The following is a 53,204-nucleotide window of genomic DNA, read 5'->3' as shown; positions in this document are numbered from 1 at the left end:
TATTTGCTGGACGATACGCTTGAGAATCGGAAGTTGATTCATCGCTACATCGACGTCTGGGAGTATCCGGATGGTCGGATCGAGATCCAGGCTGATGGCGAGGTATTGCGATGTCGTCTTTACGACAAACTGGCAGAGGTCGATCAAGGCGCGATCATCGAACACAAGCGCCTGAGCCACGCGCTGCAAGTGGCTGAAGCGATTCAAGCGCAGCGCGATAACCGGCGGATTTCGGGTTCCCCGTCGCGCGCCAATCGAGGGCTACCGGTACGAGCCAAGGCATCGTTGCCAGGTGCCAAGAAACAGCGCGCGTTCACGGAAACTGATATCGAAGCAGCCATCCTGCAGGTCGCTTCACAAACACATCAAACGGAATCGAATCGGCGGTCTGCGAAGGCCCGCGGGTGAACGTAAGCGCCCTGCTGCTTCAAGCTCGGCGCTTCAACGTTAAAGGGATGGAAAGGCCGATGAAACATGCGACATCTGTATTTAGCTGGCGCTACGACATCTGAATCCGGGTATGACATTTTTGTGTGACGGCCAGTTAGAAATGTCCGCTTTCTGGCCGCGTAAGCTGTTCGGCCGCCGGCCCGAATCGACCGGCTGCCGCATGCACGCACCACTGGCGCATAGGTCATCCGGGCCGGCACCCGCGAGCCGTCGTCGTTCGCGCGGCCTCTCGGCCTCGCGGCCATTACATCAATCCGTGCTGCCCAGCGCTTCCCGCAGCGCGACAGCGGCCTCGCGGTGCGCATACGCGGCTTCGGGAATCACGCGCCCCATCGAAAAAAATCCGTGGATCATCCCCCGGTAGCACCGCGCCTCCACGCGATTTCCGGCCCGTCGCAACTTGTCCGCATAACCGGCATGCTCATCGCGCAACGGATCGTATTCGGCGGAAACCAGCCACGTCGGGGCGACGCCATGCAGATCGGCCGGCGCGTGACGCTCGCCGTCGAGCGGCGCAAAGCGCCAGTCCGCGGCATCGGCCGCATGTCGCAGATAGTTGCGATGGATCCAGCGGATCACGTCGTGCGTCAGGAAATGGTCTTCGCCGTAACGCCGGTGCGCCGCGCTCCCGAGCGATGCCGACAGCGCCGGATAGATCAGCAGTTGCATCGCCAGCGCGATGCCCATCTCGCGGGCCCGAACGGCGACCACCGCGGCCAGCGTGGCCCCCGAGCTTTCGCCGCCGACGGCCAGCCGCGATGCATCCAGACCGTAGGTCAGCGCCTTGCGGTGCAGCCACCGCAGTGCGTCCAGCGCGTCGTCCACCGCGCACGGAAACTTGTGCTCGGGCGCGAGCCGGTAAGACACCGACACGACCGCGCACCGTGCGTCGGCCGCGAGCATGCGACAAACGGCGTCGGCCGTATCGAGCGAGCCGACGACATAGCCGCCCGAATGAAAATACAGCAACGCCGGCAGCGGCGCGCTCCAGTCGGGGGCGCGCGGATAGTAGATGCGCGCGGCGATGTGCGCCCCGTCGCGCATCTCGATCACGCATTCGTCGATGCTGTCGACGCCGCGCGGCGCGAGATCGGCAAGCGGTACGTAGTACGCGAAATAGCGGCGCGCCTCTTCCAGCGGCAACCGGTCGAGCGATACCGCGCCGGGCCGCGCGCGACGCTCGAGAAACTGTCTGACACTCGGTGCGACGGGCATGGGACGTCTCCTCGACGGGTGCTTGGCGCCGCGTGTCGTCCCGCGCGGCGCATCGGGCGCGAATGGGGCCTTGCTTCGGGGCCTTGCCTTACCTCGGCAGCGCGAGCGCGCGCAACTGCTCGCCGACGTGCAGCAACGCAACCTGGTCCTTCACCTGTCCGATGAACATGCCGATCATCAGCGCGAGCAACAGGACGGCCAGCGCGCCCTTGACCGGCTGCGCGAGCGAGACGAGATCGAGTTTCGACGCAATCCGCGACAGCAGCCCCACCCCGACGTCGACGAGCAGCAACAGCAGCACTGCCGGGCCGGCGAGCTTCGCGATCGTGACCATCAGCGAATCGGTCTGCTGCATCACGAACGCCTCGATGAATGCGCTCGGCACCGGTGCGAGGCTGCCCAGCGGCCACCAGACGTAGGTCTGGAACACCGCGCCGAGCAGGAAGGTCATGCCGCCGAGGGTCCAGAACGCAACGGTCGCGCATTGCATCAGCAGCGTGGAGGTCAGCGTCGTCTGCTGTCCGAGGCTCGGGTTCGTGATCTGCACGTTGTTGTAGCCGGTGAGATCGTCGATATAGGTGCCGACGGCTTCCGCGACCCAGAACACCGGTGACGCGACGAATGCGATCACCAGCCCGATGACGGCCTCCTTGACGACGACGGCCAGCAGGAATCCGCCATGCAGTTGCGTCATCAGCGCCTGCTGCCCGTAAGCGACGTAGATCGACCACAACACGACCATCGCATTGCGGATGCGCTTCGTGATCAGCTCGCCGCCCGTCGGCGGACAGATCGTCATCAGCACGAGCAGACGCACACCGCAGACGGCGACCAGGATCATGAACGACAGCAGCGCGCGCCCGAGCTGCGGACTGCCGGTCGAGAACGGATCGATCATCGCGAGCCCTCGGTGGCGCCGCGGCGCGGCGTGTGCGCGGCCGGCACGGCACTGCGACGCGCGACGAACGTTTCCTCGCTCTCCTCGTCCTGCAGATCGTCCGCGCGGGCCTCCGCAAGACGGTTCAGGCGATCCAGCCGCGCACTGCACAGGTCGATCCGCACGTCGTGGCGGAGAATCGCGGTGCGGGTCGTACCGATCGCGTGGTCGATCGCGGCAACGCCGTCCCGCAACTGCTGCAGCGTGTCGAGTTCGCGTGCGCGCCGCGCGTGCGCGTCGGCCAGCAGCTTCTCCCAGTCGAGCAGTTCGTCGATCCGCACCGGCCCGTGGCCGTCGAGCAGGCGGTCGATGCGCGCGGTGCGCCGGTCGACCTCTTGCGCGGCGTGCGCGAGCACGCGCTGCTGCTCGGCCAACCGAGCGTCGGCCTCGTCGCGTTCGCGCTGCTGCTCGGCCAGCGTGTCGCGCAGCGCGGCGCGAGCCCGCGTGAGGCGATTCCGGATCGTCGAGAATGCCATGACGCGCCTGTCTTTCATCGTCGTCACCCTTCGCCCGTGGCATCGGCGGCCGCGCTCACGCACGCAGGCCGCGCAACGCGTCGCGTGTCGCTTCGCGTGTGCTGAATTCGTCGGTGCGCTGACAGAGGAATTGCCGGATGGCCTCGATCTTGCGCACGGCTTCGTCGGCGACCGGATCGCCGCCCGCCCGGTACTCGCCGAGTTGCAGCAGGGTTTCGATGTCCCGGTGCTTGGCCAGCAGCCGGCGCACATGACCGGCCGCCTCCCGATGCGCGTCGTCCGTCACCTGCGGCATCACGCGCGACAGGCTCGCCAGCACGTCGATGGCCGGATACTGGTTGCGTGCGGCGATCTCGCGCGACAGGATCATGTGCCCGTCGAGGATGCCGCGCACCTCCTCGGCCACCGGATCGCTGCCCGATTCGTCCTCGGCGAGCACGGTGTAGAGCGCGGTGATCGAGCCGTGCGCCGACAGCCCCGCCCGTTCCAGCAGGCGCGGCAGCTCGGCGAAGATCGACGGCGGAAAACCGCGCCGCGCGGGCGGTTCGCCCGCGGCCAGCCCGATCTCGCGCTGGGCGCGCGCAAAGCGCGTCAGCGAATCCATCATCAGCAGCACGCGCTTGCCGCGATCGCGAAAGTATTCCGCGATGGCCGTGGCCGAATAGGCGGCCTTCACGCGCTCGATCGACGAGCGGTCGGAAGTCGCGCACACCACGATGGACCGCGCGATGCCTTCCGGGCCGAGGATCTGTTCGATGAACTCGCGCACTTCGCGGCCCCGCTCGCCGATCAGCGCGATCACGTTGAGGTCGCAGCGCGTGCCGCGCGCGAACATGCCCATCAGCGTGCTCTTGCCGACGCCGGCCGGCGCGAAAATGCCGACGCGCTGGCCTTCGCCGAGCGTCATCAGCCCGTCGACGACCCGCACGCCGGTGTCGAGCGAACGCTCGAGCAGCGGGCGGCTCATCGCATCCGGGGGCGCCGCGTAGAGCGCGGCGGTCTCGGTCGTGTCGATCGGGCCGCGGCCGTCGATCGGCCGGCCCATGCTGTCGACCACGCGGCCGAACAGCGCGGAACCGACCGGAATCGCGAGCGGCCGACGCAGCGCAACCACCTGGGTGTCCCGCGAGAGGCCGTCGAGGCGCCCGAACGGCGACAGCAACGCCGTGTCGCGGGAAAAACCGACCACCTCGGCGCATTGCATCAGCTCGCCCTGCCCGGTCCGGAGTTCGCACAGCTCGCCGTAGCGGAGGTCGATGCCGCTCACGCGGATCAGCGTGCCGAGCGCGTCCAGCACCTTGCCGCGTGTCGACAGGTGCGCCGCGCGGTCGAACTCCTGTTCGAGCGTGTCGGTGAGCCGGATCAGCGCATCGATGCCGGTGGCGTCTCGCGACACGTCGCTCATGCCTGCCCCCCGACGCTCTCGGCCGGCCCCGCGCCGCTTGCCGATTCCAGTTCCTGTTCCGGCGGTTCCGGCAACCCGGGCGGTGCCGCATGCGTCCTGACTTCGGCGAACGCCTCCGGGGCGAGCGTATCCGGCACGCCCGGCGCGTTCGCGTCGCGCCGCAGCGCCGCGTCGGCGGCCATGCGGACCGCGTCGATCTGTACCTTGAGGCTGGCGTCGACGGAACCGATGTCGGTGTCGCACACGCACGCGCCCGGGTCGAGCGTACGGTCCGCATGGACCGTCAGCTGGACCGGCTGGCCGCGCGCACGCCACTGCGCCACCGCACGCGAGAAGGTTTCGACGGCCGCGTCGTGCTCGTCCGGATGCACGCGCACCTGCAGGGTCCGGCTGCCTTCGATGATGCGTTCGACCACGTCGCTGGCGCGGGCGAACAGCGCCGCCGGCTGTTCGTTGACGACGATCTTCTCGACCGCGGACACCACCAGCCCGGCGATACGCTGCTTCAACGACATCTGCAGTTCGTAGCGTTGATCGAGCAACTGCGCGGTGCGCGCGTACCACTGCGAAAGCGCATCGCGGCTGCCTGCGTCGTAGCCGCGCTGCTGCGCGGTGTCATACTCGCCGCGGGCTTCGGCGCGCAGCGCGTCCGCGTCCGCGCGGGCCGCCGCGAGCATGCTGTCGGCATCGCGCGCCGCTTGCGCGAGGACTTCCGCGTGCTGGCGCTGCAACGCGAGATAGCCCGCGTCGAGCTGCACCAGCGACGCCAGGGCCTCGCGCGGCACGACGTCCGCTTGCACGCCGACGCCCGTGTTGCACGCGCGCGCCGCCTGTTCGGTGCCCGGCTGTCTGAGCCAGATGATCATCGCGTTTCCTCCTCCGCAAAAAAATCGTCGAGCCGCATCAGCACGCGCCGGCTGTCGTCGCGCGTCGCGTCCGCGTCGTTCGCCTGCAGCCACGGCGCCGCCACCGCATCGCGCGCCCATGCCAGGCGCAACAATCCGGCCGGCGCATCGGGTTCGCACATGCCGCTCGCGCGGAACAGGCAAAACCCTTCCCAGCTCAGCGTGCGCTCGTCGAGATGATCGAGCGGATGCATGCCGAAGTCGCGGATCCAGCGGTCGACCGGCTGGACGCGCGGCTCGGCCATCAGCCAGCGCAACGCCGCCGCGCCGTGCCGGCCGAGCCACGCGCAGACCTTGTCGCGGCTCTCGCGATCGACCCAATAACGCAGTTCGGCGCGCCGGCCGTACAGCGCGCGCAGGCACAGCACGGCGAGCGCATCGTCCAGCGCCAGCGCGCCCAGCCGTCCGGTGTCGCCGCGAAACGTCCGGTATGCCGGCACCGGCAGCCCCTCCCGTGCGAGCCAGCCCTCCAGCGCCCCGGCCCGCAGCCGGGCGAGCTGCGCCCCGCCCGTGCCGGCCGCCCGGCGCCACGCGTCCGGAAACCAGCCCGGCGCGATCCAGTCGGGCAGCCCGATACGGTTCGCCTGGTACTGCACGAGACGCCGTGCGAGACCGAAGGCGACACTGCCGTGCTTGTCGATATCCATGATCGTCCGCCGTGCCGCGCGCCGGTCAGCGCCCCGCGCCGTCGCCGGCCGGCTTGCCGCGGAACGGGCCCACCGGCAGCTTCGCCGCCAGGCCGCCCGCCGCGTGTCCACCGGGCGCGCCCGGCGCGCCGGACGCCTCGGGCGTGTCGGCGCCATTCGCGCGCGGGCCTCGCTTGCGCGCCACGACGACGAGCAGCGCGAGCGCCGCGAGCACGCATCCGGCGATCGCGATCGCGCGCCACACCCCGCCGCCGGACGGCGCGCGCGGCATCACGTCGAGCGGGCTGCCGGCGACGGCGGTCAGGCTGACCTTGTCGTACGACAATCCTTCGACGCTGTGGACCACGAGGTTCTTGATCTGCGGTTCGATCGTCGCGAGATTCGCCGTCGGCAGGTACTTGATGAACACCGACGCGGACGACGGCTTCACGTGCATCGCGAGCGGATCGTTGTCCGGCAGCACGATATGCACGCGCGCCACCATCACGCCGTCGATCTGCGACAGCGTCTTCGACAGCTCCTGCGACACCCCGTAGATGAAGCGCACGCGTTCCTCGGTGGGCGTCGACACGAGGCCGTCCTTCTTGAAGAGATCGCCGAGATCGTCGTACTTGTGCGCCGGCAGGCCATGCTCGCGCAATACGTTCATCGCCTGCACGATGTGTGCATCGTCGACCTTGGCGCTCCACGTCTTGCCGCCGTCCGCACTCTCCTTCTTCGCGTCGATGCCCGCCTGCAGCAGCGCCGCGACGATCTCGTTGCAGTCCTGCTCGCTGAGGTTTCCATAGAGTTCCTGTTTGCAGCCGGCCAGCGCGATGCACAGCGCGACGCACAACACCACGCACGCATGCACGCTCGCGCGGCCGGCGATCCGGATCCGGGCGTTCATAGCTATTGGTTCTTCATCAGGGTTTCCAGCGCGCCTTTCGACGATTCGACCACGCTGATCTTCATCGACATGTCGACCTGCAGGCTCGCCGTCTCGATCTGCATCTGCACGGAGGCGGCCGCGATCTGGTTGAACGACATGTCGCCCGCGTTGTGCAGCATGTACAGCGCGTCGTTGGAGACGGTCTGCAGCGCCTCGTCTTCGCTGAGCACGAGGTGCCTGGCGAGCGATCCGGCCTCGGACCCCTGCGGCTTCGGCGGCGCAGTGACGCCGCCCGCCATCATCTGCTCGAAGCTCGCGACCTCGTGCGGCGGCACGACGACGGGCAATGCCGGCACGCCCGGATCGATCGCGTCGGGCAAGCCGGCCGCACCGCCGCCGCGTGCGAGCGCCAGTTGAAAATCGGGTACGGGAGGAATCGGATTCATCGGAAGCCCCTTTTCGACGATGCGAGAACGCGTTCAAAGACGCAGGTACTGGCTTTCTTCCGCGGTCGGCGCCGCCGCGGACGGCTGGGCGCCGTCGGCATGCGCATCCGGCCCGTTCGCGTCGTGCAACGCCGGCGTCTTGATGCCGAGCCGGTCGCGCAGGCGCTTCATCATGTCGGTCATGTGGAACACGCCGGTGGCCTGCGCATCGCGATTCGCGCGCTCGAGTTCGTCGCGCAACTCGACCGAATCGAGCAACGCGCGCGCGTCGTCGGTCAGGCTGGCCTCGTCCTCGCGCATCTTGGCAGCCACGATGCGCCAGTCGGGATTGCCGCTCGCCGCCAGGCAATAGACGAGCATGGCCTGCGCGCCGGGCATGCATTCGCCGCGCGACGCGAGCCCGTCGAACACCGCGATCGCATCGATCCAGTTGCGATGCACGATGTGCACGTAGCCGTCGTACAGGATCAGCTCCGGCCGCGCGGGCCGCATCACGTGCAGCGCATCGAGCAGATGTTCGGCTTCGTCGCTCGTCATGCGCGGATTCGGAAACTTGTCGATCAGCGCAAGGCGCACGATCTCGCGCATTGCACTGACGAGCCTGTTGCTGCACTGCATGTATTCGGGTTTGCCGTCCATGTTCGTGTCCGCCTTCAGGTAACGGGATTGTCGGGACGCGGCTGCCGTCCACGCTCCCAAGTTAGCAAACCGACACGGCGGCAACGCCATGCGCGCGAAGGCATTTGCCGCGCGGCGAAGGCCGCATCGCGCACGCGGCGCCTCGCCGGCACCGACGCCGCGCGCTTCGGGCCGGCCGCGCCGCCTTCGCGTGCATGCGCGCTGCCGGGCGGCGGCCGCGCTACCGTGCGACGACGCATGACGACGCGAACGGAGCGTTCATGAGCGACGAGAAAACCGAACAGCCCACGCGACGCAAGCTCAAGGAGGCGCGCAAGAAAGGCACCGTGGCGAAGAGTGTCGATCTCGTCGCGGCGGTACTCGTGCTCGTCTCGCTCGCGCTCTTTACGTTCGCATGGCATCCGCTGCTCGACGCCCTCCACCAGAACATCGCGCGCGCAATCGATTTCTGCGCGTCCGCACGTTCGATGCATGCGCTGTTGTCCATCCTGATGCACGAGCTGGCCAACGGCGCGATCGCGTGCTGCGCGATCAGCGTGGGCGCGGCGCTCGCGGCCGCGCTGTCGATCGGCGCGCAGGTGGGCCTGCAGGTTTCGTTCGACCCGGTCATGCCGAAGATGGACCGGCTCTCGCCGGCGGCCGGGCTCAAGCAGATCTTTTCGAAGCGCGCGCTCATCGACCTGCTGAAGATGAGCGTCAAGGCCGTGGTGATCGCCGCCGCGCTGTGGCACGTGATCGTGTCGCTGTTTCCGTTGATCACGTCCGCGATGGCCGAGCCGCTGGCGGCGCTCTCGCAGATTCTGTGGCACGCGCTGCTGAAGCTGCTGTTCGCGGCTGCCGTGCTGTTCCTCGTGGTGGGCGTGGTGGACTGGAAGATCCAGCACTGGCTGATGATGCGCGCGCAGCGCATGTCGAAGGACGAGGTCAAGCGCGAACTGAAGGAGCGCGAAGGCGAGCCGAAGCTCAAGCACGAGCGGCGCAAGCGCGCGAAGGAACTCGTCAACGGCGGCGGCGAAAGCCTGTCGGGGGCCGTCGGCCGCGCGAACGTGGTGGTCGTCAATCCGACGCATTACGCGGTCGCGCTGCGTTACGTGCGCGGCGAAACGCCGTTGCCGGTCGTGCTTGCAAAGGGCATCGACGACGCGGCTCGCGAGATTCGTGCGCTGGCGACGCAACGCGGCATACCGATCGTCGCCAACCCGCCGGTCGCGCGCGCGCTTTACGAGGTGGCCGAGCATCGGCCGATTCCGTCCGAACTGTTCGAAGTCGTCGCGGCGATCCTGCGCTGGGTCGAAGCGGTCGGCCCCGGCACGCCCGCTGCCGAACCCCGTTGATTCGCACCTGGAGCGCGACATGTTCAAGAACCTGAAATTGCCCGCGGGCGGCGAAATCGGCATCGCCGCCCTCGTCACGGCCATCGTTTCGCTGATGATCCTGCCGCTGCCGCCGGTCGTGATCGACATGCTGCTGTCGGTCAACATCTGCATCAGCGTCGTGCTGTTGATGGTCACGCTGTACGTGCCGTCGATCACGCAGCTGTCGGCGTTTCCGTCGGTGCTGCTGTTCACGACGCTCTACCGGCTGTCGCTCAACATCGCGTCGACCAAGTCGATCCTGCTGCATGCCGACGCGGGGCACATCATCGAGAGCTTCGGCGAACTCGTGGTCGGCGGCAATCTCGTCGTGGGCCTTGTCGTGTTCCTGATCATCACGACCGTTCAGTTCATCGTGATCGCGAAGGGTTCGGAACGGGTGGCCGAAGTCGGCGCGCGGTTCACACTCGACGCATTGCCCGGCAAGCAGATGAGCATCGATGCGGACTTGCGCGCGAACCTGCTGACGCCCGACGAGGCCCGCCGCAAGCGCGCGCGGCTCGCCGTCGAAAGCCAGCTCTACGGCGGCATGGACGGCGCGATGAAGTTCGTCAAGGGCGACGCGATCGCCGGACTCATCATCACGCTCGTCAACATGACGGCCGGCATCGCGGTCGGCGTGGCCTATCACGACATGACGGCCGGCGACGCGGCGAACCGCTTTTCGATCCTGTCGATCGGCGATGCGATGGTGTCGCAGATCCCGTCGCTGCTGATCGCGGTATCCGCGGGCGTGATGATCACGCGGGTATCCGACGAGTCGGCCAAGCAAGGCAGCTCGCTCGGCGAGGACATGTTGCGCCAGCTCGGCGGCAACGCGCGCGCGATGCTGTTCGCGGCCGTGCTGCTCCTCGGCTTCGCGATGGTGCCTGGCTTTCCATGGGAACTGTTCCTGCTGCTGTCCGCGCTGCTCGGGTTCGCGGGTTACCGGCTCGCGCGGCGCGGCGACGGCACGTCGTCGGCCGCGCCGGGCAAGACGGTCGCGGCGCTGCAGCGCGCGGGCTCGAAAGGCGACGCGCCGACGATCCTCCGGCACGCGCCGCAATTCACCAGCGCGCTCGGCGTGCGGCTCGCTCCCGATCTCGCCGACCGCCTGTCGGCCACCGCGCTGAACGACGCGTTCGAGACGCAGCGCATGCTGCTCCAGGAGCAGGTCGGCCTGCCGTTCCCGGGCATCACGATGTGGACCGCGTCCGACCTGGCGGCCGGCACGTTCGAGATTCTCGTGCTGGACGTCCCGTCGCTGACCGTGACGATTCCGCCCGGCAAGGTCATGGTGCCCGGCGCGGCGACCGACCCGGCGCTGGCCGCGCAATGCGAGAAGGCCGGCGCGGCAGGCGGCCAGGCGGACAGCTACTGGGCGCCGGAACGGCAGCCGCCCGGCGGCGCGACGGTGTGGCGCGCGGAACAGGTGATCGCCAACGACACGATCGCGCTGCTGCGCGCCCGCGCGAAGCTGTTCGTCGGCATCCAGGAAACCCAGTGGGTGCTGGAGCAGCTCGGCGCCGAATTCCCCGGGCTCGTCGCCGAGGTGCAGAAGGCGTTGCCGCTGCAGCGGATCGCCGACGTGCTGCGGCGCCTGCTGGAAGAGAACGTTCCGATCCGCAACGCACGCAGCATCATGGAGAGCCTCGTGAACTGGGGGCCGAAGGAGAAGGACATGCTGCTGCTGACGGAATACGTGCGCGGCGATCTCTCCCGCTATATCGCATACAGCGCGACGGGCGGCGCCGCGTCGCTGCAGGCCGTCCTGTTCACGAGCGACCTGGAGCAGCACATTCGCCAGTCGATCAAGCAGACGCCGACCGGCAACTATCTCGCGCTCTCGCCCGACGAAGTTCGCACGCTCGCGGAGCGGATCGGCGCTTACGTGGGCGACGTGCCGCACGACGAAGTCGCGCTCGTCACGTCGATGGACATCCGCCGCTACGTGCGGCGCATGGTCGAGGCACACCTGCCGTGGCTGCGCGTGTACTCGTACCAGGAACTCGGCGATTACGTCGAACTGCGCCCGCTCGGTCGCGTCACGATGTGACGGCCGCGCGCGGGGACAGCCATGACGACCCACCCGATCACGCCGCGCATCCACGCGCCTGACGACGACGCGGACGACGCCGCGCACCGCGCGCCGCGCCCGACGCGAGGCCGGCGCGGCATCGACTATGCCGAACTGGTTCGCGATGCGCGCGAACGCGGCGAGCGCGCGGCGCTGCACGACGCGTTGCGCGCGCACGGCCGGCGCATGTGCGGCGAGCCGCCCCGCAGACCGACCGACGCCGACGCATCCGACGACACGCTGGCCGACACGGTGGCCCCCCCCGACACCGATGCAGACGCGGACGACGATCTCGACGCCGACGCGCCGCCGGCCGAGCGCGCGCGGCGGCTCGACGCACAGGTCCAGCCGTTCGTCGCGGCGCTCGGCGCCGAACAGATACGCGTGGTGGAGCTGATGCGCTTCGTTGCCGCGCACGTCGCCGATTTCTGCAGCGACGCGGCCGTGCTCGAGAACGGCAACTGGACCATCCGCCTGAGACTCGATCCCGACCTGCTGCCCGGCTGCACGCTCGAACTGCATCTTTCGTATTTCGACCTCGCGCTTCGGTTCGACGCCGACGCGCCCGAGATCCGCCAACTAGTCTTTCGTCATGTGCACGTGCTGCACGAACAACTGGCGAACCTGCTGCATCGCCTCGCCGTTGCGCGCCACGTGTCGATCGAAGTCGCGTGACCGCCAGCCGATACGAATGGTTGCGCGCACACCCACTGCCCCGTCGAAAGAACCGCTCACACACGACACGATGAATGCCACCGGCCAACCTGCTCGCCACACCGTCCGCGCGTTGCGCGACGACCCGAACGGGCTGCCGCGCATCGATGCGGAACTCGCGAGCGTCGCCCGTTTGCTGGGCGATGCGCGTCTCGATGCGTGCGTTGCCGGACTCGACGGCGCGGCGGACTGGCGGCTGGTGCCCGGCGACGTGGCCGACGGCAACCTGTGCTGGGTCGCGCTGCAGTACGACGGCGCGCTGGCCTGGATCGGGCTGAACGCCGACGCGCACCCGGCGCTGGCGGCGCTCGCGGATGACGATGGCTCGCCGCTGTCGTGCGCGATCGCGGGCCTGCTGCTCACGCCGCTGATCGATCTGCTCGACACGCTTGGCGCCGTGAACGTCAGCGTCGCGGCGATCGGGCGTCATGCCCCGTTGCATCGCGACGGCCGCCGCGCGGCGACCGTCGGCATGCTCTGCGTACACGGCGCGCACCGCCATGCCTGCCGGATCGGGCCGGCCGATCCCGGCTGGATCGACCTGATCGAACGCCGAATGGCCCGCCATCCGGCGCCGCTGCCCGCGCGGCTCGGCCGGATTCGCGTGCCCGGCTACCTGATCGTCGGCGAGAAGGCGTTGCCGATCGCGACGCTCAGGCGGCTGCGTCCCGGCGACGTCGTATTGCGCTTCGCCGATCCGGCATTCGCCGGTTCGGACGGCGCCGCGCCGGCCCACGCGCTTGCGCTGCGCTGGGGCGTGGCCGGCATGCATCAGTACGTCGCGCACGCCACGCTCGACGGCCCCCGACTCGTTCTCGATACGGAACCTGCCATGACCGACCGCCACGACCACCCGGTGCCCGGCGCCCCCGACGCCGACACCCAGACCTCGCTCGACGAACTCGAGCTGCCCGTCAGTTTCGAAATCGAAACGGTCACGCTGCCGCTCGCGCAGTTGTCCGCGCTGCGGCCGGGCTACGTGATCGAGTTGCGGGGCACGCTGCGCGACGCGCGCATCCGGCTCCTCGCGTACGGGCAACTGATCGGCATCGGCGAACTCGTCACGGTCGGCGAGCAGCTCGGCGTGCGGGTCATCGACGTATTCGGCAGCCATGACGCAGATTAACGAACTGACCGCGCTGCTGGTCGCGGTCATCGCGATCGGCCTGATCCCGTTCGTCGCGATGGTCGTGACCTCGTACGCGAAGATCGTCGTCGTGCTCGGGCTGCTGCGCAACGCGCTGGGCGTGCAGCAGGTGCCGCCGAACATGGTGCTCAACGGCATCGCGATCCTCGTCACGCTCTACGTGATGGCGCCGATCGGGATGAGCGCGGCCGACACGATGCGTCACGAGCAACTGGCGAATTCGCCGGCGGAAATCATGGTCCAGGCGTTCGGCGCCTCGCAGGCGCCGTTCCGGACTTTCCTCAAGGCGCATTCGCGCGAACGCGAGCGCCTGTTCTTCATGCGCTCGGCGCACGTGATCTGGCCGGAGGGCCTCGCGAACGCGCTGCACGAAGACGACCTGATCGTGCTCGCGCCCGCGTTCACGCTGACCGAGCTCGCCGACGCGTTCAAGATTGGCTTCCTGCTGTACATCGCGTTCATCATCGTCGATTTCGTGATCGCGAACGTGCTGCTGGCGATGGGCCTCAACCAGATCCAGCCGACCAACGTCGCGATCCCGTTCAAGCTGCTGCTGTTCGTGGCGATGGACGGCTGGTCGGCGCTGATTCACGGCCTGATCCTCACGTACAAGTAGGCGCGCAATGAATACGGACACCCTGATCGGACTGACTTCGCAAGGCTTGCTGCTCTGCCTCTACATCTCGCTGCCGGCGATCATCGTGTCGGCGCTGTCGGGATTGATCGTCGCGTTCCTGCAGGCGATCACGTCGCTGCAGGACCAGACCATCTCGCACAGCGTCAAGTTGTTCGCGGTCATCGGGACGTTGCTGCTCACGGCCGGCTGGGGCGGCACCACCATCCTGCGCTTCGCCCTCCGGCTCCTGAGCGCGGCGGTGCCGACATGACGACCGTCCGTCACGACCCCGGCGCGTCCGGCCCGCACGAGGTCGCTCCGGCCACGGCGGGCACGGCCGCGCATGCGCGTGCGCGCATCGACCAGCGTGCGCGGCTGTACCGGAACAGCATCTTCCGGCACGCGGCGCGCGCATGGCATCCCTCGCACGGCGCCGCGCACGCGCGACAGGTGGCGGCCGATCACCTGCGCCACCTGCTCGCCGCACACGGCGGCCCGTCGCACACGTCGCACCTGCCGGGCCGCCACGACGGCCACGGCGGCAACGGTGCGCCGCGGCCACGACAATCGACCGCGCGGCCCGACCCGCAGCAGAAGCATCGGCAACAACAGCAGCAGTCACGCCATCCGAAAAACCCGCCGCAGACGCCGAAGCACGAACGTCGCCCGTCCCGCCATCCCGCGCACGGCAGCTGGACGTCGCGCCGGGATGCGACGCCCGGCGCGCGCATGCCGTCGTTCAGCGACGGCGGGTCGCAATCGAACGGCGGGCGTCGCGACGCGCCGGAGGACGGCAAGCGGCGCACCGACGCGATCCGGCGCGTGGCCGCGGCCGCCCGCACCGAACTCCAGGCGCTCGCGGCATCGACCGCCGACCAGCCGCTCGTCTACCCGGACGCGATGCGCGAAGCGGTCATCCTGCAGCGTTGCGCGGGGCACGACGCGTTCGCGGTTTCAACCGACGTCCTGAAAGCCCGTCAGCTGGCCGGCGACGACGCGTCCAGCAGCTACGACGACCTGCTGCGCTTCCTCGTCGACTTCAAGCGACTGAGCGCCGGAACCGGCGCACGCGGCGCGCTCACTCCGCTGCTGGCCTTCCACGACCTGCGCCCGTCGACTGCCGCGCTGCGCGCGCGTTCGCTGGTCCGGCTCGACGCGATCTTGCGCGTGCGCAACGGCGTAGCCGGGCGCAATGAGCCGTGAATGCACGCCGGTTCGCGGCACGGGCGATGCGTTCGCGATCGCGGCCGGCTCGCGGCGCGCCGCTGCCTACACTCGCAAACATGCGGTAAGCGGCGGCGCCGTGCATCCGCGGCGCCGATCACCGAATCCCTGCCTACCAACGGACCTGCTCTCATCCCATGAAGACACTGCGCATCCTGACCGGCACCCATGCGGGGATTCAGGCGCGCCTGACGCCGGGTCGCTACCGGATCGGCGCAGCCGACGACACCGATATCTGCATTACCGACTGGGACGAGGACGACGTGTTCGTCGAGCTCGACGCACACGGCGCGGTCAGCGCGCGGCGCGCGGACGCGGCCGCGCCCGATCAGTCGGTCGTATGGATTCCCGATTTCGTCGCGTTCCCGTTCGGAACGACCGTGCTGTGCTTCGGCGACGAAGACGCCGCGTGGCCGCCCGACATCGAATTGCTCGCGGGCCTGTACCACGGCACCGGCGACCGGCAGGCTGCCGGCGACCGGGCGCCCCGTGCGAAGCGCCGCACCCGGCTGCTGCTCGCGGCCGCGGCCGTCGTCGCGTTGCTGGCGGCCGGCGGTTCCGTGATCGCCAACGTCTGGCCGGATCGCGGCAACGCGCCGCCGCCGCCCGATGCACGCTCGGTGGCGGCGCGGCTCGAGCGCCAGTTCCGCGACGCACGCATCGCCGGGTTGCGGGTCCGCGCGCAAGGCGACACGGTCGTCGTCGACGGCATCGTCGACGAAACCTCGCAGGACATCGCCGCACGGGCCCTGCTCGCCCGCGCGGACTACCACGCGATCGCGCGCCAGTACGACGTCGCGCACGACGACGTCGCCAGCATCGAGGAGTCGATCGGCATCGACGGCGTGCGCGTGCGCTATGCGGGTGACGGCGTGTTCGACGTGACGGGCGTCGCGCCGTCGATCGCGCGCCTCGAGGAAGCGCTCGGCCAGTTGCGCGCGGATCTCAACGCGAACATCCGGCGCCTCGACGTGAACGTCACCGAAGCGCCCGCGTCCGGCGGCGTGCTGTACAGCGCGATGCTCGACGTGGGCGCGACGCGTTACGTCCAGACGATCGACGGCGTCAAGCACGTGTTCACGTCGACGACCGGCGACGCCGCCGGCGGTCCGCGGATATTGCGCGAATCGATCGTGCCCGGGCGCGATGCGATCCGCTAGTTCCCCGTCAACCCGGCCCGTCGCGGGCCATCGAAGGAGTTGCCATGTACGACGCACTGGAAGCCATGATCGACGAAATGAAGGGCCTCGAGCAGACGCTCGCGGGCGGCCATGCGGGCGCGCGGATCGGCGCGATCGCGGCCGCGTTCGAGGACTGCGCGCAGCGCGTGTCGGACGCGACCGCCGCCTGCGCCGATGCCGACGAACGCGCGGCGCTGCAGAAAATCTACCGCGGGATGATCGCGGGCCAGCGCCTCGTGCATCGGCTGAACGAACTGGCCGCGGACGATTCGACCGTCAGCCATTGAACCGGTGTTGGGCGTCTCGTCCAGCCGCCGGGCGCGGATGCCCGGCGTAATCGGCCGGCATGCGAAGCCGCAGGGGCTTCGTGTGCCGATCCGCATGTCATTCAACTTGTTCCGGAGGAAGTTATGTCATTTGGCGCCAGCGCGGCAATGATGGGCATGATGCAGACGATGGTCAGCACCATGATCGAAGCCACCATGATCCAGGTGATGATGTCGATGATCCAGTCGGTCTGCAACATCGCGAAGACGGGCGCGCAGGATACCGAGGAGGATTCGAAGAAAGGCTGATCCCGTCGGGCGTGGCGGACGCGGCGCGCGCCGCGTTCGCCCGCGCCGGATCGTCGCCGTCATGAGCATCGAACGCTTCGCGGAAATCGTCCGCGACACCTGTGCCGTCGTCGGCCTGCCGGATGCGGACTACGTACTGCAGACGCGCACGATCGAAGTCGAGGGCTTCGACGTGCGGCTCGATCACTTCGAGAACGATCCCGAGGCGATGTACGTGAATTTCCACTACGGCACCGTCACCGCCGGGCGCACGCTCGTGATCTTCCGCCTGATGCTCGAGGCGAACCTGCTGATCTATGCGCAGGACCAGGCGCAGCTCGGGCTCGACGCCGATACCGGCGGCATCATCCTCATCCTCAGGCTGCCGCTGACGCCTGACGTCGACGGCGCCGTCGTCGCCGATACCGTCTCGCACTACACCGAACACGGCCGCTACTGGCGGCGCAACATCATCGAGTCGACCGACGAGATGTTCCAGAACATCGTCAACGGCGATTACGCGTGGCTGCGCGCGTAGCGTCGGCGGCGGCGTGGGTGCCGGCCGCACGCGATCGCACGGTCGCGGCCGGCGCATGCGGCGCCGGCCGCGCTCATCGGCACGCCGCAGCCGGCTGACCGGGCACCGCCCTTTCACTCGTATCGGCGAGCGACGCACAGCCGTCGACCGGATGCGGCGCGAGCAGAATCACCCGCATCGACCCACGCCCGGCGGCCGACGCGGACGTACCGGGTTCCACCATCGCGAGCATCTCGCCCGGCCCGAGCGACGCGCGCGCGACGTCGATCGCCGCACCGCGCCATTCGACGGCCAGTACCACGCGGGGCGGCTCGGTCCGCATGTCGAGCGCCGGCACGATGCGCAGCGCGTCGTCCGCGGCCGGGCCCGGATCGGACGCTGCCGCAGTGGCCGCGACCGTGCCGTCCGATGCGGCCGTGTCCCGCTGGCCGCCCGTCGGCGCGACGGGTCGTTCGGCGTGCCGTTCCCATGCAACGGCCACGCCGTCGTCCGTCTGGAGCGCGCTATCGGTCAGCATGCGCACCCCTGCCATGCCCCGTAGCGCGGCGCTCACGTTGCGCGCCGCGCGGGCCCGCATCACCGTGGCGCCCTGCGCGCCGAGCCCGATCGCGCCCAGCGCATCCGCATCGACTTCGGCCACCAGCAGCGCGACGCCGACGTGCTGCCGGGGCCGGTCGAGCGCGACGATCGCCCGCACGTCGGCGTCGAGCCGCTCGGGGCGATCGCGCACCAGCACCGCGTTCGTGCCCGCATCGGCGCCGAGCACCGGCAGCGGCGCCTCGTATTCGGTGATGGTCGCGCGCAGGCCGTCGTGGGGATCGAGCACGCGCGCCGCGCGGCTCGCAACTCCTTGCACGACGTTCGTTCGGCCGTTCGCGAACGCCGTGCGGTCCGCCGCGTTGCCGTAGTGGAGCGGCACGATGCGCACCGCCGTCTTCACGCGCGCACGCGCGTCGGCATCGAGGCGCTGCGCCGCGCGGCCCACGAGCGCGATCCACGCCGGCGGCCCGCGAAACGTGACGAGGCCGCGGGCCGGCGTGTCGTCGCGCGCGACGAACCGCACGTCGTCGATGCCGGTCTGCGCGAGCAAGGCATGCAGGTCCGCCGGGCGCGCGTAGTTGAGACGGACGATCAGCGTGGTCTGCGCGCCTGCCGCATCGACGTGCAGCACCGTGCCGTCGTAATACCAGACGAGCCCGTACCCGTGCGCGAGCATCTCGACGAAGCGCTGCGGCGGCAGCTCGAAGCGCCCTTCGACGCGGCCGGGGAGCCTGGCGTCGAACGCAATCGGCACATGCGTCGCGGCGGACAGCGCACGCAGCGTGTCGGGCAGCGATGCGCCGCTGGTGGAATAGCGGTACGGCGCGGACGACCACGGCGGCACGTTGGGCAGCGCACACGCATGCGCGCGGCAGTCGGGCGACCTGCGTCGCGGCGGCGGCGCCAAGGCATGCCCGTCGCCGGCGGCCTTGCCGGCGGCATGCCCGCGCGTCGCGCGGCGCGCATGCGGCGGTGCGGTCGCCGCCGGCGCGGACACGTCCGATGCCGGCGCGGGCCGAGGTGCCGGCGCGGCCGGCTCGGGTTCGCCGCAGGCGAGATGCAGCAGCATGCAGACGCTGGCGAAAAACCCGCTCAACGCTTGTACTCGATCGCCCCTTCGCCCTGCTCGACTTCCTGGTCGACGGGCATGTCGGTCAGGTTCAGCCGGTAGCCGCGGCCGTACACCGACTGGATCACCCAGTCGACATTCAGGTTCTTCAAGCGCGTGCGCAGGCGGCTCACGTACATGTCGACCGAGCGGCTCTGCGATCCGCCGTCCCAGCCCCAGACGACCGAATACAGATCCTGGCGCTGCACGACGATGCCGCGATGCGACGCGAGGTGCCAGAGCAGGTCGAACTCCTTCGCGCCGATCGAGTGCGAGGTCGTGCCGCGGCTGATGTTCAGGTTGGCGCGGTCGAGGATGTAGTCGCCGACGATCATCCGGCGCCGTTCGCTGCCCGCCGTCTGGAAGCGCCGCAGCAGCGCGCGGATGCGCGCGAGAAAGACGATCCGGTCGACCGGCTTGATCAGGAAGTCGTCGGCCCCGGTATCGAGAATCCGGACGATTTCCTCTTCGTCGGAATGCACGGTCTGGAAAATCACCGGGACCGTCGAGCGGGATCGCCCGCGCACCCAGCTGAGCAGCTTGTCGCCCGACAGGCCGGGCACGTCCCAGTCGAGGATCATCAGGTCCGCCCAGTGATCCGACAGATGGTTGCGTGCCTCGATGCCGTTGTCGAACGCCTCGACCTGATATCCCTCCGCCCTGAGCCACGAGACCAGCATCGTCTGCTGGATCCGGTCATCCTCCAACAACATGATTCGCGTCTGATTGAGCATGGTTACGATCCGCTCGGGCCCTCAGCCCGGTGTCAAGCGCCGCTGACGAGGAGCCTGGTCGAGCGGCGGGCGCTCCAGCGCCGCGGGGCCAGTGCGCCGGCCGTCCGGCGAGTGTCGGATACCTGCCTGCAGCACGAGCCGCGGCAGGCGCAACACGAAATCCGTGCCGGACTCGCGATTGACCTCGGCATGCAGCGTGCCGCCGTGCAGCACGACGATGCGCGCGGCCAGCTTGAGGCCGATGCCGTAGCCGCCCGATGCCTTCGGCGACAGCGCGTCGAAGTCCGTCATCGGGCGATCGGGCGAGAGGCCCGGCAATCCGCCCCCCTCGTCGCCGACCACCACGACCGCGGTGCCGTCCTCGACCCGCAGCGACACCGTCACGCGCGCCCCGGCACGCGACGCCTGGATCGCGTTGTCGATCAGGTTCTGCAGCGCGCGCATCACGAACACCTGCACGCCGCTGATCCATACGGCCGGCCCGTCGGCCAGCCATAGCCGCAACGCGACGTCGCGATAGACGGCGGCCACCTCGAGTTTCGGAATCAGGCTGCGGATCGCGCGGCGCAGGTCGAAGCGTACGAAATCGCGATGACGCACGACATCGGCAACCGACGAGAAGATGTACTGATCGCCGAGCGACAGCGCGTAACGCGCGAGTTCGGCGATCCGCTGCATGCCGCCGCACGCTTCGAACGCCGCGTGATCGTGCTCGTGCAACTGCGTGAGCGCGACGATCGAATTCTGCGGCGAGCGCAGGTCGTGCGACAGGAAACGCAGCGATTCGGTACGGCGGTCGAGCGCCTGATGCAGGTCCGTCACGTCATGCAGCCACGCGACGGCCGCGGCGGGATTCCCCGGACGGGCGGGCTCGAGCTTCACCCACAGCCAGCGGTCGGCCGCCTGCAGCTCGATGCCGCGCTCGAGATCGCGCTGCAGCGCGCCATGCGCGGCCGTATCGTCGGCCGCTTCGTCATCCGGCCGATACGCGCGCAGCAGCGGCAACAGCGGCACGCCGACGTCGAGCGGCCGGTCGAGCAGGCGCGCGGCGACCGGCGTCGCGAACAGGATCGCGCCGTGCCCGTCGACGGCAATCGCGCCCTGCGGCTGTGCGTCGAACAGGACCCGCGCCCAGTCGATCGCGGATGGCGGGCGCACATCGGATCCAGGCTTCGTCGACATCGATGCCATTCAGGTTTCCGTTTATCAGAAGCGGGCAGTCCGGCGAGCATATCATCAGTAATATAAAGCTAATAATATTAAATTTCTTTATGCCGGGAAATTGGCGTCAAATGCCGATGTAAATCGCGATCGAAATTCGAGTTGCCATGTTTAGAAAACGAAATGCTTTCGTTTTAGCATTTCGCGCTCATAGCTCGATGATTCGAGGCGTCAGCAGAAACAGACGTTCCATCCGGGTGTTCTCGCGATCCGTATATTTGAACAAATTACCGATCACGGGGATTTTTGAAAGAACGGGCACTCCGGTCGTCGTATCGCTGCGGCCGTCGTTCTTGTAGCCGGCGATCAACAATGCCTCGCCCTCATTGACGAAAGCGGAGGTATTGATGTTCGTGCTCGAGATCACCGGGATATTGTCGACGGTCCGCGACGTGAGCTGGCCATCCTGGATCGCGACGTCGAGCTTGATCTGGGTTCGGCCGCCTTCGTCGACGACCATCGGCAGCACGCGCAGCGACACGCCGGTCGACACGCTGTACAGGTCGGCCGACGTGTATCCGCTCACACGCACGAAGAACTGCGTCTGGTTCGCCATGTCCGCTTCGATGTTGTCGAGGGTCGTCACTTTCGGGCTGGCGTCGATCTTCGCCAGGTTCCGCTCCTCCAGCGCCGACACGTTCGCCATCAGATAGCGGCCCGCGTTGCCGATCACCGCCGACAGCACGCCGCCCACCGGCATCGCCGCGGCGGTCACGTTGCCGGCCAGCGTCGTGTTGCCGAAATTCTGCGTCAGCGTGCCGCCGTAGGTGTTCTGCGCGCCCAGGCCGTTGCCGGTCTGCAGGTCGACGTGGCTGTTGTGCGCGGTCCAGTTCACGCCGAGCTGGCGGATCGACGACGTATCGACCTCGAAGATGTGCGCCTCGATCTCGATGAGGCGCGGCTTCACGTCGAGCCGCTGGATCAGCGCCGGATACTGGTACATCCGGTCGGGCGTGTCGCGGATCAGGACCGAGTTGGTGCGCTGGTCGGCCTCGATGACGGGCAGCGCTTCCTCGTCGCCGCCGCCCGATGCCTGCCCGCCCGCATTCGGCCCCGAGCTGGCGACCGCCGACGACAGTTGTTGCGAAGGCCGCCCCGACAGGCCCGACAGCAGGCCCAGCGACGACTCGCCGTTCGCCAGCGTCGTGCCCGGCGGCAGCGGCGCCGACGGTCCGCCCGCCTGCATGCGCGCGCCGCCGACGTTGCCCATCGGCTGCGTGCGCTGGACGTTCGGCGCGCGCCCGCCGCCGCCACCCGAATTGCCGCCGCCGCCCTGTTGCGGGTGATAGACGTTGTTGAGCACCGTCGCGACACCGAGCAGGGTCATGTTCTGCCCGTCGGCGACCACCGAGCGATCCATCGCCCACGCGTGATGCAGCGGATAGACCTGCACGACCGTGCCGGCGCGGTGCCGCGTCGTCGTATCGAGGCGCTGCGCGACGTCGCCGACGAGCTTGACGTAGTTCGGCGGCCCGTTCACGATCGCCGCGCCCTGCACGTCGTCGTAGGTGATCCTGAAGCGCGGATCCGCTACGTTCATCGCCGCGAGCGTGCTGCGCAGTTGCGCGGTGCTGCCGTGATCGAGCTTGATCAGCGTGCTCTTCATTTCGTCGGGCGTCACGATGTCGAGCACCTGGCCGTCGTAGTACCAGACGAAGCCGAACGACGACGCGAGCGTGTCGAGCAGGCGCTGCGGCGGCATGTGGAACTTGCCCGTGACGCTGCCCTGCACGTCCTTCGAGATATCGGCCGGAATGCCCTGGCTGGCGGCGAAATCGCGCAGCACGTCCTTGATGTCCTTCGAGTCGGCCGTGTAGTCGACCATGCGCGTATGCCAGTTGACGGGCGCGGCGTGGACCGTCGCCGCCACGCACGCGGCGACGAGGATGAACAACAGGCCGAAGCGGAAGGTGGGCATGATCGTCTCGCTCGCACGAAAGGCTGGTCGTGGGATCGATGATTGGCCGGCCGCCCCGTCGCGTCAACGGCCGGCGCCCCGTCGCACCGCCTCCGCTTCCGGTGCATGCATGTCCGTTCGCATCGCGCCCGGTCAGTAGTAGGTATTGATCGTCCATCCGTGCACGACCGGCGTATTGGGAATCGCCTGGTTCTGCTGGCCGAGCAGGCTGCTGGTCCACGGCGTGGTGATGACGGCGTAGGTCGCCCAGCTCGTGACGATGCGCACGCGGTACGTGCCAGGCTTCACGGCTTGCGTGAGCGACGTCGTGATGCCGCCCGAATCGTCGATCAGCGTGGGCGATTGCGCTTCGGTATGGCCGTAGCTCGCCGACAGCGCATCGTTCATCACGTCGACGGCCTGCGAGAGCTGCGCCTGCGCGCCGCGCTTGCCGGTGCTCACGCCGTCGTTCAGGTGCCCCCAGGTCGTCACGGCGATGATGCCCGGCTTGGCCATCGTCACCGGCACATAGTAGTAGTACGAATAAGTGCCGTTCGCGCCGTTGTAGGTGAACGGCCCGCTCGACCACGCACCGCCGGGCACGCCGCCGCACCCCGCATAGTCGGTGGCGTTCGGCGACGCCATCAGGATCGTGCAGCCCGTCTGGTTCGTCACCGGTTCGATTTCCGCCTGCGTCTGCCACGTGCCGTCGCGGCACGACAGCACGCGGCCCGACGCATCGGTGGTGACGGGCGTCGTGTTCGCCTCGTCCTGCGCGCACGGCGCGCCGACCGTCTGCCCGTTGCCGAGGTCGAGATAGCCGGCCTCGTTGACCGCGAGCGCCTGCCACGCCGTGCCGTTGAACGTATAGGCGCGGCCGGTGGCGAGCGTCACCGCGACGTCGCCGGGCAGCGGATTCGGCAGGCTGCCGAGCGCCGCGGCCGACGCGACCGGGTCGCGCCAGTGCAGCGACGTGATCGGTTTCCACATGCCGCCGCTGCAGGTGACGACATGATCCGACGCATCCACCGCGATCGAGCCCGTCGCGGACGTGCACGCGGCGTAGTCCTGCTGCCGCGCGAGCGTGACCGGCACCTGCATCGTGTTCAGCGCGGGATTGCCGGGCACGCTGACGCGATAGAGGAAATCGCCGTTCTGCGCCTGTGCGTTGGCCGGAAACACCTGGCTCACGAGATGGCCGAACCCGGTCGCGTTGCCCGAGCACGATTTGCGCGACGGGTTCGGTGTCGCGATGCTCCACGCACCGTACGCGCCGAACGCCGCGCCGGCCGCATTGTTCGTGCGCGGAATCGAGCCGCCGCCCGCGCCCGCATTCGCCGCGATGTAGCCGAGCTGCACGTCGCCGATCGTGGCGCCGCCCTCGGTCACGAGCAGCCCCTGCACCGTCGTCGCGTCGATGCCGTAGACGAGCAGGCACGGCGTCTGCCCGTACGCGTTCTTGCCGGACACGCCGGGCGGCAGATAGCGCGCGAGCTGGTAGCCGCCGCCCGCGAGCGGCACGACGACCGGCACGGTCGGCGTGGCCGCGCTCGCGAGCGCGCTCTGGTTCTGCGTGATCAGTTGCGCGGCGGCCTGCGTCATCTGCGCCTGCCAGGCCGCCGCCTGCTGCCCCTTCGCGTCCGCGAGGGAAGTATCGATCATCGCCGTGACGCCGACGATCATCAGCGAGGCGATGGCGAGGGCCGCGAGCATCTCCACGATCGTGAAGCCGCGCTGACGTTTCCGTGATGGGCTCATGATGAAGTCGACGAGTTCAGGGGCGGCGCCGCGCCGCCCGTCAATACGCCTGTGCCATCCAGACGGGCGCACCGTCCGGAACGGCGGCGGCGACGATTGCCGGCAGGACGACGGCCGGATTCCCGGGCGACACGATCGCGCCCGCGTGCGCCGCGCCGGCCAGCGCCGAATGGAACGCGAGCGCCTCGATCACCGGAATCGCCGCGCCGGCCGCCGTCGACGTCGTATAGACGACGACCATGCTGCCCGCGACCGTCGTGTTCGGTGCCACATAGACGCGCCAGAGCGGATTGGCCGCGCCCGCGCCGAGATACGGCCCGAGCGCGCCGTCCGATACCGTGCCGGCCGCGGCCGGATTCGCGAGCGCGTACCGCACGCCGGCGAGCCGGTAGGCCGCCATGCTCTGCCCCATCGACGTCGCCGTGACGGTCGGTGCGGCATCGACCGCACGCGCATCGACGAGCGCGTAGACGCCGGCGAGCGCGATCATCGCAGCCGCGATCCAGAGCGCGAACATTCAGCCTCCTCCCCTCAGCGACGCCAGCGCGTCGGATGCGATCAACGACATCATCTGCTGACGCAGCGCGTCGCCGAGTTCATCGTAGCGCCCGTCGCGCACCTGCGCCCGCGCCGGCGCGCTGTCCGCGAGCATCAGCAAGCGGGCCTCGAATCGCTGCTGCCCCGGCGCCGGGCAGGCGAGCCGCTGGTGCAGCACGGCCGCCACGCCGTCGGCCAGCAGCGAGCGCACCGACGGCGCGTCGAGCACGCGGGCCGCGACCGTATGCAGCCGCGCGATCGCCCGGCCCACGTCGTCGGCCAGTACCGTGCTCACGATCAGGTGGCCCTCGCGAGCCGCCAGCAGCACGTCGATCAGGAGCGCCGGATCGTCGAGGTTACCGACGAAGATCACGCGTGCGCCGCAACCGAGCGCCGCCCGCAAATCCTCCTGCCGGTCGGCGCTGGTCAGCGTCGGGATGCAGACCCCGTCACCGTATGCGCCGCCCGGCGCCGCGTCGATCGGCTCCTCGATCGTCACCGCGATGCCGCCGTGCAGCGTCAGACGGTCGCGCACGAGCGCGCCGGCCGTGCGGGTCTTGCCGCTCTTGGCCGCACCGCAGATCACGACGAGGCCGTCGAGGTCCGCGCGCAGCAGCCGCCGCACGTAGGCGCCGGGCAGGCCGAGCCCCGCGAGCGACGCGAGCGTCGGATCGAGACGGCGCAGCACGTAGATCGGCCCGTCCGGCGTCTGCATCACGCGCACCCGGTACGACACGCCGCCGGATTCGAGCCGGAACGCCCGCGCGCCGGGCCGGGCGCTGCCGCACGCGGACTTCAGCGCATCCAGCTCGGCCCGCAGCGTCGGATGCGCGGGCAGCGCCTGCACGCGCCGGGCGGTCCCGTCCATGAAGCAGTCGCCGATGCGGGCATGCCCGAGGTACAGGTAGGAAAAAGCCAGCCGCTGCAACGATTCGGTTTCGAGGGTCATCGCGTCGGTTCACCGGCATCAGGTCGAGGTCCAGGCCACCGTATTCGTGTCGCCGCTCGCGCACGCGGTCGCCGCGCTGTCCGGCGTCGCGGGCAGCGTGAGCGCCGTCTCGTTGACGGTGATCGAGATCCAGCTGCCGCCCGCGGTCACGCTGTTGACGCACACGCTGCGCGGCACGTTCGTATAGGTGATCGTGAACTGGTTGCTGTTGTTCGTGGCCGCCGCGACCGTGATCGTGCCGTTCCACATGTTGGTGATGGCGCCGCTGCCGGACGCCGGCGCGAGGGTCGACGGAAACACGCCGGCGCCCGCCAGGACCGAATTCGACAGGTTCGCGTAGCTCGCCGACTGCCCCATGTACAGCTTTTTCACGCCGCTCTGGATCGCGTTGACCTGCTCCGTGATCGAATTCGTGTTCGCGCTGCTGAATGCGCCGGCCAGCAGCGCGATCGCGCCGATCACGACGATCGCCGCGATGCCGAGATAGGAAATCGCCTCGAGCAGCGACGCGCCGCGCTGCAGCGCGGCGCCCGGGTACGCGGGCCCCCATGCCGGCGGCGGCATGCGCGCGACGTCGCGCCGCTTCGTTCGCCTCGGCAGCCCATGGTGCGTGATGACCGCTTTCATCGCCTTTCCCCTTGTTGATGAACCTGCGTGATTGACCGGAGTACCGCTAATGCATCGCCCTGCTCATCGTGGCGAGTTCCTGCTGGATGCCGAAGAACCCGACGATCAGCATCCCCAGCATGATCGCCATCGCCACGATCGCGACGCCGTTGAGCACGCGCATTTGCGCGGACACCCGCTCGACGCCCGTTTCGATCCATTCGTCCGCGAGCGTCTTGAGCGACTCGGCGAAGCCTTTGTATTGCGCGTACACGCACAGGTCGTCGACGATTTCCTGCGACGGAAACCGATGCCCGCTCATGCGCATCGCCTCCCCGACATTCAAGCCCGATTTCACGCCGAACAGCGTGTCGTCGATACGCTCGCGCAGCCATGGCTTCGCATGGTCGGCCAGTTGCGCGAGCGATTTCTCGACGGTGAAGCCCGCCGCCTGCATCGACGCGAACGCGGTCAGAAAGCTCGAACCGACCATCAGCCGGTACAGCGACCACGGCGCGTAATTGTCGAAGCGGCTGCGCAGGCGCCCGGACCAGCGCGGCATCGACCAGACGAGCAGCGCGACCAGCACGGCGATCACGATCAGGCATTCGGGCAGCCATGCCTGCACGAACACGGACAGGTCGTACAGCAGGCGTGCCGAGCCGTGCCAGCGTTCGGGATCCTCGATCGCCGCGAATTGCGGCACCAGCCGCGCGCCGAACAGGTAGAGATAGGCCAGCATCATCGCGAGCAGCGCGACGGGATACGCGAGGCCCTGCGCGATCGCGTTGCGGATGCGCCGCCCCGACGTCACGATGCCGGTCACCGAGCGCAGCGCGCCTTCGAGGCGGCCCGACTGCTCGCCCGCCAGCACGATCATCTGTTCGGCCTGCGGCACCCAGCCGTCCATCCCCTCCGCGAGGCTGCCGCCGTTCTGCACGGTGCGGCGCCATTCGCCGAACAGGATCGCTTCGGGCAGCGTCGGCTTGCGTCCGTCGTGCGACGCGCGCAGTTCGAGTTCCTCGAGCACCTTCAGCAGCGGCAGGCCGTTCGAGAGCATCTTCTCGATCTTGCGATAGTGCCGCAGGCGGGCTTGCGGCGTTGCCTGCAGCTTGGCCCACCGCAGGTGCGGATCAAGATTCATGGCCCGCTCCCGCGACCGCGCCGCCCGGGTGTCCGCGCCGGCCTTCCGTCGTGTCGACCGGACGCAGCCGCACCGGCTCGTTGCGCGCCACGAGCGGGCCGACGATGCGTTCGGCCGCGCGCGGATCGACCAGCCCCGCGGCGACTTTCTCGATCGTGTGCTCGACGGTCGTGCGCCCGCCGAGCTCGTCGAGCCAATATGCGCGCGCCGCCTGTTTGTCGCCCTCGCGCAGATAGGCGAACAGCCGCGCATCCGGCCGGATCACCTCGGCGACGACCGTACGGCCGATGGTGCCGCGCCCACTGCAATGTTCGCAGCCGGGCCCCTGCACGAAGACCTTGTCGAACGATGCTCCGACCGCGCGGCGCACGCGTGCCGCCAACGCGTCGTCCTGCTGCGGCGACCCCGCGAGCCGCTGCTTGCAATGCGGGCACAGCAGCTTGACGAGGCGCTGGCTGACGAGCCCCGTGATCAGCGATTCGTCGGTCACCATCGCGAGCGGCAGGCCGAGATCGACGAGCCGGTCGATGATCGCGAGCGCGCCGTTGGCATGGACGGTGGTCCAGACCTGATGGCCGGTCATCGATGCGCGCAACGCGCTTTGCGCGGAAGCGCGGTCGCGCACCTCGCCGATCATGATCGTGTCCGGGTCGAGCCGCATCGCGTTGGCGATGGCGCCGGCGAACGCCAGCGAGCGTGCTTCCTCCGTCGGCGCGTTGACGACCGGCGTCTGCACCGCGCCCGCGATCGGATACTCGACCGGATCCTCGACGGTAATGACGTGGACGGACCCGTGGGTCTCGGCGATCTGCCCGGCCAGCACGCGCTGCAGCGTGGTCGACTTGCCCGAGCCCGTCGGCCCGCTGATGATGTTCATGCCGTGCGGCAGGCGCCGCAATTCGTCGATCTCCGCGGCCTGCGCATCGGAGAATCCGAGCAGGCGCAGGTCGATCGAATCGCCCGCATCGTTGTAGAGCAGTCGCAGCACCATCACGTTGCCGGTGCTGGTGGGGGCCGTTGCAATGCGGACGCCGAACAGCTCGGCAGGGAGTTTGTCGCGGTCGCCGATCGCCGCGTCCTGGCGTTCGTGCGGCTTGTACGTGTTGTCCGAGACGCTCGCCATCGCCGCATAGAGCGTCGCGAGCAGGCGCGCGCCCTGCTCGCGGGTCTGCTCGCTCACGCGCACCAGCTCGTTGTGAATGCGAAACAGGATCTCCGTGCTGAAGCGCTTCACGCGGATGTGGATGTCGGACGCGCGTTCGCGGCACGCGTGCGCGATCAGTTCCTTCGCGAGGATCTGCATCGCCGTGTGATCGACGCGTTCGCCGGTGCCGTCGGAGCGCATCCCCTCGTACGCGCGCCGCACCTCGTCGAGCCCGACCGCCTGCATCCGGTAATGATGGCGAAGCCGGTCGAGCCGCGCGCGATAGGACAGCACGTACGGGCTCAGTTCGTGGCCCTCGGCGATCAGCAGGCGGCCGTCGTCGAGCAGGCACAGCAGCTTGCGCTCTTCCGCGCTCGCGGCCCACGGGCCTTCGCCGGACAACGGATGCGCGGTATCGGCGCCGGCGGCGCCCCGCTGCGGCGCCGCGGCGCCCGGGCGCCCCAATCGAAGTGAGCTCATCGGAAGCCTCGCCTGGCTACTGGGCCGGTTGGTACGCGGGCGGCAAACCGGCCGCCGCCGCCGCGGGATCGGCGGCGGGCACGAGCGTGCCGGCGGGTGCGCCGCCGCCCATCGCCACACCGGTATTGGCGGCGCCGTTCGCGGCGGGGTTCGGCCCGCCGTTGAACACCGCGCCGCTGCGCGACGCGAGCACCGGCACCATGCGCATCTTCTGCCCGTTGCCCCAGCGCCCGACGACCTCGTTCGCGCCGATCGACACGATCTTCATGCCGTTCGGCAATTCGTCGCCGGACGCGACGTCGAAACGCTCGCCGATACCGGTCTGCACGATCGCCGTATAGCGATGCCCGAAGCCCTCGATCGCGATGACGCGCACGTTCTGCGCGACCGGGTCGAGCGGGGCCGCGCTGCCGAGCCGGGCCAGCGCCGCCGTGCGTTGCGCGACTTCGGCCTGCGCGTCGAGCTTCCTGATCTCGGCCTTGAGCAACACGGTCTGCTCCTCGAGCCGCGTCAGTTGCGCGGCGGCCCCGCTCGACCAGCCGGCGGGCGGCGCCTCCTGCGCGGCACCGGTCGTGGGGGCAGCGCGAAGCGGCTTCGCCACCGCGACGCCCGCGGATGCCTTCGGCACGGTCGCGGCCGGCTCGGACGCGGCGGCGAACGCGCAGCCGGCCCGGATCAGCGCAGCGACGATCAGCCCGGCACGGGCGCACGATCTCGTATCAATTCGCATAGACGACTCCCTCCGCGGACCAGTCGCCCGCCTGGTAGGTCAACTTCACAAGGCGCACGCCGGCCGCGCTCAGCAGCGGCGTGAATTGTTCGGGCGGCAAGCCGCCGAGCCGCGCCAGCAAGCGCCACTGATGCCACGGCGGCGGCGTGCTGCCCACCGGCGCGAGTGCGTCCTGCTGCGGCGCCGCGACCGGTGACAGCGTCGCGGGCACGTTCATCGCCTGGAACCGCGCGAGCAGCGCCGCCTTCAGGTCCGCGCCCGGCAGCAACGCTTCGTCGCGCGGCGTGCCCATCTCGAACGGTTCGCTGAACGACGCGTGTTCGCCGCTCGCATCCAGTTGCGCGGACGGCGCACCCGCGAGCAGCAGCGCGACCGTCGAGCCGTTGCGCGACCACGCGTACTGCACGCCCTGCGGGTCGCACACATAGCGATCGAGCGTCCAGCCGCCCGGCGCGAGCAGCGCGAAATGCCGCTGGCATGCCTGCGCGAACTGCCCGGGATCGGGCAACCTCGCCCACGGGTGGGTGGCGGGCCCCGACGCGCCCGCGCGCAGGCCCGCACGCGCCAGCGCGAGCGCGCGGTCCCGCTCGCGCTGCTCGGCGGCACGGTGATGGGCGTACCAGACCGACACGCCCGTCGCCGCGACCGCGACGCCCGCGGCGAGCCCGAGCGCCTGCCACGGCAGGCCGCGCCGCACCGGACGCAGGCGGGTCCATTGCGGCGCCCGCACGCGGCCGCGCCGGCTGTCGAGCAGGTCGTCGATGCGCCGCGCGTAGAAATTGTGGAACCCCATCGGCTCGATCTCGGGGTCGCCGATCACGGTGTTCCAGCCGCCGAGCGCGTAGTCGGAGTTCAGCCGCTCGAACACCTCGTCGGCGGACCCGATGAAATCGCCGTTCGGCAAGAACGAGCCGTCGCGGATCGCGAAAAAGGCCCAGCGTCCGTCGGGCAGCCTGAACGCGCCCAGCCAGTTCGGCGCGGGCTGCTGACGGCCGTTGTAGAACGCGCCCTGCTTCGCGATCGCCTTCGCGACGACGATGCCGAGCGACGCCACGCCCGACTGCACGCCGTCCCCGGCATTCGCGAACCCCGCGGCCGCGACGCTGCGATCCATGCGCAGCACCATCAGGTCGAAGCTGAGCTTCCTGCCGAGTTCGATCGCCTCCTTGTGCAATTCGTGGCGCCGCGACAGCGACTGCCAGAACAGCCCGCAGACGAAACGCTGATGCCCGATCTGGATGACGTGAGTGGCCATGGCGGAATCCGTCTCGCGCGCGTCAGGCGCCGTTCATCATGATCGGCGTGATCAGGATCACGATTTCCTGGCGGTCGCGCGCGCCGTCGTATCCGCCGCCGAACGCGTAATTGTTCGGCGTGCCGATGCCCGACTTCGTGAGGTTGTCGTTGGATGCCTCGTAACCGCTCAGCACCAGCGTCTGCCCCGACTTCATCGATACCCGCTGCAGGAAATTGCGCGTGTCGATCTGCGGCGTCTGGATTTTCTGACCGCCGCTCTCGATGGTTTTCAGCTCCAGCAGCGCCGAGATGTTCGTGTAGAACTGCAGCAGGACCGTGCCGTTGTCGAGCACGTGCGGCAGCAGCGTCATGTTGAACCCGGTCGTGACGGTGCCGGGCGTCAGCGCCGTCTGCGAGCCGACGTTCGCGGTATTGGTCGTCGACACCGACGCCAGGTAGCCCTGCTGGGTCGCCACCTGCACCGGCACCGGCTGATCGTTGAGTGTCGTGATCGACGCCGAGGTCTTGCGCCGCACCTTGCCCTGGCGCGACAGCGCGCTGATCATCGCGAGCGTGCCCGACGCGCGGCTGTTCGGCGTGATCACCTGCGCGGTGAACGAGACCGGATTGGTCGCGGTCGTCGAGAACGTGTTCGCGAGCGAGAACGACGTGCCGAGCGCCTGGTAGACGGCGCGCCAGTTGATGCCGTAGCTGTCGTCGTCGGACAGGTCGACCGACAGCACGGTCACGTCGATCAGCACCTGCTTCGACAGCGAGCGATTCTGCGCTTCCATGAACTGCCCGACGCGATCGAGCACGTCCGGCGTGTCGGTGACCGTGATCGACCCGGTCGCCGGCGACGACACCACGCCGCCATAGCGCGACAGCATCGCCTTGATCGACGCGCTCAGGCTGTTGAACACCGACAGCTGCGAGTTGACCACCGTGTTGGCCGTATTGGTGGCCGATACGCTCGGCTGGTTCGAATTCGCACCAGAGCCGCCCGCCGACGTGTTGCCGCCTCCGAGGTTGTCGCTCGTCGCACCGCTCATCACGTGTGCGTCGACCGATGCGTCGCCCGGAATCGCGTTGACCTGGAACGTGCGCGTGTCGGTGAAATAGAACAGGATCGCGCCGTTCACCAGCTTCCACGAGACGCCGAAGCGCGCGGCGGCGGCATCGAGCAGGCCGCGCAGGTCGCCATGCCGATACGAAATGTGGGTCGGCGCCGCGAGGCCCGCGATCGCGTTCGCGCCGGGCGCGCCGCCGCGCGACCCGTCGAGCCCCGGCAACGTCGGCAACGGCGGCAGAGGCGGCACGTTGCCGAGCACCGGCGTCGACATGCCGCGGGCGCTCGCCGGCGCATCGCCGGTCGCGTTCGGCGAGACGCGCGTCGGGATATGCGTGAGCCGCGAAATGCGCTCGGAGAATTCGGCCAGCGAGCCGACGTCGCTGTCGAAGGTGGCCGGCTGCAGGAACACCGGCGGCAGCACGTCCGCGTGATTCAGCTTGATCGTCGTGCCCGACAGCCACAGCGTGTCCTTGACGATCACGCTGTCGGCGCCCGAGCGCGGGCGGACGTCGCCGGCAAACGCGGCATCGATCGCCTGCTTCGACTGCGCGTGATCGTGGTCGACGGCGGCGGACAATTTCTCCGACAGGCCGGTACAGCCGGCCGTCAGGGTCGCGGCGAGCGCGAGAGTGATCGCGAGATGGCGCATTAACCGGCTCCCTTTTCAACGATGCGAAGCACCTTGTTGCCTCGATAGAGAATCGCCTGCACGGGCGCGTCGGTGGCCGACAGCGCGCCGATCACCGACTGCAGCGCTTCGTCGAACGTGCCGGTCAGAGTCGCGGGCGCGTCGACGGCGAAATCGACCGGCGCTTCCCAGATCAGTCGCCAGCCCGCCTCCTGGGTCCAGCGCGTGAGTGCGCCGCGCACCGTGCGATCGGACAGCTCGATGCGCCACGTCCGCGCCGGCGGCGGCAACGGCCCCGCGCCGGCGGGCAGCGCGCCCGCGACCGGATGACGATCGGCCGCGCCGCCGCGCGCGCCCGGAAGCGGCAATTCGGTGTCCGGCGTGCGGTCGGCCTGAGTCGCCGGGCGCGCGTCCGCAGGCGTCGCCGCCGAGGCGCGCGACGCGCCGGGCGCCGACGGCCGCGAGGCAAGCCGCGACGCGCCGGGCTTGCCGGCCGGGCCCGCGCGATCCGGCATCGGGCTCGCGGGCGCCGCGCCGCCGATCGGGCCGCCGGCCACGACACCCGGCGCGGAGCCGCCGTCGGCCACGCCGCCCGGCAGCGTCGCGGACGGCATCGGCGCAACCGGCGGCGGCATCAGCGCACCCACCGTATCGGAGCCGAACGGCTGCCGGTAACGGACGGTGACGAGCTGGAAATCGGTGTCGACCTGCGCGGCGAGCTCCGGATGCCCCGCGAGCATCTCGCGCAGCGTTTGCGCGAGCGAATGGCCCGCGCTCCACGACACCGGTGTCGCCGCCCATGCGCCGGCATTCGGCAGGTTGATGCTGTACGTGACCGGCACCATCCTGCGCAGCGCGGCGCGCAACGGCACGCCCGCGCCCTGCGTCGTGACGCGCGGCGTATCGTGCGCCTCGCCGGCCACCGAAACCTGATCGTCGAGCGCCGTGCCGCCGGGGCCGGTGGCCTGCGCATGCGCGGCCCCCCAGCCTCCGACCATCCAGAGCGCTACCATGCATGCCTTCAACGTACGCATTCAGGTCGTTCCTCCAGCCACGGCGTCGCCGACGCCCGATGATTTGCCTGCCGGTTGCCGCGTCCCCGCCGCCGCGCTGGACAATCGCGCGGCGGCCTGCGAGGATCGCGTTACCCCCTTCGCTGCAATCGACACACGATATGCACAGTCACCCGTCCGAACCGCGCGACCTGACCCAGGAGATCCTCGACCTCGTCGATCAGCGCCGCTTCTTCACCGACCTGCACATCGAGCAGGACCGGCCCATCATGATCAAGACGCCGCGCGGCTGGGTCGAGACCGAAGGCGGTCCGATCATGCTCGACGAAATGGCGCCGATGCTCGATGCCGTCGACGACGACTGGGACAATCGCCTGCGCGACGGCGCGATCGATCGCCAGTTCGTGCTGACCGGCTGCCGCCTGCGCGCGCACGTCTACCGCACGTCGAACGGCCGCAAGACCGTCATCTCGATCCGCCGCCTGCCGCTCGCCCCGCTGCCGCTCGACAAGCTCGGCCTGCCCGCGTACATCCGCTCGACGATCGAGACCGCCAGCATGGGGCTCGTGCTCGTGACCGGCGTCACGGGCTCGGGCAAGACCACCACGATCGCGTCGCTGCTCGACCATCTCAACCGCACCCGCAACTGCCATATCGTCACGATCGAGCAGCCGATCGAATACGCGCTCGACAGCCACCAGTCGATCATTTCCCAGCGCGAGGTGCCGACCGACACCCGCAGCTTCTCCGCCGGCATGCGCGAAGTGCTGCGCGAGCGCGCCGACGTGATCATGGTCGGCGAGATCCGCGACATCGAAACCGCCGAGGCCGTGCTGCAGGCCAGCGAATCGGGGCACCTCGTATTCGCGACCATGCATACCGGCAGCGCACTCACCACCGTCACGCGCCTGCTCTCGTTCTTTCCCGCCGAGCAGCGCGAACGTCACGCGGCATCGCTCGCGAACGCGCTGATCGGCGTGATCTGCCAGAGCCTCGTGCCCAGCGAAAGCGGCGATCAGCTCGTGCTCGCCAGCGAACTGCTGTTCAACCACAATCAGCAGATCAGCGCGTTCCTCACCGATCCGTCGAAGATTCCGATGCTCGCGGAATTCGTCCGGCGCAAGGAGGACAACATGTCCCGCTCGCTCAACGAAAGCCTCGCGCAACTCGTCGCCCGGAATGCCATCACCGCGCGCGATGCATTACGTGCGACCTACAACCGCATCGAACTCAACGAAATGCTTCAGCAAACCGGCCTGCGTTGAAGTCATTCTCGCCAGCCGGACAACGCGCGAAGACAATCTTTGACAATCTGTTACGATTCGCGCCGCGCCGGCCGCAGCCGGGGCGCGCACACGCTCGCCGTATGCGATGTACTGCCGTTTTCGATCAGGATCGGGCGGGTTTGTCGAGGCCGAGTTTTTCCATCGCCTCGTGCGCGTCGATCACCATCGTCGCGACTTCGCCGACGGTCACGCGCAGGCGGGTCGCACGCGAGCGGAGATGTTCGTACGCGTCGTTTTCGCTCAACTGGTGCGATTCGATCAGGATGCGCATCGCGCGCTCGATGTGGCGGCGCGCCTTGATCGCGTCCTCGAGCTTGCCGATCTTGCTCTGCAGCCGCTGCTGATAGCCGGACGACGCGCGCGCGAGCACCAGCGTGCTCAGGATGCCCGTCGATCGATAGGGCTTGGTGATGACGCCGTGCGCCTGCGTATCGACGAGGATCTTCAGCACGGTCGGGTTTTCATAGTCCGACAGCGCGATCAGCGTCGCCCGCGTATCGGCCGCGCACCAGTTGCCCGCGCGGCGCGTCTCCGGCCCGACCAGGAAGAACACCGCATCGGCATCGTCGGGCAACTGCGCGGGAAACGGCCACTGCACCGTCACCGGGCAGCCGATCCGGCCCAGTTGCTCGACCAGCACGTTGCGATCCTCGCCGGGCGGATGGATCACCAGCACGCGCAACGTGCGCAAATCGTCGAACAGCCGATGCGCCCACGTGGTCATGGCCGTTCTCCATTGAGCCAGAACTCGGCGAATCCGTACGACACGAGGTACGGATCGGGCTTGACGGGCCCGCTCCCCTCCCAAACGATGTCGAACGCGCCGTCGGGCCGGCACACGGCGATGCGCGGCGTGAGGATCGCGTGATTGTTGTCGCGGTCGATGCGCAGCATGCCTTCGGGCGAATCGAATTCGACGTCGTGCACCGCGTCGACCAGCTTCGCCGTGTCGAGGCTGCGCGTGCGCGCCAGCGCGAGCGCGAACAGGCGAACCTGGTTGTACGCCATCTCCGACCACATGCTCGCGGGCTGCTCGCCGAAGCGCGCGCGCCACGATGCGAGAAAGCGCCGGTTGCCGTCGAGATCGAGCGTATTCAGGTAGCTGGCCGACACGATATGGTGGCCGCACAGTTCCGGGCCGATCATGCGCGTCTCGCCCTCTGTCATCGTCAGGCTCGCGATCGGCACCTGGGCAGGATCGATGCCGTGTTCGCGATACAGCCGATAGAACGCGCGCGCGCTGCGGCCGATCAGCGTCGAGAACACGACGTCCGGGGGCGCCGCGCGAATCTGGCGAACCACCTCCGCGAGCGCTTCCGGATCGGCGTCGTTCGGCAGGTAGATTTCGTCGACGATCTCGCCGCCGTGCTGCTCGACCATGTCGCGCATGATGCGGTTCGATTCGCGCGGGTAGATGTAGTCGGCGCCCACCAGGAAGAAACGCCGCCCGCGGTTGCGCAGCAGATAGGCCGCCAGCTGCATGCTGTTCTGGTTCGGCACCGCCCCCGTATAGATCACGTTCGGCGAATATTCGAAGCCCTCGTAGATCGAGCAATACCAGAGCAGCGCATTGTTGCGCTCGATGACGGGCAGCACCGCCTTGCGGCTCGACGACGTCGAACAGCCGAAGATGACCGTGACGTCGTCGTCCTGGATCAGGCGCGACGCGAGCCGACGATATTCGTCGGGATCGCCGCGCGGATCGTAGACCACCGGGTCGAGCGGGCGTCCGTCGACGCCGCCCGCCGCGTTGATTTCCTCGATCGCGAGCACGGTGCCGAAAAAGTGCTCGGATTCGGTCGCCGCCGTGACACCCGTGCGCGAATACAGCACGCCGATGCGCCATCCGGCATCCGCGCCCGACTGTCCCGACGACTGCTGCGACTTCGCCTGCATGTCGTTTCCTCCAGTGTCCGTGCTCATCGTGCCGGCACGCGCCCGCTTACGCGACCGAGATCGCCTGCTCGACGAACTGCGCCGCCGCGAGGCAGCGCAGGTCGTCGCCGCGCGGGCCGATCACCTGCACGCCGATCGGCGCGCCGCGCGCGCCGCGCAGGCCGGGCACGTTCACGCACGGCGCGCCGAGCAGGGTCCAGTTCCGGTTGAATGCCGGATCGCCGGTCGACGCGAGACCGTCCGGCGCCTCGTCGGGCGCGCTGGGCGTCAGCAGCGCGCTCAATCCGTCGAACCAGCCGCCGAGTGCGTCGCGCGCGGCCGCGAGTTCGGCACAGGCGGCGAGATAGCTCGCCGTATCCACCTGCGACGCGCGCTCGAGAAACGTCGCGAGCATCGGCGTCAACGCGTCGCGATGACGATCGTACTCGAAACCCAGCGTCCGGTATGCCTCGTAACGCTGGATCGTCTCGTGCGCATCGGTCATGCGCGTCATCCACGGCGCGAAGCGCACGCGGCGCACGCGGGCGCCTGCCCGCTCGATCGCGCGGATCGCCGTGTCGAGCACCGCGCACGCGTTGTCGGACGGCTGCGTCCACGGCCACGACTCGGGCACGCCGAACACGGGGCCTTCGAGCGGCGCCGCGTCGACGGTTCGCGGGTCCCGCGCGGCCAGGGCCGCGCCCAGGTACGCGACGTCGCGCACCGTCGCCGCGAACAGGCCGACGGTGTCGGCCGTCCACGAGAAGCCCTTCATGCCGGCGGTCGGCAGCATCGCGACGGTCGGCTTGTAGCCGGCGATTCCGCAGAACGACGCGGGGCGGATCGTCGAGCCGCCCGTCTGCGAGCCGATCGCGAACGGCGCGTAGCCCGCGGCGACCGCCGCCGCCGATCCCGACGACGAGCCGCCCGCGGTGCGGCCCGGGTCGCACGGATTGCGCGTGACCGTCGGCGCCATGTACGCGAACTCGCTCGTCACGCTCTTCGCGATCACGACACCGCCCGCGCGCCGCAGCATCGTGACGATGGCCGCGTCGGCGGCCGGCCGGTGCCGCGCATAGATCGGCGAACCGTGGCAGGTCGGCAATGCCTGCGTGTCGAAGATGTCCTTGACGACGACGGGCAAGCCGCCCAGCGGCCCGTGCGCCGCGCCGGCCGCCGCCAGCGCGGCCTCCCGCGAGACCACCGCGGTCAGCGCGCGGACCGACGCCTCGACAGCGTCGATCCGCGCGAACGCGTCGTACATCGCGCGACTGCGCTCCGCGTGCGCACCGTCGATTCGCGCCAGCATCTGCAGCGCGGAGCGCGGGCGATAAAAACCGGTTTCGTGCATGTGCGTTCCGTTTGTAAGCAGACCCTAGACCCGCAGATGCGCGAAGACCGACGCGGCAGCCGACGGCGCCTTCGCATCGCCGTCGTCGATCAGCGCGCCCTGCTTCAGCACCGCATAGCGATCGGCGACCTTCAGCGCGAACGGCACGTTCTGCTCGATCAGCAGCAAGGTCGTGCCGCGGCGCTCGCGCTCCCACAGCAACACGTCGGCGAGCCGGTCGATCACCGACGGCTGCAGGCCCTCGGTGATTTCGTCGAGCAGGATCGTCGACGGCCGCATCATCAGCGCGCGTGCCACCAGCAGCATTTTCTGCTCGCCGCCGGACAGCGTTCCCGCGTACTGCTTCAGCCGGCTCGCGAATACCGGAAACACCGGTTCGATCTCGGCGAAACGTTCGTCGAACGTCGATGCCTGCGCCAGCCCGAGCCGCAGGTTGTCGCGCACGCTCAGGTCGTGGAACAGCGCGTGCTCCTGCGGCGCATAGGCGATCCCCGCACGCGCGATCCGGTGCGGCGGCAGCCGCGTGATGTCCGCGCCGTGCGCATGGATCGAGCCGCCCGTCTTGGGCAGGTAGCCCATGATAGTCTTCAGCAGCGTCGTCTTGCCCATGCCGTTCTTGCCGAGCAGCGCCACCGCCTCGCCGGCGGCGACGCGCATCGTCAGGCCGCGCAGCACGATCGCATCGCGATAGCCGCTCGTGACCGCATTCACGTCGAGCGCAATCCCGCTCATGGCGCCTCCCGTCGCACGGCCGCGGCGCCGCCCTGCGCGCTGCCGGCATAAATGGTTCGGACCAGTTCCGACGCCACTACGTCGGCGAAGCTGCCCTGCATCACGATCCTGCCTTGATGCAGCACGACGATGCGGGTCGCGACTTCCGCGACGAAATCCAGGTCGTGCTCGACGAGCAGGCAGCACAGCCCGTACCGGTGCGCGAGCGCCGCGAGCACGTTGCCGATCTGCGTGCGCTCGACCTTGGTCAGCCCCGCCGTCGGCTCGTCGAGCAGCACGATGCGCGGCTCCAGCGCGAGCACCATTGCCAGTTCGAGCGCCTGCTGCTCGCCGTGCGACAGATCCTTCGCGACGGCATCGAGCTTGCGATCGAGGCGCGTCGCCCGGATCACCTCCAGCGCGTACGGCGGCAGCGCGAGCGTCGTCGCGGAACGCACCAGCGACGGCCGCTCGACGAGGGTGCCGGCGATGCGCAGGCATTCGGCCACGGTGAGGCTGTCGAACACGTTGGCGTTCTGGAACTTCCGGCCGAGGCCGAGCCGCACGCAGCGCTCCGGCGGCATCCGGCCGATTTCCGTGCCGCCGAGCGCGACGGTGCCCGACGAGCGCTCGGCGCCGTCGCTCATGCAGCGCATCAGCGTCGTCTTGCCCGCGCCGTTCGGGCCGATCAGGCCGACCAGCTCGCCGCCGCCGGCCTGCAGGTCGATGCCCTGCAATACCTTGAGACTGCCGAAATGCCGCTCGACCGCGCGCATGTCCAGCGCGGGCGCGGCGCCGGCCGCGGCGTCGCGTGCGCGTACCGGCCGCTCCACGAGCACCGGCAACGGCCGTCCGCTCGCGATGAAGCGGCGCACCGGCCGCGCGAGCAGCGGCACGAGGCCCTTCGGCAGCAGCACGATCACGACGACGAACGCGGCGCCGAGAATGAGTTGCCACGCGAACGGCATGCTCCCGCTCAGGTAGGCCGTCGCGACGTTGATCAGCAACGAACCGAGCACGGGCCCCCACAACGTGCCGCGGCCGCCGAGCGCCACCCACACGACGAGTTGCGTGCCGAGCACGAAACCGGACAGCTCGGGCGCGACCACGCCGCTGAACGCGCCGTAACCGAACCCGGCGAGCCCGGCGATCATCGCGGTCGCGACCAGCAGCACGATCTTGACGATCGACGTATCGATGCCGAGATGCGCACAGCGCGCCTCGTTGTCGCGGATCGCGACCAGCAGGCGGCCGCCGTCGCTGCGCACGAACACCCAGGCCAGCACCGCGACGGCCAGCAGCGCGGCACCGGCGATCCCGTACCATTGACCCAGCGACAGGTCGAAGGTCTCGAAGCCGGTCAGCCCCGAGCTCGAGCCGGTCCATTCGCCGCCCGACAGCAGCGATTGCGTCAGCACGATCGGCAGCACCAGCGACATCACGGTTGCGAAGAACGGCGACGCGCCGCGATAGAACGACAGCCAGCCGAACACCGCGGCGACGGCCGCCGTCGCGGCGAGCGCCGCGCCGATCGCGAGCAGCGCGTGCGGCGCCGAAAAACCGCCGTGCGTGAACACGAGCCCGGCCGCGTACGCGCCGATGCCGAAGAACGCCGACTGGCCGAAGGTCAGGTAGCCGGTATAGCCCCACAACAGGTCGACCGTCACCGCGACGATCGAAAAGAAGAACGCCTGGATCAGGACGTTCAGCAAATACGCACCGAACACGAACGGACCGGCGACCAGCAGCACGGCCGCCACCGCGACCACGATCGCGAGGCCGCGCCACGCGTGCGCACGCGGCGCACGCGCGCCCTGCGCCGTCGAATCGGCGCGATGCGGCTCGAACGAGGCGTCGACCTTAGCCATGAGCGAACCCCCGCGGTCGGATGCGCAGCGTCAGCGCCGCGAGCACCGCGATCGTCAACCCGCCCAGCACCGGGCTGACGAACGTGCTGACGAGCACCTGGCATGCGCCGAACACGATGCACGTGACGAGCAGGCTCGTCATCGAATGCCCCGACACCATCACCAGCATGAACGCGCTGACGATCCACCCGACGCCCATGTCGGGATCGACGCTCGACAGCGGCGTGATCAGCGCGCCGGCGAGCGAGCCGAGCGCCGCGCCGAGGGCGAACGTGACGAAGCGGATGCGGCCCGAATGAATCCCGAGCCCGCGCGCGAGATCTTCGTTCATGATGACGGCCCGCGTCTTCACGCCGAAGCGCGTACCCGACAGCAGCAGCGTCAATCCCGCGCAGAGCCCGAGCGCGATCGGCACCAGCACCAGCCGGTAGGCCGAGTATTCGGTGCCCGCGATCGATACCGCGCCCTTCATCGACGTTTCGACGAACTGCACTTCACGGCCGAACACCATCACGATGATCTGCCCGATCACGATGCCGAGCCCCCAGGTGGCCAGAATCGCATCGAGCGGCCGTTTGTACAGCGGCCGGACGATGATCCATTCGACCGCCATGCCGACCACCGTACCCACCGCGATCGCGAGCGGCACGCTCACCCACGGATCGAGCCCCAGCCGCGTCACGACGAAGCTCGCGTAGGCGCCCAGCGTGAGCAGCGCGCCGTGCGCGAAGTTCACGATCCGCATCACGCCGAAGATCACCATCAGGCCGACGGTCACGATGAACAGCACGGCCGCCGTCGTACAGATGTCCAATGCCAGTCCCATGTCTGCCTCCCGATTCAGGTCTGGTTCAGGTGAGGTTCGCCGCCGGCGAACCCGTGTGCGCCGCGGTGCGCGCTACTTGAGCTTCGGGCACTGCATGCCTGGGTCGACGTCGGCGAACGTCTGCAGCACCTTCACCGAACCGTCCGGCTGAATCTGCCCGAGGCGCATCGCGAGCGGCACGTGGCGGCTGCGGTTCATCGCGACCGTTCCGCGCGGCCCGTCGAACGACACCTCGCCGAGCGCTTTCACGACCTTCGACGAATCGGTCGACCCCGCCTTCTCGACCGCCGCCTTGTAAAGGAAGAACGCTTCGTACTGCGGCTCGGACAACTCGTTCGGCGTCTTCACGTCCTTGCCGAACTTGCTGTCGAGCGCCGCGATGAACTTGCGGTTCTGCGGCGAATCGATGCCGGTGAGGTAGGACGCCGTCATGAACACGCCGGTCGCGACGTCGCCCATGCCCTTGGCCGTGCCTTCGTCGATCGCGAGGTTGCCGTACGGCAGCGTGAGGCCCGAGCTCTTGAGCTGCTTCGCGAGCGCGACGTTCGGCGCGCCGCCCGCCGTGGCGCTGATCAGCGCATCGGGTTTCGCCGCGCGGATCTTCGAGAGCACCGGCGTCCAGTCGGTGCCGTCGATCGGCAGGTAGGTCTCGCCGATCACCTTCCCGCCGTGCCGTTCGATGTACTGCTTCGTGAAGTCGAGCATGCCGCGGCCGAACGCGTAGTCGTTGCCGACGAGGTAGAACGTCTTCGCGCCGCGGCGCTTGTCGAAGTAATCGACGATCGGCGCGACCACCTGTTCGGGCACCCAGCCGTTCACGTACATCCACGGGCTGCACGAGCGGCCTTCGTAGAACGACGTATAGATGAACGGCTTCTTGCCGCGCGCGACGATCGGCAGGGCCGCGTTGCGCGCGGCGCTCGTTTCCATCGAGATGATCGCGTCGACGTTCTTCTGGAACACCAGCGTGTCGTACGCCTTCTGCGCGCCCACCGCGCCCGAGCCGTCGTCGGCGATCACGAGTTCGACCGGACGCCCCAGAATGCCGCCCGCCGCGTTGATCTCGGCCACGGCCAGTTGCGACGACTGCACGACGGCCGGCGCGACGACGCTGTTGGCGCCCGACAGCCCGACCGCGACGCCGATCCGGATCGGCTCGGCCGCCGATGCGGCCATCGATGCCGCGACGATGAAGGCGGCGGCGATTGTCTTGTTCAACGACCTCATGATGCTTCCTTGTAGTGGGGGTGAATCGCGGCGCATCGCGGGTGAATGACGCCGGGTGAGGCACGCAACGGCTGACGCGGTCATGGCGGCGACACCGGCCAGCCGGTGCCGAGCATCGGGTCGTAGATATCCGCGCGCCGGTCGCGCAGCACGTGGTTGTGCGCGTTCAGCGCGCGGCCGGCGCGCGTGCGGGCCACGTCGATCGTCCCGTAGACGATCTCCTCGCGATCGATGCTGGCCGGGCCCGCGACCGGCCAGCCATCGCCGCCGACGATCAGGCTCTGGCCGATGAACGGCTGGCCGCGCTCGATGCCGACCCGGTCCGCGCACGCGATCGCGACGCCGTTGCTGTGCGCGGCGGCCATCGTCAACGTGGTCGCCATGCCCGGACGGTCGTCGGGCTGCGACGGCATCGGCACCCAGTTGGTCGGCACGCAGACGAGATCGGCGCCCTGCATCGCGGCCAGTCGAAACGTCTCCGGAAACCACACGTCGTAGCAGATCGCCATCGCGATGCGTCCGAGCGGCGTGTCGAACACCGGCACACCGCGGTCGCCCGGCTCGAAAAAGCGCTTTTCGTTGTCCCACAGATGCAGCTTCCGGTACACGCCGAGATGCCCGCCGGGCCCCGCGAACAGCGCCGAGTTGTAGAGCCGCGCGCCATCGCGTTCGGCGATGCCGCTCACTACGTGAACATTCAGGCGCCGCGCGATCGCTTCGAACGCCCGCGCCGTCGGGCCATCGGGCACGGGCTCCGCGAGCGCCAGCGCCTCGTCGCGATCCTCGAACACGTAGCCGCTGTTGGCCAGCTCGGGCAGCACGATCATCGCCGCGCCGTTGCGTGCGGCCGTCTCGATTCGCTCGAGCGCGGTCGCGAGGTTGTACTGCGCCGCACCGATCCGCGGCTCCATCTGCACGCAGGCGATCGTGAATGCGCGCGCGTGCGCCGCATCCCCTTTCGCCGGGCCGTATTCCGCCATCTGTCTTTTCTCCCGAAAAACAAAAAGCCCCCGGACCGGCGTCGTGCGACGCAAGTTCGGGGGCTTCGTAGCCGTCCATATGTGGCGCGGCAACGTTGCCGCGGAGGCGCCGTCGAGCTTGGCGCCTCAGTCCGGCCGAATATAAGAAGCCATTTTCGACGTGTCAAGCGATTCCTCCGGCGTCGTTGCCGCGTCATGCCACCCCGGTTTTCGACGCACTTGTCGCGTGCGGCCGCGACGCCTGCCGCCCTGTCGCGGCCGCACGCGCACGACTACAGGATCTGCTGCTCCCACGGCGAGTTCGGGGGCAACGCGCCCTCGTAGTGCTTCACCATGCTCTGCACCGCGTTGATCGCCGCGGCGAACGGACCGCTCGCGAAGCCGGCCTCGGCCGTCACCTTCTCGTTGATGAAATGCAGCCCGCTCGACTCCAGCGTGTTGGCGTACAGCGTGCGCGTATTGTCGAGATCGTTCGGCGCGTCCATCTTGAATGCGCCGCCCTGGGTCGGCACCTCGGTCCAGTGCGTGTAGTGACTGCGCGCTTCCCAGTGCTTGTCGATCAGGTCCGCGAGATTGCGCAGCTTGGCGCCGTCCTCGGGTTCGGCGCGCTTCGCCGATTCACGCAGCGTGCCGACCAGGTTCTCGATCTGCTCTTTCTTCGTCTTGCCCTCGACCTTCTTCGCGTTGTCGCCGAGCGTGTAGCTGAGGTAGATCACCGCGTTGTCACCTTCCTTCGCGGGGGCGTGCAGATACAGTTGCTGGAACTCCGCGGTGGACTGCAGGTTCTTCGGCAATGCCTCCGGATGGAACTCGTCGGCCGGCACGGTCATCGTCATCTTGGTCGCGCCGACGATGTTGACGCTGTCCAGCGCCACGGCGAGTTCCGCCGAGACGAGGCTGCCCTCGCCCTGCTTCGTCAGGCCCAGTTGCGTCGCGACCTTCGGGCTCGCCGCGAAAAAGACTTCGTCGTACGTTTCGGTCTTCGTTTCGCCGTTTTCCTTCCACGACACGCGGTACTCGTCCTTGCCGGTCGTTTCATTGGCCGTCTTTTCGACGCCCATGGCCGGCGCATTCAACCGGATCGCGCCCTGAGCCTCGAGCGACTGGCGGCCGGGCGGCAGCCCCGCGGTATCCGCGATCATGCGCTTGAGCGGTTCGTCGGCGCCATCGACCAGCAACTGGTGGTTTTCGAGCCGTTCGTCGACGAGGAAGCGCATTTCCTCCAGGAAACCCGTGTTGTAGTAGCCCTTGTAGCCGCCGACGCCGATGCCGACCGCGCCGAAGGTTTCCCAGTGCTTGTCGTCCCACTGAATGCCGTTTTCCTTCAGCAGATGCTCCACGCCTTCCTTGAACGTGAACGGATCGAACCGGTTCTTCGCGGCCTCGCACAACTCGCGAAATTTCGCCGTATCGCCCGCGTCCCGTGCGTCGCGCATCGGCTGCGTCAACGATCCCATCGCCTTGTCGAAGTCGGACTTCACCTGCTTCAGCACCGGGTCGGTCGGCTCCTTGCCCGGCTCCGCCTTGCGCACGCTTTCCTCGAGCAGCAGCAGCGCACCGACCTGGCTCGGGTTCGTGAAATCGATATGCCGGAGTTCGTAGTGCTCCGCGAAGCTCCAGTAGAAGTTGCCGTGCGTCGTGTGAAAACGCATGCCGCCGGGATGCGTGGCGGTCGGGCTCTGGGTGCCGTCGTCGAGCTGGCGATGGTGCGTCGCGAGGCGGCCGCCGATGTGATCCTCCGCCTCGAGCACCGTCGACGTCACGCCGATGCGGTTCAGGCTGTCGGCCGCCATGATCCCCGCCGGGCCCGCGCCGATCACGCACACCCGGAGCTTTTTCGCGACGTCCGGCTGCAGAGTGCCGACCTTGCGGCCGTTGTCCCAGTAGAAGCCCTTGTAGTCGTACATGTGATCGAGCGGCAACGTCATGCGCATGTCGGCATCGCGTGCGCGGACCGCGCCGCGATGCGTTTCGTCGGTGGCCGCCTTCCCGAACGACCCTTCGAGGGCCGTGCGCGCCGACGTGCCGCACGCCGCGAGCAGGCGCTCCGCATCCGCGGTCGGCATGTGGGCGGCCGTGTGTTCGAGCCACGTCGCGACGTTCGGCTTGCCGGCGAGCCGCTTGCTCCCGGCGCCGACCGTGTCGAGCACGTCGCTTTTCTCGCGCTCGGACAGGGCGTGCCAGTGCAGCGTCAGCTCGCGGCGCATCTGCTTGATCTGCGGCGCCGCGCTCAGGGTCGAGAGCGTGGTCAGGTTGGTCGTCATCGCTTCGAGCAGCTTGGCGCGATTGTCCGCGGACGGCCATTTGCCTGCTGCCTGCGAGAAGTAGTGGCCGAGCGACTGCGGCTTGAGCGGCGGAATCTCGCGCCCTTCGGACGACAGTTGCTCGCGTGCCGGCCGCGCCCTGTTCTTGGACGATTCGGCGCCCAGGCTGAAGGCCGCCGTATCGATGCGGCTCGACGGCCAGCCACTGGACGTCTCGGTGCGCGAACGCTTGGCGGCGGCCTCGAGTTCGGCGGCCGACGCGCGCGGGCTGCCCTGCGTGGGCAGCGCGCTGCGGCGCGTCACGCCCGTGACTTCGGGCAGCGTCGAACTCGACGGGCCGACCGGCGACGACGGCGATGCCGGACGCTCGAGCGTGGCGTGTTCCGCGCTTTCGGCGGTGTGAACGTTGGGATTGACCGATTCCATTTCGACGTTTCCTTTCGGGTTGCAGAAGGGGATTGAGACAACGATGGGGTGAAACGGGCCGCGCCGGCTGCGTGTCGCATGCGGCTGCGTGGCGGCCCGAATCGGGTCCCGGCGCACCGCGCCGCGACGCGCGGGTCGCGATGCGCCGGGCGGCGACGGCGGCGTCAGGACGTCTCGCCCGTCGACGTTCGCCGCGGCGACTCCGCAGGCGGCAGTGCGCGCGACACGTCGGCGGACGACGACGCCGGTGCGGGCGCGGGCAACGCACCCGATGCGACCGGCGCGCTGTCGGGTTCGCTGCCGCTGTGTTCGTCGACTTCCTCGATGCGCGACGACATGTCGTCCTCGTCATGGAGCAACGCCGGCCTTCTCGATATCAGTGCGTCGCACGTCTGGATCAGCGTGCCGAACGCCTCGGTCGCCAGGAACTCCATGATCATCAGCGCGCCGGGCACCGCCAGCGCCGAGCGCGGCGAGATCCGTCCTTTCGGCAGGTCTGCGTTGTCGGGATCCTGTTCGATCAGGTGCGCGGTCAGCACGAGCGCGGTCGCGATGACAAGACCCGCGTGCGCCGGCACGCCGACCAGCCGGCCGAACTTTTCGGTCCAGAGCGTCTTGATGCCCTGCCCCATCGCGCGCGCGGCGTCGCTGCCCGATTCGAGCAGGCTCTTGTTGTGGTTGACGAGTCTCGCTTCCAGCCGGTCGAGCGGTTGATGCGCGATCAATTCGCCGTGCGTCGGCGCCTCGATGCCTTTTTCCCGCATCGCATCGCCCGATTGCCGCAACCGGCCGAGCGCCGACTTCACCGCGCCGCCCACGGCGCTCAGCGCGCTTTCGAGCGTCTCCGCGCCAAAGAACGTCGTGGCGTCGGCATACACGTCGTTCAGTACCGTCAGTTGCAGGTCGAGCGAACCGCCCGTCCGTAGCGCATGGAATACGGGCACGAGCGTCACCATCGCGCGCACCAGTTGACGCTCCATCTCGGCCCGCACGCCCGGCGGCAGGGCTTCTTCCGCGTACCAGTCGAAGCGGCGCAGCACGGAAGGCGGCAGTGAGGTCGCCTCCAGCGGCGGGATGTAGTGCGTCTCGAGGCCTTCGCGCGCGCCGGTCGAGTTGGTCGTCGCGAACATGACCGTCGCACCGATCGGCAAACCGGTGGCCGGCGACGGCACGTGCTTGCCCACGTAGGTGCCGGCAAGCGACAGTGCGACGAGATAACCCGAACGCCCGACGAGCGGCGCCGCCCGCTCCGCGATGGACTGCTTCAGAAAGCCGCGCAGCGCCTTCTCGTCCGTCACGCCATGCCGTTCGTACAGCGGCGCGCGTTCGAGCAGGCTGCGCAGCACGTCGTCGGGCATGCGGTCGGCATGCGGGCCGTACAGCACGTGTGCGGTCGTGGCCGCGATCCTGACATGCGCGGCCGGCACGCCCGGGCCACCGAGCGCGGCCAGCCTGTGTTCGCATGTCGCGTGTCCGACTTCGGCATCGACGTCGCGCGGCACCTGCATGCGCCGTTGGCGCAGGGTCGTGACGGGTTCGTGGTCGGAAGCGCCGGACGGGCGAGTGCGCGCGGCCGGCAACCCCGCCGTGTGATGGGCCATCGACGTCGACTCCGGTCTGGACGTCGTCGCATCCTCCCGAGTCCGTTCGGTTTCCTCGGGCAGTTCACCGGTCGCTTCGTGATGTGCAATCGTGGACGGTTCCATAGCTATCCTGATAGATCGGTTTGCAGTCGGCGCGACGAATGCCGTGCGCGCCGCGGGGAGGCGCTCGCACGCCGGGCCCAGGCGGGCCGGCATGCGCGGCATGGGGTCGTTCCGGATACGAGAATAGGATTCGGCGCGGCCGGTCACCCCGCTTGCGCGAAGCCGTCGCGCGACGCGCGAAGCGCCGCCGCGCCGGCCCACGTGTTCAGCGCTCGGGCCGGCGCGCGATCGTACGCAACCCGTCGCGCAGCGGCGTATCGAGCGTGGCCGGCGCCGTCGCGAGGGCGCGCTGCGCATGCGCGGCGGCGTTGACGGCATCGCCGAGCGCGTCGTAAATCTCCGCCAGCCGGCTCAGCACGTCGAAGCTGTCGTAGCCGCCTTCGAGCGCGCTCATCAGGAACGGCAGCGCCGCGCGCCGGTTCGCGTCGCCGCCGCCCGCCAGCAGCAGCCGCGCATGCAGATAGCTCCATTCGGGCAGCGCGGGGACGTCGTTGGCGAGGGTCGACAGCGCGTCGCGCGCGAAGCCGGGGTCGACGCCCGCGTCGATCATCGAGCGCACCATGTCGCCCACGATGCCGTGGTGCCTGCGCGTGCGGTACAACTCGACGATCAGCTCGCCGAATTCCGCGTTGACCGCGCGCAGGCGGCTCGCCATCGCGTCGGCACGCGCGCCGCGCACGGGCTCGCCGTCCCACGCGACGATGTCGTACAGCTCGGCGCCGAACGGGCTCAGGTCGATCCAGCGCGGCGCTCGCCGCCCGCCTTCGATCACGTGCAACCCGCAGCCGGTGCCCGCTTCCCGCGGCGCCGGCGCGGCGGCGGACGGCCACGCCGCGCCCCGGCTCTTGCTGCGCGTGCGCGCCATGCTGGTGCCGACGAACAATCGCCCGGCATGCGCCAGCGCACCGCGCACATAACCGTCGAGCGGCCGGTCGGCGCCGCGCGGCGCGCCCGCGACATGCACGAGGCTGCCGTCGCGCGACGACACGCACAGCAAGGTCCCGCGATCGATGAACAGCGAGTGCGGATGGCGCAGCCCGCGCCTGACGACGCGGCCCGCATCGGTGAGATCGAGGATCTGCCCATCGCAGGCGTCGCGCCACGACGCGCCGGGCTTGCAGCCGAACATAGACAGATACACATGTCCGCCGAATGCCTGCAGCGAATTCATGTGCAGCGTATCCGCGCCGGGCTCGATTTCGAAGAACACGCGCAGATGCAGCGCACCGTCGCGCGGCCAGTCGATCGCGAACACCTGGTTGGTGCCGCTGCTCACGACGAGCAGCTCGCCATGCCACGCCAGCAGCGAGTGCGCATCCAGCACCGGCGCGAGGCGCGCCACGCGCCGGATGCGCGCGCACGCATCGATTTCGGCCAGCAGCGTGCCGACCGTGCCGGGCACGCGGATCTGCAGCGCCGCGTAGCAGCTCGCGTCGACGCGGCATAGCCCGGTCGCGCCGACGACCTGCGCGGCGACGTCGCCCAGATCGATCCATTCGAACGTGTCGGCATCGACGTCGAAGCGCGCGAGCACGTGCCCGGACGGCTTGGCGTAGCAGAAGCTCAATAGCAGTTGGGTCATGAAGGCATCGGGTCGTGGAGGAACAGACGGATGCGCCGCTACCGCGCGGGTCGCGGTGCACGGACGATCATCGGGGCCAGGCGGCGCAGCAGGTCGTCGGTGCACTGCGCCGGCGTGCGGCCGCCGGTGTCGACGACCATCGCCGGCGAAGTCGGGCGCTCGTACGGCGCACCGACGCCGGTCAGGCCGTCGAGCCCGCCTGCCCGCGCGAGCCGGTACAGCCCTTTCGGATCGCGGGCTTCGCAAATCGCGAGCGGCGTGCTGACGAACACCTCGACGAAACGCGATGCGCCGACGATGGCGCGAGCCAGCGCGCGTTCGCGTCGATACGGCGTGATGAGCGCCGCGATGACGACGAGCCCCTGATCGTTGAGCAGCCGCGCGAACTCGGCCGCGCGTCGCACGTTTTCCGTGCGATCCGACGGGGTGAAACCGAGATCGCGGCTCGCGCCGCCGCACAGCACGTCGCCGTCGAGCGTCGCGGCGACCACGCCACGCGCCGACAGCGCGGCGCGCAGGTGCATGGACAGCGTCGATTTGCCCGCGCCGCTCAGGCCGGTCAGCCATACGGTGACGGCGCGCTGGCCGGGCACGGCGGCGACGCCGTGCCGCGCGTCGAGCCTGCCGCTCGCGCGCGCGTTCATTGCGCGGCACCGTCGATCGTCATCGCCCCCCACTTCACGAGCGTCGCCTTCACGAGCCGTGCGTATTCGTCCCGCAGGCGCGGGCTGCGCGAATGATAGGCGCCGACCGCGTCCCAGGTATTGCCGTAGGCGGCAATCTGCTTGCGCAGGTGCCACGCGGCCACGTAGACGTTCACGCATTCGTCGAGCAGATCCTTGGCGCGAATCCCGAAGGCGGCCAGCTCGCGCAGGTGAATCGAATTGATCTGCAGCTCGCCGATGTCGGTCGTGCCGTTCTTGTTACGGTGGATGGCCTGCGGATTGCCGCGCGACTCGACGTTCGCGATGGCCCGCAGGATCATCGGGTTGACACCGTGATACTCGGCGGCCGATTCGAAACAATCGGCGTGCGCGGCCGTGCCGGCGCAGGCGAGCCACACGCACAGCGCGGCGCGCGGTACCCAGTGGCGCGGCCGTGGCGGCGCCGAATGACGTTGGTTCATGGTCGACCTCGAGACGATCGGGAATGGCGGTCAGCGACCGCGTCGAAGCGAAACTTAGCGACGTATCGCGGGGCACGTCGAGCGTCGAGCGGCGGCTGCGGGTGCCGCGCTTCGGATTGGCGCCGTTCGCTTCGGCACGCATCGGCGCGGGCGAACGCGGCCCATGCACCCGCTTCGCGCTCGCGCGTGGCGCTTCGCGCCCCACGCCGCGCGGCCGAGGCGGCCCGGTATAAAACCTTCATCCCCGCGCCGACGCCGTTCGGCCGGCGACCTGGACCGTCTGGAGAACGCCATGCCGAGAACCGAGGAACGCGACCCGAGCCTTCATCCCGCCGAGTTCGGCCACGATGCGCTCGCGCATGACACCGAAAGCGCCGACGGGCACATCACGTCGTCGCGGCTGGACCGCGCGCGATTCCAGGCGCTGGAGCCCCAGCCGCCCCTTCGGTCGCGAATTGCGCAATGGAACGACGAGGTCCGCCAAGCGACGCGCGAGGACCGCTCGCCTTCGACGTGGGTATCGCGTCCCGAACCGTCCCGATCGGCGGACATGACGCCGCCGCTGCCCGGTTCGCCTGCTCCGCTGGCATCGGCACCGCCGGGACGCCGGCCGATCGGTGCGACGTCGTCGCATCCCCGGCCGGCGCCGTTCGATCATCATCGGCCGACGGCAAACGACGACGACGCGCACGATGCGCGGTGGCGGCCCGACGATGGCGATTTCCGCGTGGGCGAATCATGGATGCCCACGCCGTCGCGTTCTGTGAGCCCGATGTCGTCCCGGCACGAGCACGCGGTGCCGCCCGAGCGCCGCGCCTCGGCATCCGATGACGGCCGCGTCCCGCTGCTGTCGGACGACGACGGTTTCCGTACGGAACCGCGGCATACACCATTCCCGTCGCGGCCGGTCACCCCGTCGACGACGTTCGACGCGAGCGATCGCGATAGCCGTGCCGGTACGTTCGCGTTCACCGATCGCGCCACGTACGATGCGTCGAACAACTGGCAGGATCCGTCGTTTCAGAACGATTTCACGCCGGGCATGCAGCGCCCCGGGCAGCCGCGCCGCCCCGGCATGAACGGGCCCGACGACCGCTGGACCTCGCGGCTGCGGCCGTGGGAAAACGTGATCGAAGGCGGAGCCAGCGTGATGGCGATGATGGCGCGGACCATCATCAACGTCGTGCAGTCGATCGCGCAGATCTTCGAGAAATGGGGCGACGCGCTCGTTTCGCTGACGCGCCGTTGACCGAATCGACCTCATCATGACGCCCATCTTCGACGAAACGCTCGCGCACAAGACGCTCTTCGAGCTGCTGACGGACGCCGCCGACGATCGCGACGCGTTCTACGACGCGATGCCGGCGCTGCCCACCGCCTATCGCGACGTCAGCGGCACCTGGATGGTCGGCCGTTACCGGCTCGCGTGCGCCGTGCTCGACCACCCGGCGCTGACGACCCGTTCGCCGCTGGTCGAATGCGACGTCGTGCGCGACGAGGCCGGCCTTCTCGACACGATGCTGTTTGCCGACGATTCGATGCACGAACGCATGCGCAAGACGTTCGCACCGCTGTTCGCGAAGCCGCGCCTGGCGGCGTTGCGCACGCACCTCGCCAGCGACCTCGACGCACTGCTCGAGCAGGTTCCCGATCCGCGGCGCTTCGACCTCGTCGAGCACCTCGCGCAGCGCCTGCCGGCGCTCGCGGCGTGCCGGCTACTGGGCATCGACCCCGTGCACGCGCCACGCCTGCAGGCCCAGTCCATGGGGCCGATCCGGCTGATCA

The 53,204-nt window shown here is 69.1% G+C and carries 51 protein-coding genes and 1 pseudogene (1 of these 52 cut by a window edge); 15 read left to right on the top strand and 37 right to left on the bottom strand.

Translation table 11 applies throughout. The features are described 5' to 3' along the window. A pseudogene (locus AC3IFE_RS07970) lies at window positions 1-408 on the top strand (ISNCY family transposase); the annotation flags it as partial. 291 nt (window positions 409-699) lie between these two features. On the opposite strand, the gene AC3IFE_RS07965 reads toward AC3IFE_RS07970, so the two are convergent. The 9 genes from AC3IFE_RS07965 to AC3IFE_RS07925 form a co-directional block, all read right to left on the bottom strand. Next, entirely contained in the window at window positions 700-1,665 is a 966-nt protein-coding gene (locus AC3IFE_RS07965) for an alpha/beta hydrolase (RefSeq protein ID WP_089469808.1), read from the bottom strand. Window positions 1,666-1,753: 88 nt separating this feature from the next. After that, window positions 1,754-2,563 (bottom strand): type III secretion system export apparatus subunit SctT, encoded by an 810-nt coding sequence (gene sctT / locus AC3IFE_RS07960; RefSeq protein WP_489190146.1) that lies wholly within the window; start codon window positions 2,561-2,563, stop codon window positions 1,754-1,756. Then, on the bottom strand, window positions 2,560-3,096 hold the full coding sequence (locus tag AC3IFE_RS07955; protein WP_489190145.1) for a hypothetical protein: 537 nt from the start codon (window positions 3,094-3,096) through the stop codon (window positions 2,560-2,562). Before AC3IFE_RS07955 ends, sctT begins: the two co-directional genes overlap by 4 nt. 37 nt (window positions 3,097-3,133) lie before the next feature. Further along, the gene (gene sctN / locus AC3IFE_RS07950) at window positions 3,134-4,483 is read right to left on the bottom strand and encodes a type III secretion system ATPase SctN (protein WP_489190144.1); all 1,350 of its coding nucleotides are present in this window, start codon (window positions 4,481-4,483) and stop codon (window positions 3,134-3,136) included. Then, a complete protein-coding gene (gene sctL / locus AC3IFE_RS07945) occupies window positions 4,480-5,349 on the bottom strand; it encodes a type III secretion system stator protein SctL (RefSeq protein WP_489190142.1) in 870 nt (289 codons plus the stop codon). The genes sctN and sctL overlap by 4 nt, the downstream gene beginning before the upstream one ends. Continuing rightward, entirely contained in the window at window positions 5,346-6,035 is a 690-nt protein-coding gene (locus AC3IFE_RS07940; RefSeq protein WP_489190141.1) for a type III secretion protein HrpB4, read from the bottom strand. The genes sctL and AC3IFE_RS07940 overlap by 4 nt, the downstream gene beginning before the upstream one ends. Window positions 6,036-6,060: 25 nt before the next feature. Then, complete coding sequence (gene sctJ, locus AC3IFE_RS07935; protein WP_489190140.1) at window positions 6,061-6,924, bottom strand: type III secretion system inner membrane ring lipoprotein SctJ; 864 nt, start codon at window positions 6,922-6,924, stop codon at window positions 6,061-6,063. A gap of 2 nt (window positions 6,925-6,926) precedes the next feature. Then, the gene (locus tag AC3IFE_RS07930; RefSeq protein WP_089469815.1) at window positions 6,927-7,352 is read right to left on the bottom strand and encodes a hypothetical protein; all 426 of its coding nucleotides are present in this window, start codon (window positions 7,350-7,352) and stop codon (window positions 6,927-6,929) included. Between the two features lie 33 nt (window positions 7,353-7,385). Beyond that, window positions 7,386-7,991: an HrpB1 family type III secretion system apparatus protein gene (locus AC3IFE_RS07925; protein ID WP_489190139.1), complete on the bottom strand. Its 606-nt coding sequence runs from the start codon at window positions 7,989-7,991 to the stop codon at window positions 7,386-7,388. A gap of 260 nt (window positions 7,992-8,251) precedes the next feature. Between AC3IFE_RS07925 and AC3IFE_RS07920 the strand changes: the two genes are divergently transcribed. The 11 genes from AC3IFE_RS07920 (at window position 8,252) to AC3IFE_RS07870 (ending at window position 17,394) form a co-directional block, all read left to right on the top strand. Next, a complete protein-coding gene (locus tag AC3IFE_RS07920) occupies window positions 8,252-9,325 on the top strand; it encodes an EscU/YscU/HrcU family type III secretion system export apparatus switch protein (protein ID WP_489190138.1) in 1,074 nt (357 codons plus the stop codon). Window positions 9,326-9,344: 19 nt separating this feature from the next. After that, window positions 9,345-11,399 carry a type III secretion system export apparatus subunit SctV gene (gene sctV / locus AC3IFE_RS07915; protein WP_489190137.1) on the top strand — a complete coding sequence of 685 codons (2,055 nt, stop codon included), beginning with the start codon at window positions 9,345-9,347 and terminating at the stop codon, window positions 11,397-11,399. A 21-nt stretch (window positions 11,400-11,420) separates the two neighbouring features. After that, window positions 11,421-12,095: a type III secretion system protein SctP gene (gene sctP / locus AC3IFE_RS07910; protein WP_489190136.1), complete on the top strand. Its 675-nt coding sequence runs from the start codon at window positions 11,421-11,423 to the stop codon at window positions 12,093-12,095. A 70-nt stretch (window positions 12,096-12,165) separates the two neighbouring features. After that, window positions 12,166-13,260, top strand: a complete 1,095-nt coding sequence (gene sctQ / locus AC3IFE_RS07905) for a type III secretion system cytoplasmic ring protein SctQ (protein WP_179233512.1) — start codon at window positions 12,166-12,168, stop codon at window positions 13,258-13,260. Beyond that, complete coding sequence (sctR, locus tag AC3IFE_RS07900; RefSeq protein ID WP_489190135.1) at window positions 13,247-13,897, top strand: type III secretion system export apparatus subunit SctR; 651 nt, start codon at window positions 13,247-13,249, stop codon at window positions 13,895-13,897. Before sctQ ends, sctR begins: the two co-directional genes overlap by 14 nt. A 7-nt stretch (window positions 13,898-13,904) precedes the next feature. Then, a complete protein-coding gene (gene sctS / locus AC3IFE_RS07895; protein WP_012339994.1) occupies window positions 13,905-14,168 on the top strand; it encodes a type III secretion system export apparatus subunit SctS in 264 nt (87 codons plus the stop codon). Next, a complete protein-coding gene (locus tag AC3IFE_RS07890) occupies window positions 14,165-15,100 on the top strand; it encodes a hypothetical protein (RefSeq protein WP_489190134.1) in 936 nt (311 codons plus the stop codon). Before sctS ends, AC3IFE_RS07890 begins: the two co-directional genes overlap by 4 nt. A gap of 158 nt (window positions 15,101-15,258) precedes the next feature. Further along, window positions 15,259-16,281: an HrpD5 family protein gene (hrpD5, locus tag AC3IFE_RS07885; RefSeq protein ID WP_489190133.1), complete on the top strand. Its 1,023-nt coding sequence runs from the start codon at window positions 15,259-15,261 to the stop codon at window positions 16,279-16,281. A 44-nt stretch (window positions 16,282-16,325) separates the two neighbouring features. Continuing rightward, complete coding sequence (locus tag AC3IFE_RS07880) at window positions 16,326-16,589, top strand: hypothetical protein (RefSeq protein ID WP_089469823.1); 264 nt, start codon at window positions 16,326-16,328, stop codon at window positions 16,587-16,589. Window positions 16,590-16,712: 123 nt separating this feature from the next. Further along, window positions 16,713-16,877 (top strand): hypothetical protein, encoded by a 165-nt coding sequence (locus tag AC3IFE_RS07875; protein WP_012339990.1) that lies wholly within the window; start codon window positions 16,713-16,715, stop codon window positions 16,875-16,877. Window positions 16,878-16,938: 61 nt separating this feature from the next. Beyond that, complete coding sequence (locus AC3IFE_RS07870) at window positions 16,939-17,394, top strand: CesT family type III secretion system chaperone (protein ID WP_012339989.1); 456 nt, start codon at window positions 16,939-16,941, stop codon at window positions 17,392-17,394. Between the two features lie 73 nt (window positions 17,395-17,467). Here the strand turns inward: AC3IFE_RS07870 and AC3IFE_RS07865 are convergent, their stop codons facing one another. The 14 genes from AC3IFE_RS07865 to AC3IFE_RS07800 form a co-directional block, all read right to left on the bottom strand. Next, window positions 17,468-19,030 (bottom strand): hypothetical protein, encoded by a 1,563-nt coding sequence (locus tag AC3IFE_RS07865; protein ID WP_489190132.1) that lies wholly within the window; start codon window positions 19,028-19,030, stop codon window positions 17,468-17,470. Further along, complete coding sequence (locus tag AC3IFE_RS07860) at window positions 19,027-19,776, bottom strand: response regulator transcription factor (protein WP_489190131.1); 750 nt, start codon at window positions 19,774-19,776, stop codon at window positions 19,027-19,029. Before AC3IFE_RS07860 ends, AC3IFE_RS07865 begins: the two co-directional genes overlap by 4 nt. A gap of 21 nt (window positions 19,777-19,797) precedes the next feature. Beyond that, on the bottom strand, window positions 19,798-20,967 hold the full coding sequence (locus AC3IFE_RS07855; RefSeq protein ID WP_489190130.1) for a sensor histidine kinase: 1,170 nt from the start codon (window positions 20,965-20,967) through the stop codon (window positions 19,798-19,800). 178 nt (window positions 20,968-21,145) lie between these two features. Beyond that, the gene (gene sctC / locus AC3IFE_RS07850; RefSeq protein WP_489190129.1) at window positions 21,146-22,915 is read right to left on the bottom strand and encodes a type III secretion system outer membrane ring subunit SctC; all 1,770 of its coding nucleotides are present in this window, start codon (window positions 22,913-22,915) and stop codon (window positions 21,146-21,148) included. A 132-nt stretch (window positions 22,916-23,047) separates the two neighbouring features. Beyond that, on the bottom strand, window positions 23,048-24,652 hold the full coding sequence (locus tag AC3IFE_RS07845) for a PulJ/GspJ family protein (protein ID WP_489190128.1): 1,605 nt from the start codon (window positions 24,650-24,652) through the stop codon (window positions 23,048-23,050). Window positions 24,653-24,692: 40 nt separating this feature from the next. Continuing rightward, the gene (gene pilM / locus AC3IFE_RS07840; protein WP_489190126.1) at window positions 24,693-25,169 is read right to left on the bottom strand and encodes a type IV pilus biogenesis protein PilM; all 477 of its coding nucleotides are present in this window, start codon (window positions 25,167-25,169) and stop codon (window positions 24,693-24,695) included. Then, window positions 25,170-26,138, bottom strand: a complete 969-nt coding sequence (locus AC3IFE_RS07835) for an ATPase, T2SS/T4P/T4SS family (RefSeq protein WP_489190125.1) — start codon at window positions 26,136-26,138, stop codon at window positions 25,170-25,172. An 18-nt stretch (window positions 26,139-26,156) separates the two neighbouring features. Then, a complete protein-coding gene (locus AC3IFE_RS07830) occupies window positions 26,157-26,765 on the bottom strand; it encodes a type 4 pilus major pilin (RefSeq protein WP_489190124.1) in 609 nt (202 codons plus the stop codon). Window positions 26,766-26,811: 46 nt separating this feature from the next. Next, complete coding sequence (locus tag AC3IFE_RS07825; protein ID WP_489190123.1) at window positions 26,812-27,888, bottom strand: type II secretion system F family protein; 1,077 nt, start codon at window positions 27,886-27,888, stop codon at window positions 26,812-26,814. Further along, window positions 27,878-29,512 (bottom strand): GspE/PulE family protein, encoded by a 1,635-nt coding sequence (locus tag AC3IFE_RS07820; RefSeq protein ID WP_089469833.1) that lies wholly within the window; start codon window positions 29,510-29,512, stop codon window positions 27,878-27,880. Before AC3IFE_RS07820 ends, AC3IFE_RS07825 begins: the two co-directional genes overlap by 11 nt. 16 nt (window positions 29,513-29,528) lie before the next feature. Beyond that, the gene (gene pilP / locus AC3IFE_RS07815) at window positions 29,529-30,242 is read right to left on the bottom strand and encodes a type IV pilus biogenesis protein PilP (RefSeq protein ID WP_489190121.1); all 714 of its coding nucleotides are present in this window, start codon (window positions 30,240-30,242) and stop codon (window positions 29,529-29,531) included. Beyond that, entirely contained in the window at window positions 30,232-31,497 is a 1,266-nt protein-coding gene (gene pilO2 / locus AC3IFE_RS07810) for a type 4b pilus protein PilO2 (RefSeq protein WP_489190120.1), read from the bottom strand. Before pilO2 ends, pilP begins: the two co-directional genes overlap by 11 nt. A gap of 22 nt (window positions 31,498-31,519) precedes the next feature. Beyond that, window positions 31,520-33,199 carry a PilN family type IVB pilus formation outer membrane protein gene (gene pilN, locus AC3IFE_RS07805; protein ID WP_089469836.1) on the bottom strand — a complete coding sequence of 560 codons (1,680 nt, stop codon included), beginning with the start codon at window positions 33,197-33,199 and terminating at the stop codon, window positions 31,520-31,522. Beyond that, complete coding sequence (locus tag AC3IFE_RS07800; protein WP_301737791.1) at window positions 33,199-34,191, bottom strand: TcpQ domain-containing protein; 993 nt, start codon at window positions 34,189-34,191, stop codon at window positions 33,199-33,201. The genes pilN and AC3IFE_RS07800 overlap by 1 nt, the downstream gene beginning before the upstream one ends. A 161-nt stretch (window positions 34,192-34,352) precedes the next feature. Here AC3IFE_RS07800 and AC3IFE_RS07795 point away from each other — a divergent pair, with 161 nt between their 5' ends. After that, window positions 34,353-35,456, top strand: coding sequence for a type IV pilus twitching motility protein PilT (locus AC3IFE_RS07795; RefSeq protein WP_012339974.1), 1,104 nt, complete (start codon window positions 34,353-34,355; stop codon window positions 35,454-35,456). A 124-nt stretch (window positions 35,457-35,580) separates the two neighbouring features. Here AC3IFE_RS07795 and AC3IFE_RS07790 read toward each other — a convergent pair whose 3' ends face one another. From AC3IFE_RS07790 to AC3IFE_RS07725, 14 genes are all read right to left on the bottom strand, one after another. Continuing rightward, window positions 35,581-36,201, bottom strand: coding sequence for an ANTAR domain-containing response regulator (locus AC3IFE_RS07790; RefSeq protein WP_489190119.1), 621 nt, complete (start codon window positions 36,199-36,201; stop codon window positions 35,581-35,583). Further along, window positions 36,198-37,373: a transporter substrate-binding domain-containing protein gene (locus AC3IFE_RS07785; protein ID WP_489190117.1), complete on the bottom strand. Its 1,176-nt coding sequence runs from the start codon at window positions 37,371-37,373 to the stop codon at window positions 36,198-36,200. The genes AC3IFE_RS07790 and AC3IFE_RS07785 overlap by 4 nt, the downstream gene beginning before the upstream one ends. A 46-nt stretch (window positions 37,374-37,419) precedes the next feature. Beyond that, a complete protein-coding gene (locus tag AC3IFE_RS07780; protein ID WP_489190116.1) occupies window positions 37,420-38,703 on the bottom strand; it encodes an amidase in 1,284 nt (427 codons plus the stop codon). 24 nt (window positions 38,704-38,727) lie between these two features. Continuing rightward, window positions 38,728-39,435 carry a branched-chain amino acid ABC transporter ATP-binding protein gene (locus AC3IFE_RS07775; protein WP_012339970.1) on the bottom strand — a complete coding sequence of 236 codons (708 nt, stop codon included), beginning with the start codon at window positions 39,433-39,435 and terminating at the stop codon, window positions 38,728-38,730. Further along, on the bottom strand, window positions 39,432-41,282 hold the full coding sequence (locus AC3IFE_RS07770) for an ABC transporter permease subunit (protein WP_489190115.1): 1,851 nt from the start codon (window positions 41,280-41,282) through the stop codon (window positions 39,432-39,434). Before AC3IFE_RS07770 ends, AC3IFE_RS07775 begins: the two co-directional genes overlap by 4 nt. After that, window positions 41,275-42,108 (bottom strand): branched-chain amino acid ABC transporter permease, encoded by an 834-nt coding sequence (locus tag AC3IFE_RS07765; RefSeq protein ID WP_089469841.1) that lies wholly within the window; start codon window positions 42,106-42,108, stop codon window positions 41,275-41,277. Before AC3IFE_RS07765 ends, AC3IFE_RS07770 begins: the two co-directional genes overlap by 8 nt. 72 nt (window positions 42,109-42,180) lie before the next feature. Beyond that, window positions 42,181-43,335, bottom strand: coding sequence for a substrate-binding protein (locus tag AC3IFE_RS07760; protein ID WP_089469842.1), 1,155 nt, complete (start codon window positions 43,333-43,335; stop codon window positions 42,181-42,183). An 80-nt stretch (window positions 43,336-43,415) separates the two neighbouring features. Next, window positions 43,416-44,315 carry a nitrilase family protein gene (locus AC3IFE_RS07755; protein ID WP_489190114.1) on the bottom strand — a complete coding sequence of 300 codons (900 nt, stop codon included), beginning with the start codon at window positions 44,313-44,315 and terminating at the stop codon, window positions 43,416-43,418. A gap of 272 nt (window positions 44,316-44,587) precedes the next feature. Beyond that, on the bottom strand, window positions 44,588-47,005 hold the full coding sequence (locus tag AC3IFE_RS07750; protein WP_489190113.1) for a flavin monoamine oxidase family protein: 2,418 nt from the start codon (window positions 47,003-47,005) through the stop codon (window positions 44,588-44,590). A gap of 164 nt (window positions 47,006-47,169) precedes the next feature. After that, window positions 47,170-48,606 (bottom strand): hypothetical protein, encoded by a 1,437-nt coding sequence (locus AC3IFE_RS07745; protein WP_489190111.1) that lies wholly within the window; start codon window positions 48,604-48,606, stop codon window positions 47,170-47,172. 310 nt (window positions 48,607-48,916) lie between these two features. Further along, window positions 48,917-50,293 carry a DUF4915 domain-containing protein gene (locus AC3IFE_RS07740; protein ID WP_489190110.1) on the bottom strand — a complete coding sequence of 459 codons (1,377 nt, stop codon included), beginning with the start codon at window positions 50,291-50,293 and terminating at the stop codon, window positions 48,917-48,919. A gap of 38 nt (window positions 50,294-50,331) precedes the next feature. Beyond that, window positions 50,332-50,937, bottom strand: a complete 606-nt coding sequence (gene cysC / locus AC3IFE_RS07735; protein ID WP_489190109.1) for an adenylyl-sulfate kinase — start codon at window positions 50,935-50,937, stop codon at window positions 50,332-50,334. Next, on the bottom strand, window positions 50,934-51,419 hold the full coding sequence (locus tag AC3IFE_RS07730) for a lytic transglycosylase domain-containing protein (protein WP_089469848.1): 486 nt from the start codon (window positions 51,417-51,419) through the stop codon (window positions 50,934-50,936). Before AC3IFE_RS07730 ends, cysC begins: the two co-directional genes overlap by 4 nt. 238 nt (window positions 51,420-51,657) lie before the next feature. Beyond that, window positions 51,658-51,903, bottom strand: a complete 246-nt coding sequence (locus tag AC3IFE_RS07725; RefSeq protein WP_489190108.1) for a hypothetical protein — start codon at window positions 51,901-51,903, stop codon at window positions 51,658-51,660. A 288-nt stretch (window positions 51,904-52,191) separates the two neighbouring features. On the opposite strand from AC3IFE_RS07725, the gene AC3IFE_RS07720 reads away from it, so the two are divergent. Both AC3IFE_RS07720 and AC3IFE_RS07715 read left to right on the top strand, forming a co-directional pair. Next, window positions 52,192-52,668, top strand: coding sequence for a hypothetical protein (locus AC3IFE_RS07720; RefSeq protein WP_489190107.1), 477 nt, complete (start codon window positions 52,192-52,194; stop codon window positions 52,666-52,668). A 16-nt stretch (window positions 52,669-52,684) separates the two neighbouring features. Continuing rightward, window positions 52,685-53,204, top strand: the beginning of a protein-coding gene (locus AC3IFE_RS07715; protein WP_489190106.1) for a cytochrome P450. 665 nt of this gene lie beyond the right edge of the window; 520 of the gene's 1,185 nt are visible here — the first part of the coding sequence; its start codon is at window positions 52,685-52,687; the stop codon falls past the right edge of the window.

This window comes from Burkholderia sp. APQ4-4ca (assembly GCF_057837105.1).
This window is presented reverse-complemented; position numbering and strand designations above follow the sequence as displayed.

Coding starts and splice junctions, on each gene's coding strand:
- AC3IFE_RS07930 (WP_089469815.1), bottom strand. CDS start 7,352: ATGAATCCGATTCCTCCCGTACCCGATTTTCAACTGGCGCTCGCACGC.
- AC3IFE_RS07820 (WP_089469833.1), bottom strand. CDS start 29,512: ATGAGCTCACTTCGATTGGGGCGCCCGGGCGCCGCGGCGCCGCAGCGG.
- AC3IFE_RS07860 (WP_489190131.1), bottom strand. CDS start 19,776: ATGCTCAATCAGACGCGAATCATGTTGTTGGAGGATGACCGGATCCAG.
- AC3IFE_RS07785 (WP_489190117.1), bottom strand. CDS start 37,373: ATGCAGGCGAAGTCGCAGCAGTCGTCGGGACAGTCGGGCGCGGATGCC.
- cysC (WP_489190109.1), bottom strand. CDS start 50,937: ATGAACGCGCGCGCGAGCGGCAGGCTCGACGCGCGGCACGGCGTCGCC.
- hrpD5 (WP_489190133.1), top strand. CDS start 15,259: ATGAAGACACTGCGCATCCTGACCGGCACCCATGCGGGGATTCAGGCG.
- AC3IFE_RS07765 (WP_089469841.1), bottom strand. CDS start 42,108: ATGGGACTGGCATTGGACATCTGTACGACGGCGGCCGTGCTGTTCATC.
- AC3IFE_RS07845 (WP_489190128.1), bottom strand. CDS start 24,652: ATGAGCCCATCACGGAAACGTCAGCGCGGCTTCACGATCGTGGAGATG.
- AC3IFE_RS07740 (WP_489190110.1), bottom strand. CDS start 50,293: ATGACCCAACTGCTATTGAGCTTCTGCTACGCCAAGCCGTCCGGGCAC.
- AC3IFE_RS07925 (WP_489190139.1), bottom strand. CDS start 7,991: ATGGACGGCAAACCCGAATACATGCAGTGCAGCAACAGGCTCGTCAGT.
- AC3IFE_RS07880 (WP_089469823.1), top strand. CDS start 16,326: ATGTACGACGCACTGGAAGCCATGATCGACGAAATGAAGGGCCTCGAG.
- AC3IFE_RS07955 (WP_489190145.1), bottom strand. CDS start 3,096: ATGAAAGACAGGCGCGTCATGGCATTCTCGACGATCCGGAATCGCCTC.
- AC3IFE_RS07755 (WP_489190114.1), bottom strand. CDS start 44,315: ATGGCGGAATACGGCCCGGCGAAAGGGGATGCGGCGCACGCGCGCGCA.
- AC3IFE_RS07770 (WP_489190115.1), bottom strand. CDS start 41,282: ATGGCTAAGGTCGACGCCTCGTTCGAGCCGCATCGCGCCGATTCGACG.
- AC3IFE_RS07745 (WP_489190111.1), bottom strand. CDS start 48,606: ATGGCCCATCACACGGCGGGGTTGCCGGCCGCGCGCACTCGCCCGTCC.
- AC3IFE_RS07940 (WP_489190141.1), bottom strand. CDS start 6,035: ATGGATATCGACAAGCACGGCAGTGTCGCCTTCGGTCTCGCACGGCGT.
- sctP (WP_489190136.1), top strand. CDS start 11,421: ATGACGACCCACCCGATCACGCCGCGCATCCACGCGCCTGACGACGAC.
- AC3IFE_RS07835 (WP_489190125.1), bottom strand. CDS start 26,138: ATGACCCTCGAAACCGAATCGTTGCAGCGGCTGGCTTTTTCCTACCTG.
- sctS (WP_012339994.1), top strand. CDS start 13,905: ATGAATACGGACACCCTGATCGGACTGACTTCGCAAGGCTTGCTGCTC.
- AC3IFE_RS07760 (WP_089469842.1), bottom strand. CDS start 43,335: ATGAGGTCGTTGAACAAGACAATCGCCGCCGCCTTCATCGTCGCGGCA.
- sctT (WP_489190146.1), bottom strand. CDS start 2,563: ATGATCGATCCGTTCTCGACCGGCAGTCCGCAGCTCGGGCGCGCGCTG.
- pilO2 (WP_489190120.1), bottom strand. CDS start 31,497: ATGGCCACTCACGTCATCCAGATCGGGCATCAGCGTTTCGTCTGCGGG.
- AC3IFE_RS07830 (WP_489190124.1), bottom strand. CDS start 26,765: ATGAAAGCGGTCATCACGCACCATGGGCTGCCGAGGCGAACGAAGCGG.
- AC3IFE_RS07720 (WP_489190107.1), top strand. CDS start 52,192: ATGTCGTCCCGGCACGAGCACGCGGTGCCGCCCGAGCGCCGCGCCTCG.
- AC3IFE_RS07875 (WP_012339990.1), top strand. CDS start 16,713: ATGTCATTTGGCGCCAGCGCGGCAATGATGGGCATGATGCAGACGATG.
- AC3IFE_RS07790 (WP_489190119.1), bottom strand. CDS start 36,201: ATGACCACGTGGGCGCATCGGCTGTTCGACGATTTGCGCACGTTGCGC.
- AC3IFE_RS07825 (WP_489190123.1), bottom strand. CDS start 27,888: ATGAATCTTGATCCGCACCTGCGGTGGGCCAAGCTGCAGGCAACGCCG.
- sctN (WP_489190144.1), bottom strand. CDS start 4,483: ATGAGCGACGTGTCGCGAGACGCCACCGGCATCGATGCGCTGATCCGG.
- AC3IFE_RS07920 (WP_489190138.1), top strand. CDS start 8,252: ATGAGCGACGAGAAAACCGAACAGCCCACGCGACGCAAGCTCAAGGAG.
- pilM (WP_489190126.1), bottom strand. CDS start 25,169: ATGTTCGCGCTCTGGATCGCGGCTGCGATGATCGCGCTCGCCGGCGTC.
- pilP (WP_489190121.1), bottom strand. CDS start 30,242: ATGCGAATTGATACGAGATCGTGCGCCCGTGCCGGGCTGATCGTCGCT.
- sctJ (WP_489190140.1), bottom strand. CDS start 6,924: ATGAACGCCCGGATCCGGATCGCCGGCCGCGCGAGCGTGCATGCGTGC.
- pilN (WP_089469836.1), bottom strand. CDS start 33,199: ATGCGCCATCTCGCGATCACTCTCGCGCTCGCCGCGACCCTGACGGCC.
- sctQ (WP_179233512.1), top strand. CDS start 12,166: ATGAATGCCACCGGCCAACCTGCTCGCCACACCGTCCGCGCGTTGCGC.
- sctL (WP_489190142.1), bottom strand. CDS start 5,349: ATGATCATCTGGCTCAGACAGCCGGGCACCGAACAGGCGGCGCGCGCG.
- AC3IFE_RS07795 (WP_012339974.1), top strand. CDS start 34,353: ATGCACAGTCACCCGTCCGAACCGCGCGACCTGACCCAGGAGATCCTC.
- AC3IFE_RS07855 (WP_489190130.1), bottom strand. CDS start 20,967: ATGGCATCGATGTCGACGAAGCCTGGATCCGATGTGCGCCCGCCATCC.
- AC3IFE_RS07750 (WP_489190113.1), bottom strand. CDS start 47,005: ATGGAATCGGTCAATCCCAACGTTCACACCGCCGAAAGCGCGGAACAC.
- AC3IFE_RS07775 (WP_012339970.1), bottom strand. CDS start 39,435: ATGAGCGGGATTGCGCTCGACGTGAATGCGGTCACGAGCGGCTATCGC.
- AC3IFE_RS07730 (WP_089469848.1), bottom strand. CDS start 51,419: ATGAACCAACGTCATTCGGCGCCGCCACGGCCGCGCCACTGGGTACCG.
- AC3IFE_RS07965 (WP_089469808.1), bottom strand. CDS start 1,665: ATGCCCGTCGCACCGAGTGTCAGACAGTTTCTCGAGCGTCGCGCGCGG.
- sctV (WP_489190137.1), top strand. CDS start 9,345: ATGTTCAAGAACCTGAAATTGCCCGCGGGCGGCGAAATCGGCATCGCC.
- sctC (WP_489190129.1), bottom strand. CDS start 22,915: ATGCCCACCTTCCGCTTCGGCCTGTTGTTCATCCTCGTCGCCGCGTGC.
- AC3IFE_RS07800 (WP_301737791.1), bottom strand. CDS start 34,191: ATGGTAGCGCTCTGGATGGTCGGAGGCTGGGGGGCCGCGCATGCGCAG.
- AC3IFE_RS07780 (WP_489190116.1), bottom strand. CDS start 38,703: ATGCACGAAACCGGTTTTTATCGCCCGCGCTCCGCGCTGCAGATGCTG.
- AC3IFE_RS07890 (WP_489190134.1), top strand. CDS start 14,165: ATGACGACCGTCCGTCACGACCCCGGCGCGTCCGGCCCGCACGAGGTC.
- AC3IFE_RS07870 (WP_012339989.1), top strand. CDS start 16,939: ATGAGCATCGAACGCTTCGCGGAAATCGTCCGCGACACCTGTGCCGTC.
- sctR (WP_489190135.1), top strand. CDS start 13,247: ATGACGCAGATTAACGAACTGACCGCGCTGCTGGTCGCGGTCATCGCG.